Annotated in this window: 57 protein-coding genes and 1 pseudogene (2 of these 58 running past the window's edge); 28 read left to right on the forward strand and 30 right to left on the reverse strand. The window is 70.1% G+C overall.

What is annotated here, in order from left to right; translation table 11 throughout:
* Positions 1–316 carry the 3' portion of a DUF5134 domain-containing protein gene (locus tag YWY_RS0118430; protein WP_028848823.1) on the forward strand. The gene continues 266 nt to the left of window position 1, outside the view, so only the last 316 of its 582 coding nucleotides appear in the window; the start codon falls outside the window, past its left edge; its stop codon occupies positions 314–316.
* Between the two features lie 9 nt (positions 317–325).
* Here YWY_RS0118430 and YWY_RS0118435 read toward each other — a convergent pair whose 3' ends face one another.
* Together YWY_RS0118435 and YWY_RS23445 are read right to left on the reverse strand one after the other, a co-directional pair.
* Positions 326–904, reverse strand: a complete 579-nt coding sequence (locus YWY_RS0118435) for a dihydrofolate reductase family protein (RefSeq protein WP_028848824.1) — start codon at positions 902–904, stop codon at positions 326–328.
* Positions 905–980: 76 nt separating this feature from the next.
* Positions 981–1,523 (reverse strand): sigma-70 family RNA polymerase sigma factor, encoded by a 543-nt coding sequence (locus YWY_RS23445; protein WP_051310414.1) that lies wholly within the window; start codon positions 1,521–1,523, stop codon positions 981–983.
* Between the two features lie 176 nt (positions 1,524–1,699).
* Between YWY_RS23445 and YWY_RS0118445 the strand changes: the two genes are divergently transcribed.
* Entirely contained in the window at positions 1,700–2,290 is a 591-nt protein-coding gene (locus YWY_RS0118445; RefSeq protein WP_245566723.1) for a GNAT family N-acetyltransferase, read from the forward strand.
* 7 nt (positions 2,291–2,297) lie between these two features.
* Here the strand turns inward: YWY_RS0118445 and YWY_RS0118450 are convergent, their stop codons facing one another.
* Positions 2,298–2,489 carry a ferredoxin gene (locus tag YWY_RS0118450; protein WP_028848826.1) on the reverse strand — a complete coding sequence of 64 codons (192 nt, stop codon included), beginning with the start codon at positions 2,487–2,489 and terminating at the stop codon, positions 2,298–2,300.
* 209 nt (positions 2,490–2,698) lie between these two features.
* Between YWY_RS0118450 and YWY_RS23450 the strand changes: the two genes are divergently transcribed.
* The gene (locus YWY_RS23450; protein WP_028848827.1) at positions 2,699–3,625 is read left to right on the forward strand and encodes a hypothetical protein; all 927 of its coding nucleotides are present in this window, start codon (positions 2,699–2,701) and stop codon (positions 3,623–3,625) included.
* Positions 3,626–3,632: 7 nt separating this feature from the next.
* Here the strand turns inward: YWY_RS23450 and YWY_RS0118460 are convergent, their stop codons facing one another.
* A complete protein-coding gene (locus YWY_RS0118460; RefSeq protein ID WP_211227663.1) occupies positions 3,633–4,316 on the reverse strand; it encodes a CPBP family intramembrane glutamic endopeptidase in 684 nt (227 codons plus the stop codon).
* Positions 4,317–4,514: 198 nt separating this feature from the next.
* On the opposite strand from YWY_RS0118460, the gene YWY_RS22825 reads away from it, so the two are divergent.
* The 6 genes from YWY_RS22825 to YWY_RS0118490 all read left to right on the forward strand — a co-directional run bounded on the left by YWY_RS22825 (position 4,515) and on the right by YWY_RS0118490 (position 10,431).
* Positions 4,515–5,975, forward strand: coding sequence for a S28 family serine protease (locus YWY_RS22825; RefSeq protein WP_245566724.1), 1,461 nt, complete (start codon positions 4,515–4,517; stop codon positions 5,973–5,975).
* Between the two features lie 95 nt (positions 5,976–6,070).
* Positions 6,071–6,562 carry a nucleoside deaminase gene (locus YWY_RS0118470; RefSeq protein WP_028848829.1) on the forward strand — a complete coding sequence of 164 codons (492 nt, stop codon included), beginning with the start codon at positions 6,071–6,073 and terminating at the stop codon, positions 6,560–6,562.
* An 82-nt stretch (positions 6,563–6,644) separates the two neighbouring features.
* A complete protein-coding gene (locus YWY_RS0118475; RefSeq protein WP_028848830.1) occupies positions 6,645–7,085 on the forward strand; it encodes a QcrA and Rieske domain-containing protein in 441 nt (146 codons plus the stop codon).
* 65 nt (positions 7,086–7,150) lie between these two features.
* Positions 7,151–8,299 carry a trans-sulfuration enzyme family protein gene (locus YWY_RS0118480; RefSeq protein WP_028848831.1) on the forward strand — a complete coding sequence of 383 codons (1,149 nt, stop codon included), beginning with the start codon at positions 7,151–7,153 and terminating at the stop codon, positions 8,297–8,299.
* Between the two features lie 208 nt (positions 8,300–8,507).
* A complete protein-coding gene (locus tag YWY_RS0118485) occupies positions 8,508–9,416 on the forward strand; it encodes a DMT family transporter (RefSeq protein ID WP_245566725.1) in 909 nt (302 codons plus the stop codon).
* Between the two features lie 85 nt (positions 9,417–9,501).
* Positions 9,502–10,431, forward strand: coding sequence for a DMT family transporter (locus YWY_RS0118490; RefSeq protein WP_245566726.1), 930 nt, complete (start codon positions 9,502–9,504; stop codon positions 10,429–10,431).
* A 4-nt stretch (positions 10,432–10,435) separates the two neighbouring features.
* Here YWY_RS0118490 and YWY_RS24830 read toward each other — a convergent pair whose 3' ends face one another.
* Positions 10,436–10,561 (reverse strand): hypothetical protein, encoded by a 126-nt coding sequence (locus tag YWY_RS24830; protein WP_281169008.1) that lies wholly within the window; start codon positions 10,559–10,561, stop codon positions 10,436–10,438.
* 358 nt (positions 10,562–10,919) lie between these two features.
* Positions 10,920–11,570 carry a TetR/AcrR family transcriptional regulator gene (locus tag YWY_RS22830; RefSeq protein WP_051310454.1) on the reverse strand — a complete coding sequence of 217 codons (651 nt, stop codon included), beginning with the start codon at positions 11,568–11,570 and terminating at the stop codon, positions 10,920–10,922.
* A 106-nt stretch (positions 11,571–11,676) separates the two neighbouring features.
* Between YWY_RS22830 and YWY_RS0118510 the strand changes: the two genes are divergently transcribed.
* The 3 genes from YWY_RS0118510 to hisS all read left to right on the forward strand — a co-directional run bounded on the left by YWY_RS0118510 (position 11,677) and on the right by hisS (position 15,373).
* On the forward strand, positions 11,677–12,378 hold the full coding sequence (locus YWY_RS0118510) for an LppX_LprAFG lipoprotein (protein ID WP_028848835.1): 702 nt from the start codon (positions 11,677–11,679) through the stop codon (positions 12,376–12,378).
* Positions 12,378–13,922, forward strand: coding sequence for an MFS transporter (locus tag YWY_RS0118515; RefSeq protein ID WP_028848836.1), 1,545 nt, complete (start codon positions 12,378–12,380; stop codon positions 13,920–13,922). Before YWY_RS0118510 ends, YWY_RS0118515 begins: the two co-directional genes overlap by 1 nt.
* Positions 13,923–14,074: 152 nt before the next feature.
* The gene (hisS, locus tag YWY_RS0118520) at positions 14,075–15,373 is read left to right on the forward strand and encodes a histidine--tRNA ligase (protein ID WP_028848837.1); all 1,299 of its coding nucleotides are present in this window, start codon (positions 14,075–14,077) and stop codon (positions 15,371–15,373) included.
* On the opposite strand, the gene upp is transcribed toward hisS, so the two are convergent.
* Positions 15,370–15,993: a uracil phosphoribosyltransferase gene (gene upp, locus YWY_RS0118525; protein ID WP_028848838.1), complete on the reverse strand. Its 624-nt coding sequence runs from the start codon at positions 15,991–15,993 to the stop codon at positions 15,370–15,372. The genes hisS and upp overlap by 4 nt on opposite strands.
* Positions 15,994–16,098: 105 nt before the next feature.
* On the opposite strand from upp, the gene YWY_RS0118530 reads away from it, so the two are divergent.
* The 5 genes from YWY_RS0118530 (at position 16,099) to YWY_RS0118550 (ending at position 20,843) form a co-directional block, all read left to right on the forward strand.
* Entirely contained in the window at positions 16,099–16,716 is a 618-nt protein-coding gene (locus tag YWY_RS0118530; protein ID WP_038045876.1) for a DUF1707 SHOCT-like domain-containing protein, read from the forward strand.
* 45 nt (positions 16,717–16,761) lie between these two features.
* Positions 16,762–17,712, forward strand: coding sequence for a deoxyribose-phosphate aldolase (deoC, locus tag YWY_RS0118535; RefSeq protein WP_028848840.1), 951 nt, complete (start codon positions 16,762–16,764; stop codon positions 17,710–17,712).
* Between the two features lie 2 nt (positions 17,713–17,714).
* The gene (locus YWY_RS0118540) at positions 17,715–19,148 is read left to right on the forward strand and encodes an aldehyde dehydrogenase family protein (RefSeq protein ID WP_028848841.1); all 1,434 of its coding nucleotides are present in this window, start codon (positions 17,715–17,717) and stop codon (positions 19,146–19,148) included.
* Positions 19,141–20,010 (forward strand): aldehyde dehydrogenase family protein, encoded by an 870-nt coding sequence (locus YWY_RS0118545; RefSeq protein ID WP_028848842.1) that lies wholly within the window; start codon positions 19,141–19,143, stop codon positions 20,008–20,010. The genes YWY_RS0118540 and YWY_RS0118545 overlap by 8 nt, the downstream gene beginning before the upstream one ends.
* Before the next feature lie 77 nt (positions 20,011–20,087).
* Positions 20,088–20,843: an SDR family oxidoreductase gene (locus tag YWY_RS0118550; protein WP_211227680.1), complete on the forward strand. Its 756-nt coding sequence runs from the start codon at positions 20,088–20,090 to the stop codon at positions 20,841–20,843.
* Between the two features lie 71 nt (positions 20,844–20,914).
* Here the strand turns inward: YWY_RS0118550 and YWY_RS22835 are convergent, their stop codons facing one another.
* The 14 genes and pseudogenes from YWY_RS22835 to YWY_RS22840 all read right to left on the reverse strand — a co-directional run bounded on the left by YWY_RS22835 (position 20,915) and on the right by YWY_RS22840 (position 33,352).
* The gene (locus YWY_RS22835) at positions 20,915–21,640 is read right to left on the reverse strand and encodes a M50 family metallopeptidase (protein ID WP_051310417.1); all 726 of its coding nucleotides are present in this window, start codon (positions 21,638–21,640) and stop codon (positions 20,915–20,917) included.
* A gap of 41 nt (positions 21,641–21,681) precedes the next feature.
* Positions 21,682–22,134, reverse strand: a complete 453-nt coding sequence (locus tag YWY_RS0118560) for a flavodoxin family protein (RefSeq protein ID WP_028848844.1) — start codon at positions 22,132–22,134, stop codon at positions 21,682–21,684.
* Positions 22,135–22,195: 61 nt separating this feature from the next.
* Positions 22,196–23,839: a phospho-sugar mutase gene (locus YWY_RS0118565; RefSeq protein WP_028848845.1), complete on the reverse strand. Its 1,644-nt coding sequence runs from the start codon at positions 23,837–23,839 to the stop codon at positions 22,196–22,198.
* Positions 23,836–24,645, reverse strand: coding sequence for a purine-nucleoside phosphorylase (locus tag YWY_RS0118570; RefSeq protein WP_028848846.1), 810 nt, complete (start codon positions 24,643–24,645; stop codon positions 23,836–23,838). The genes YWY_RS0118565 and YWY_RS0118570 overlap by 4 nt, the downstream gene beginning before the upstream one ends.
* A gap of 297 nt (positions 24,646–24,942) precedes the next feature.
* A pseudogene (locus YWY_RS24740) lies at positions 24,943–25,014 on the reverse strand (50S ribosomal protein L15); the annotation flags it as partial.
* Positions 25,015–25,503: 489 nt separating this feature from the next.
* Entirely contained in the window at positions 25,504–26,082 is a 579-nt protein-coding gene (locus YWY_RS0118575) for a hypothetical protein (RefSeq protein WP_028848847.1), read from the reverse strand.
* 9 nt (positions 26,083–26,091) lie between these two features.
* Positions 26,092–26,349: a hypothetical protein gene (locus YWY_RS0118580; protein ID WP_028848848.1), complete on the reverse strand. Its 258-nt coding sequence runs from the start codon at positions 26,347–26,349 to the stop codon at positions 26,092–26,094.
* A 10-nt stretch (positions 26,350–26,359) separates the two neighbouring features.
* The gene (locus tag YWY_RS0118585; RefSeq protein ID WP_028848849.1) at positions 26,360–26,860 is read right to left on the reverse strand and encodes an ESX secretion-associated protein EspG; all 501 of its coding nucleotides are present in this window, start codon (positions 26,858–26,860) and stop codon (positions 26,360–26,362) included.
* A gap of 3 nt (positions 26,861–26,863) precedes the next feature.
* The gene (locus YWY_RS0118590; RefSeq protein WP_156899354.1) at positions 26,864–28,216 is read right to left on the reverse strand and encodes a WXG100 family type VII secretion target; all 1,353 of its coding nucleotides are present in this window, start codon (positions 28,214–28,216) and stop codon (positions 26,864–26,866) included.
* 13 nt (positions 28,217–28,229) lie between these two features.
* A complete protein-coding gene (locus tag YWY_RS23875) occupies positions 28,230–28,856 on the reverse strand; it encodes a DUF3558 domain-containing protein (protein WP_084609355.1) in 627 nt (208 codons plus the stop codon).
* The gene (locus YWY_RS0118595; protein ID WP_028848851.1) at positions 28,853–29,338 is read right to left on the reverse strand and encodes a hypothetical protein; all 486 of its coding nucleotides are present in this window, start codon (positions 29,336–29,338) and stop codon (positions 28,853–28,855) included. The genes YWY_RS23875 and YWY_RS0118595 overlap by 4 nt, the downstream gene beginning before the upstream one ends.
* 711 nt (positions 29,339–30,049) lie before the next feature.
* Positions 30,050–31,840, reverse strand: a complete 1,791-nt coding sequence (locus YWY_RS0118605) for a serine/threonine-protein kinase (RefSeq protein ID WP_028848852.1) — start codon at positions 31,838–31,840, stop codon at positions 30,050–30,052.
* 19 nt (positions 31,841–31,859) lie between these two features.
* Positions 31,860–32,321: an ABA4-like family protein gene (locus tag YWY_RS0118610; RefSeq protein ID WP_028848853.1), complete on the reverse strand. Its 462-nt coding sequence runs from the start codon at positions 32,319–32,321 to the stop codon at positions 31,860–31,862.
* A complete protein-coding gene (locus tag YWY_RS22840) occupies positions 32,318–33,352 on the reverse strand; it encodes a hypothetical protein (protein WP_245566727.1) in 1,035 nt (344 codons plus the stop codon). The genes YWY_RS0118610 and YWY_RS22840 overlap by 4 nt, the downstream gene beginning before the upstream one ends.
* Before the next feature lie 84 nt (positions 33,353–33,436).
* Between YWY_RS22840 and YWY_RS0118620 the strand changes: the two genes are divergently transcribed.
* The 6 genes from YWY_RS0118620 (at position 33,437) to YWY_RS0118645 (ending at position 41,459) form a co-directional block, all read left to right on the forward strand.
* Entirely contained in the window at positions 33,437–34,090 is a 654-nt protein-coding gene (locus YWY_RS0118620) for a MerR family transcriptional regulator (protein WP_028848854.1), read from the forward strand.
* Positions 34,091–34,144: 54 nt separating this feature from the next.
* Complete coding sequence (locus tag YWY_RS0118625) at positions 34,145–35,992, forward strand: methylmalonyl-CoA mutase family protein (protein WP_028848855.1); 1,848 nt, start codon at positions 34,145–34,147, stop codon at positions 35,990–35,992.
* Between the two features lie 2 nt (positions 35,993–35,994).
* Positions 35,995–38,169 (forward strand): methylmalonyl-CoA mutase, encoded by a 2,175-nt coding sequence (gene scpA / locus YWY_RS0118630; protein ID WP_028848856.1) that lies wholly within the window; start codon positions 35,995–35,997, stop codon positions 38,167–38,169.
* Between the two features lie 50 nt (positions 38,170–38,219).
* A complete protein-coding gene (gene meaB, locus YWY_RS0118635) occupies positions 38,220–39,209 on the forward strand; it encodes a methylmalonyl Co-A mutase-associated GTPase MeaB (RefSeq protein WP_038045536.1) in 990 nt (329 codons plus the stop codon).
* Positions 39,210–39,271: 62 nt separating this feature from the next.
* A complete protein-coding gene (locus YWY_RS0118640) occupies positions 39,272–39,835 on the forward strand; it encodes a hypothetical protein (RefSeq protein ID WP_156899356.1) in 564 nt (187 codons plus the stop codon).
* 322 nt (positions 39,836–40,157) lie between these two features.
* Positions 40,158–41,459 (forward strand): amidohydrolase, encoded by a 1,302-nt coding sequence (locus tag YWY_RS0118645; RefSeq protein WP_028848859.1) that lies wholly within the window; start codon positions 40,158–40,160, stop codon positions 41,457–41,459.
* A gap of 213 nt (positions 41,460–41,672) precedes the next feature.
* Here YWY_RS0118645 and YWY_RS0118650 read toward each other — a convergent pair whose 3' ends face one another.
* Entirely contained in the window at positions 41,673–42,125 is a 453-nt protein-coding gene (locus YWY_RS0118650) for a gamma-glutamylcyclotransferase family protein (protein WP_028848860.1), read from the reverse strand.
* Between the two features lie 51 nt (positions 42,126–42,176).
* Here YWY_RS0118650 and YWY_RS0118655 point away from each other — a divergent pair, with 51 nt between their 5' ends.
* Positions 42,177–43,580 (forward strand): NAD(P)H-quinone dehydrogenase, encoded by a 1,404-nt coding sequence (locus YWY_RS0118655; RefSeq protein WP_156899358.1) that lies wholly within the window; start codon positions 42,177–42,179, stop codon positions 43,578–43,580.
* Positions 43,581–43,592: 12 nt separating this feature from the next.
* On the opposite strand, the gene YWY_RS0118660 is transcribed toward YWY_RS0118655, so the two are convergent.
* Entirely contained in the window at positions 43,593–44,189 is a 597-nt protein-coding gene (locus tag YWY_RS0118660) for a hypothetical protein (RefSeq protein WP_156899360.1), read from the reverse strand.
* Between the two features lie 75 nt (positions 44,190–44,264).
* Between YWY_RS0118660 and glpD the strand changes: the two genes are divergently transcribed.
* Positions 44,265–45,998: a glycerol-3-phosphate dehydrogenase gene (gene glpD, locus YWY_RS0118670; protein WP_051310418.1), complete on the forward strand. Its 1,734-nt coding sequence runs from the start codon at positions 44,265–44,267 to the stop codon at positions 45,996–45,998.
* Between the two features lie 161 nt (positions 45,999–46,159).
* Here glpD and YWY_RS22845 read toward each other — a convergent pair whose 3' ends face one another.
* From YWY_RS22845 to YWY_RS0118685, 3 genes are all read right to left on the reverse strand, one after another.
* A complete protein-coding gene (locus YWY_RS22845) occupies positions 46,160–46,714 on the reverse strand; it encodes a GNAT family N-acetyltransferase (RefSeq protein ID WP_084609356.1) in 555 nt (184 codons plus the stop codon).
* 26 nt (positions 46,715–46,740) lie between these two features.
* Positions 46,741–47,157: a DUF1707 SHOCT-like domain-containing protein gene (locus YWY_RS0118680; protein WP_038045537.1), complete on the reverse strand. Its 417-nt coding sequence runs from the start codon at positions 47,155–47,157 to the stop codon at positions 46,741–46,743.
* Between the two features lie 81 nt (positions 47,158–47,238).
* Positions 47,239–49,047, reverse strand: a complete 1,809-nt coding sequence (locus YWY_RS0118685) for an acetyl/propionyl/methylcrotonyl-CoA carboxylase subunit alpha (RefSeq protein WP_028848866.1) — start codon at positions 49,045–49,047, stop codon at positions 47,239–47,241.
* A 343-nt stretch (positions 49,048–49,390) separates the two neighbouring features.
* Between YWY_RS0118685 and YWY_RS0118690 the strand changes: the two genes are divergently transcribed.
* Positions 49,391–50,098, forward strand: a complete 708-nt coding sequence (locus tag YWY_RS0118690; protein WP_028848867.1) for a hypothetical protein — start codon at positions 49,391–49,393, stop codon at positions 50,096–50,098.
* A gap of 159 nt (positions 50,099–50,257) precedes the next feature.
* On the opposite strand, the gene YWY_RS0118695 is transcribed toward YWY_RS0118690, so the two are convergent.
* From YWY_RS0118695 to YWY_RS0118710, 4 genes are all read right to left on the reverse strand, one after another.
* The gene (locus tag YWY_RS0118695) at positions 50,258–51,601 is read right to left on the reverse strand and encodes a dicarboxylate/amino acid:cation symporter (RefSeq protein ID WP_028848868.1); all 1,344 of its coding nucleotides are present in this window, start codon (positions 51,599–51,601) and stop codon (positions 50,258–50,260) included.
* Positions 51,602–51,805: 204 nt separating this feature from the next.
* Positions 51,806–52,447 (reverse strand): Maf family protein, encoded by a 642-nt coding sequence (locus YWY_RS0118700; protein ID WP_028848869.1) that lies wholly within the window; start codon positions 52,445–52,447, stop codon positions 51,806–51,808.
* Between the two features lie 742 nt (positions 52,448–53,189).
* The gene (locus tag YWY_RS0118705) at positions 53,190–53,435 is read right to left on the reverse strand and encodes an acyl-CoA carboxylase subunit epsilon (RefSeq protein ID WP_038045538.1); all 246 of its coding nucleotides are present in this window, start codon (positions 53,433–53,435) and stop codon (positions 53,190–53,192) included.
* Positions 53,432–55,072 (reverse strand): acyl-CoA carboxylase subunit beta, encoded by a 1,641-nt coding sequence (locus YWY_RS0118710; protein WP_028848871.1) that lies wholly within the window; start codon positions 55,070–55,072, stop codon positions 53,432–53,434. The genes YWY_RS0118705 and YWY_RS0118710 overlap by 4 nt, the downstream gene beginning before the upstream one ends.
* 72 nt (positions 55,073–55,144) lie before the next feature.
* Between YWY_RS0118710 and YWY_RS0118715 the strand changes: the two genes are divergently transcribed.
* Together YWY_RS0118715 and YWY_RS0118720 are read left to right on the forward strand one after the other, a co-directional pair.
* Complete coding sequence (locus tag YWY_RS0118715; RefSeq protein ID WP_051310420.1) at positions 55,145–55,975, forward strand: biotin--[acetyl-CoA-carboxylase] ligase; 831 nt, start codon at positions 55,145–55,147, stop codon at positions 55,973–55,975.
* A gap of 100 nt (positions 55,976–56,075) precedes the next feature.
* Positions 56,076–56,113, forward strand: the 5' portion of a protein-coding gene (locus YWY_RS0118720) for a PH domain-containing protein (protein WP_028848873.1). It continues 526 nt past the right edge of the window; 38 of the gene's 564 nt are visible here — the first part of the coding sequence; the start codon lies at positions 56,076–56,078; its stop codon lies off the right edge, out of view.

A 56,113-nucleotide genomic window follows, 5' to 3' on the forward strand; every position in this document is an offset into this window, starting at 1 on the left:
GCGGAGCCTGTCCGGCAGCACGCGATGCGGTCACCACGCGGTGATGGCCGCAGCCATGGCGTACATGCTCATCGCCGTGCCGCACGACGATCATTCCGCGGATCCGTGGCTGACCATGTCGGGACACGGCGGCTCACTGGAACACTGGCCGCTCGCCGTTGCGGCGCTGGCGTACTGCGCGGTGGACATCGCGGTCGGCGTTCCGCGCGTGCTGCGGGCGCCCGCGGGGCAAGGCATCGGGGGCGAACGGGCGAGGGCGGTCAGCAGGGTCGCCGGCAGCGCCGGGATGGGCGCGATGCTCGCCGTGATGATGTGACGGACGTCGTCACGCACGCCGGTAGGTCAGCAGCACCAGCCCGCTGCCGAACGAGCGGGTGCCGGCCAACGTGAAGCCGAGCTTGTCGAACGGCCCGTCGAACAGCGGGATGCCCGAGCCGAGTGCCACCGGGTTGAGCTTGATCACCAGCTCGTCGATCTCGTGCCGCAGCGTGTACGCCAGCTTGCCGCCCCCGCACAACCAGATGCCCATGCCGTCCCGCTGCTTGAGTTCGCGCACGGTCGCCACCGGGTCGGTGCGCACCAGATGCACGTCGGGATCCGGCGCCTCGGTCATGGTGGTGGAGAAGACGTAGTGCTCCAGGTGCCGGTAGGCGTTGGTGACCCCGAAGTCGAGGCCGATCTGATACGAGTTGCGGCCTTCCAGCACGGTGTCGAAATTCTTGTTCTCCGGGTGGAAATTCAGCTGTTCGCGCACATGGGTCGGCACGACCTCGGGAAAAGCCTCGAGCAGCGGCTGCATGTGATCGCCGTCGACGGCGAAGATCGAGCCGGTGGGATCGCCGCCGTCCGGGCCGGTGATGTAACCGTCGATGCTCGACGCGACTAGGTAGGTCAGGGTACGCACGTGGCCTCCGCAAGACAGGTTGACGGTCCCGCCGTCAACGTAGCCGCGGCCGCCGGGGGTGTCGAACGGATTTCGGTCACGGCGCCGGGTCGGTGATGCCCTCCGCGGCCAGCAGGACACGCAGCCGGTTCAGGCATCGGCGGCGGAGCGGGCCGACGCTGTCGATGGCCACGTCGAGCAGCTCGGCGATGGCGCGGTAGCCGAGGTCGGGGCGGGTGGCCATGATCCCCGCCAGGAGCCGGTCGCGCCGGTCGAGTCGGGCCACGGCGCGCCGCACGGCTCGGCGCTGCTCGGCCGCCGTGGCGTGGTGGGCGGGGCCTGCGGTGTCGATCAGCGCCTGCTCCACCGCGGCCTGGTCGGCACGCTCGGCGCCGGAGTCGAGCCGGCGGCGCAGGGCACGCCGCGATGCCGTGGTGCGCAGCCAGGCGGCCGTGCGTTCCTGGTCCGCGATCCGATGCCGGTGCAGCAGGTACAGCATCCAGACGTCCTGCAGGATGTCGTCGCAATCCTGCGGGCCCACCGCGAAGCGACGCACGTGGTCCCGCAATTGCGGGGTCAACGTGGCGACCAGCGCGGTCAGCCGGTCGGCGGCCGGTTGGGGGTGGTGGGTAGGTGACACGGCCGGTGCGACGAGCCGTGCCGCGGTGAACGTTCCTGGCGGGGCCGCCGGTTCAGTCGTCGGTGATCGATTGGCGCCGCCCGGGTGATGGCGCGGCGCCGGTTGCCGGGCCTGCGCCTACGACAAACGGGTTTCCGGTGTCACTATTTTGGCGACATGAGTGCTCGAGCGTTCCGGTGGAACAAGCCGCGCACGGCGGCGGGCTGGCCGGTCGTGCGGGGAGGCAGCTGATGCTGCGGGTGGCCACCCGGGCGGACATCCCGCGCATCGCCGCATTGGCGGAAAGGTCGGTGCTGGATCTGTTCCCCCGGTTCTACGACGCCGAACAGACGGCGAGCGCGGCGGTGCACATCGCACAGGTCGATCCGCAGCTGATCGACGACGGCACCTACTACGTCTACGACGCCGGTGGCGAGATCGTCGCGTGCGGCGGGTGGAGCAGGCGCGCCAAGCTGTTCACCGGCCGCGGCAGCCGCGCCGACGACAAACGCCTGCTCGACCCGCGTACCGAATCGGCCCGCATCCGGGCGATGTTCGTGCGATCGGACTGGACTCGCCGCGGGCTCGGCAGGGCGATCCTGGAAGCGTCCCGCAAAGCAGCGGCCGACGAGGGTTTCCGCACGCTGATCCTGATGGCCACGCTGCCGGGCGAGCCGCTGTACCGGGCGTACGGCTTCCGCGAGCTGGAACGATCCGTCATCACCATGCCGGACGGCGTACGGATCGAAGGCGTGCTCATGGACCGCTCCGTCGACCCGCCGAGCTGACCGGCGCTCAGTCCACCAGGCGCAGCGCCTGCGTCGGGCACTGGTCGACGGCGTCGATCAGGTCCTCGCGGTCGGCCTCGGTGAAGTCGGTGGTCACCAGGTGGACCAGGCCGTCGTCGCCGACCTGGAAGATGTCGTCGCGGATGCTTTCGCAGATGCCGTGACCGGTGCACACGTCGGTGTCGATGACGATTTTCACGAATCCTTCTCCATCACGACGTTTCCTGGCGGGCTTCGGCGGTCGTTGTCGTCACGCTACCGAGGCTGACCCGAACGTGCAGGAAACGACGAAAGGCTCTGCGGAGACCCCCGGATGTGCGTCACGATAGGGGTGGGTCCCGGTGACATGTCGGGGCAGCACGGTGACCCGAGCAGAGGGGCGACATGCGGGCGCGTGGATTTCGCCGGATGGCGAACGCTGTGGCGGTGGCGGGCGGCCTCGCCGTGAGCGTAGGAGTGCTCGGGGTCGCGCTGTGGAGCGGTGCAGCGGGCGCCGGCTGGGACGGTGTCCCATCGGCGCCGTGTGGCAGCCCGGGCCCGACGGTGTCGGAGTCGTCGGCGCCCAGCTCGGAGCCGACGACGACCGAAGCCCCGTCGGCGACCACGCCGACCACGCCCACGTCGGAGAGCAGCGAGCCGCCGGGCGAGTCTCCGTCGTCCTCGCCGCCGTGCGAGTCCTCCACGGCGCCGGTTCCCGGATCACCCACGACGACGGAAACCACGGAGACGAGCTCGCCACCGACGACATCGACGTCCACCGAGCCCACGGGTTCCACCGAGCCCACCGAGCCCCCAGAGTCCACGGAGTCCACGGAACCGTCGGCGAGTGCGGACGAGCCACCCTCGGCCGGCCCGGGGGTCCGGTCCTCCGGATCCACCGGGGGCGCGGCCGCCGAGCAGCGCTCCGGTGCCGGATCGGACACGTCGCCGGGGTCCGCTCGGCAAGGATCGGCGCGTCGGCACCACGTTCCGCAGCAGGCGCCGGGTGACCTGCCCGCGCCGCCGGAACCGCTGACGCACATCCCGCCGCCGGAGCTGTCCGATCCGCTCGGCACCGGCTGGCCGGATCGGGGCGAGGTCCCCGGTTTCGACGGCCTTCCCGGCGATCTGCCTCAGGTGGACGTGCCGGAGCAGGCGTCGCCCATCCCGGACTTGGGCCTGGCCGGGCCGGACGACCCGGTCGCGCACCGGGCGGATTCACCGGGCCAGGCGCACGCCCTGCCACCGAAGAAGCCGCAGCCGCGTGCGCCGGAGCTCATCGCGGTCGGGCTGCTGGCGGTCATGGTCGGCGTCCTGGCCAGGATGCTGGCCCCGCGGCCGGGCGGCAAGCGGTGACGGCCGGTCAGCCCGCGCCGTGGTAGACGAACTGCCCCAGCCCGACGGTGAAGATCATCAGGCCGTACAGGCCGTGTTCGATCGAGACGGCCAGCAGTGACCGGCTGCGCTGGTAGCGGTAGGCGAACAGCAGCCCGCCGATGGTGGTGGCGACGACCGCGAACCAGTTGCTGAAGATGATGTGCGCGAACCCGAAGGCCGCCGCGCTGGCCAGAATCATCCCCGGCCCGGTGCCGAACACGTGGCGATACCGGTGGAACAGGAACGCGCGGAAGATCAGCTCCTGCGGATAGGCGCTGAACACCGGGTAGGCGATCGCCACGAGTGCCCATCTGGCCGGGTCGCTGCGCGGGAAGCCGAAGAGGTCTTCCGGCAGCAGCAGCGCGACGCAGATCAGCGCGACGACGGTGGCGGCCGCCCACAGGCCGAGAATCGACGGCACATGCTCGCGCACCGCAGGAAGCCGGATCAGGTCCTCCCGGTCGAAGCCCGGCTGCCGGTACAGGTAGGTCGCGCAGCCCACGCCGAGCACGACCAGAAACGGAATAGGGCTGACTCCGTCGGCCACGGTGTCGAATACCGCGATGACGCCGAAGAACAGGACGGCGTATTCCAGCAGCAGATAGACGCGTTTGCCGACGGGGACCTGTTCGACGGCCGATGATGCCGGTGCCGCGGTTGTTTCTGCCACGTTGGTGAACTCCCGAGTGCTCGCTCCCGCTTTTCCAGCATGCCGCAGCCGGTGTCGTCGCCGCGTGAGATCGCGGCATGTTTGCGCCGCTGTCACATACCCGACATTCGGATCTTCCGAACCCCGTCGCGCTCGGCCAGAATGCGCGGGTTGTCCGCGTGACATGCGGTGACGCGACAGGCGCAAGGGAGATTTCAGGTGCGTATCACGATCAGACGCGCGGTGGCGGTGGTGGCCGCCGCCGCGAGTATGGCGGCGTACGGGCTCGCCGCGCCCGCGCTGGCCGAGCCGGGGTCGGCGGCCGCCACGTGGCAAGCCCACCAGGCCGGACAAGACATCGTCGACCGGCTCGAGCAGGTCGACGGGCTGACGATCGTCAAGGAGGAGCCACCCCCGGCGCCGGGCTTCCGGTTCTTCTTCCTCACCTACGAGCAGCCGATCGACCACGAGCGTCCGTGGCTCGGCACGTTCCAGCAGCGCTTCTCCCTGCTGCACCGGGACACCAGCAGGCCGATGATCCTGCACACCACCGGCTACGGCATGCCGGAGCGGGCGTTCCGGGCGGAGCCGACCGTGCTGCTGGACGGCAACCAGATCTCGGTCGAGCAGCGGTTCTTCACCCCGTCCCGGCCGGAGAACGCCGACTGGACGAAGCTGACCATCAAGCAGGCCGCGGCCGACCACCATCGGCTGGTGCAGGCCCTGAAGCCGATCTACCACAAGAAGTGGATTGCCACCGGGGCCAGCAAGGGCGGCATGACCTCGGTCTATCACCGCCGGTTCCACCCCGAGGACGTCGACGGTGTCGTCGCCTACGTGGCCCCCAACGACGTCCACAACAACGCCGACCGCGCCTACGACAAGTTCTTCGAGCAGGTCGGCTCGAGCCGGCAGTGCCAGGACGCGCTGGAGGCGCTGCAGCGTGAGGCGCTCAAGCGGCGGGACGAGCTGGTCGAGCGCTACGAGGACTACGCCCGGCAGCACGGTCTGCACTTCGACCGGGTCTTCGGGTCGGCCGACAAGGCGTTCGAGATGACCGTGCTGGACGTGGCGTGGGCGTTCTGGCAGTACTGGCTGGAGGAGGACTGCGACATCGTTCCCGAGCCCACGGCGAGCACCGACGAGATCTGGGAGTTCATCGACTTGGTCGCCGGGTTCGACTTCTACGCCGACGAGGGCATCCTCCCGTACGCGCCGTACTACTACCAGGCGGCGACCCAGCTCGGCTGGCCGACGTTGAAGTTCAAGCACCTCAAGGGCCTGCTCCGGTACCCGAAGCTGTACCAGGCCAACTCGAGCCTGCCGCCGGAGCTGCGGGCCAAGCACGACCCCCGGCCGATGATCGACGTCGACCGGTGGGTGAAGCGCAAGTCCAAGCAGATGCTGTTCGTCTACGGCGAGAACGACCCGTGGGGTGCCGAGCCGTTCACCGACAGCGGCCGCGATTCGGCCACGTTCGTCGCGCCTGGCGCCAACCACGGCGCGAACATCGCCGCGTTGCGCCCGGAGGACGCCGAAGCCGCCACCGCGATGCTGCGGCGGTGGGCCGGTGTCGACGCCCAGACGGCTCGCGCGGCCGCGGCGGGTGAGCTCGGCAGGCACATTCCGGGACTGGACGACTGGGATCCGCGCGAGCAGCGGCCTGCGCTCGTTCCGTGACGCTTGGTTCCGAGGGGCGTCGTCGGTGACCCGGGGACGCCCCTCGGACGGGGCCCGGCGCTGACGGCCGGCGGCCGGGGAGCGAAGATGGGACCGTGAACAGCGAACCAAGCCGGCCGGATGACGCCAAGCTGCTCGACGAGGCCGTTCGCCTGGCGATCGAGAGCATCGGAGAGGGCGGCGGCCCGTTCGGCGCGCTCGTGGTCCGGGACGGCGAGGTACTGGCCACCGGGGCCAACGAGGTGACCCGCAGCCTGGACCCGACGGCACACGCCGAAGTGGTGGCCATCCGGCGGGCCTGCCAGGCCGTCGGCGATTTCCGGCTGGACGGGTGCACGCTGGTCTGTTCGTGCGAGCCGTGCCCGCTGTGCCTGTCGGCCGCGCTGTGGGCGCGGGTCGAACGGGTGGTCTACGCGGCCGACCGGCACGACGCCGCGGCCGCCGGATTCGACGACAGCGCGTTGTACGAGTTGTTCACCCGGCCGCGCGAGGAATGGACGAGGCTGTCCATCCGGCAGGTCCGGACCGGCTTCGAGACCGGGCCGTTCGTGGCGTGGCAGGAACGCCCGGACAAGGTCGAGTACTGAACCCAACACGGTGTTGAACTCCGCGCGGGCATGATCCGTTGTGACGAACATGCCGAACCCACCACGCGATCGGAGATCCACCATGGACCGTTCGACCACGCCGGCCGGGCGCGCATCGGGCGTCCCGCGCCGGACCGCCATCGCCGGAACCGGTGTGCTCGCCGTGACCGGCGCGGCCCTCGCGGCCTGCGGAGACGGCGGCGGGGGCGGAGGCGGGGGTGAGGCCCCGGCCAAGGGCACCGTGATCGGCAAGGCGTCCGACGTCCAGGTCGGCGGCGGCACCGTCTTCAAGGACGCCGAAACCGTGGTGACGCAGCCGGCCGAAGGCGAGTTCAAGGCGTTCTCGGCAATCTGCACCCACCAGGGCTGCCTGGTGGACAGCGTCAGCGACGGCCTGATCAACTGCAAGTGCCACGGGTCGCAGTTCACGCTCGACGGCCGCGTCGCCAAGGGGCCTGCCAGGGATCCGTTGCCTGCCCGCGAGGTCACCGTCACCGAGGCAGGGGACATCGTCGCGGGCTGACCGCTCGCTGTGGGAAGCGTCCCAACCCTGCCGTGCCGCCGGGATGCGCCGGTAGGTTCAGCGGCATGGCATCCATCGAGACGGCAGCGGTGCACGCGGGGGAGCGCAGGCCGGGCCCGGAGGGCTCGCTGGTCTTCCCGATCTACCAGGGGACGGTCTACCAGAGCAGGTCCGGCGAATCGTACGACGAGATCCAGTACCTGCGGATGAGCACGACGCCGTCGCAGGAGTACCTGGCCGACAAGCTCGCCGAGCTGGAGCAGGGCGAGGCGGCGGTGGCCACCGCGTCCGGGATGGCGGCGATCTCCGCGACCCTGCTCAGCGTGCTGCGGGCAGGCGACCACCTGCTGGTGGCGAACGTCCTCTACGGCGGGACGGCGAGCCTGCTGGCCAAGTTCGCCGACCGGCTCGGCTGGACCTACACGTTCGTCGACCCGCAGCAGCCGGGGACGTGGCAGGACGCGCTCACCCCGCGGACCAAGGCGCTCTACGTCGAGACCATCTCCAACCCGCTGATCCGGGTCAGCCGGGTGCGGGAAGTCGCCGATTTCTGCCGGCGGCACGGCCTGGTCAGCATCGTCGACAACACGTTCGCCAGCCCGGTCAACCTGCGCCCGATCCGGCTCGGCTTCGACCTGGTGCTGCACAGCGCCACCAAGTACCTCGGCGGCCACTCCGACCTGGTCGCCGGGTGCGTCGTCGGCCGCGCCGACCTGGTGCGGCAGGTGCGGGCCACCCAGAACCTGTTCGGCGGGAGCCTGGACCCGCACACCGGATTCCTGCTGGCCAGGGGCATCAAGACGCTCGGCGTGCGGGTGCGGCAGCAGAACGCCAATGCCGGAGCGATCGCACGGTTCCTGGCCGCCCGGCCGGAAGTGGCCGAGGTGCACTATCCCGGCCTGCCTGGCCATCCGGACCACGAGTACGCGGCCGGGCTGCTGGACGGATTCGGGGGAATGCTCAGCTTCCGGCTCGTCGGGGGAGAACGGGCCGTCGACGCGTTGTTCGACGCGCTGCGGCTGCCGTACGTGGCACCAAGCTTGGGCGGCGTGGAAACGACGATCACCAAACCCGCGGTCACCTCGCACGCCAGCGTGGGCGCCGACCACCGGGCGAGAATCGGGCTGCCCGACGACCTGGTGCGGCTGTCCTGCGGAATAGAAGCGGCCGACGACCTTGTTGCCGACTTCGAGCAGGCGCTGAGCAAGATCTGATCTCCTGGCTTCCCGACGCCGCCGGTCCCCGGCGGCAGGCGCCGTCGCGGGGCGGTTGGTGCGTGTGCCGCCCGGTCAGGGCTTCGCGGTGCGTGTCGGCGGGGGTTCTGCTTGCCCGCCCTGCCTGATGCATCCGGAATGTCGGTGGCGGTCGGCAAAATCGCTGGCGCCGACAAGCTGTCCGAGGGAGGCTGCCAGAGTGCCGACGTTGACCGAACGCCACAAAGCGTTCGCCGCAGCCGCGATCACCGTCCTGTTGTGGTCGTCCGCGTTCGTCGCGATCCGGAGCGCGGCCGAGCATTATCACCCAGGGGCGCTGGCGTTGGGGAGGCTGCTGTCCGGGTCCTTGGTGCTGGTGATTTTCCTGCTGGTGCGCCGGGAGGGCATACCGCCGCGTGGCGCCTGGCCGGGCATCGTGCTGTCCGGGGTGCTGTGGTTCGGCGTCTACATGGTGGCGCTGAACTGGGGAGAACAACTGGTCGACGCCGGCACGGCGGCGATGATCGTGGGCATCGGGCCCATCCTGATCGCGCTGCTTGGCGGCTGGCTGCTCGGCGAGGGGTTCCCGCCCCGGCTGATGGCCGGGCTGGCCGTGTCGTTCGCCGGCGCGATCGTGGTGGGCGTGTCGATGTCCGGCGACGGCGGGGATTCGATCATCGGCGTGCTGCTGTGCCTGGTCGCGGCGGCGACGTACGCCGCGGGTGTGGTGGCGCAGAAGCCTGCGCTGCGGCACGGCTCGGCGCTGCAGATCACCGCGTACGGCTGCTTCATGGGCGCGGTGGCGTGCCTGCCGTTTTCCGGTGAGTTGATCAGCGACGTCGGTACGGCGCCGTGGCCGGCGACGGTGAACATGGTCTACCTGGGCGTGTTCCCGACGGCGATTGCATTCACCACGTGGGCCTATGCGTTGTCGCGGACCACCGCGGGGAAGATGGGGGCGACGACGTACGCCGCGCCGGCGCTCGTGGTGCTGATGTCATGGGTGCTGCTGGACGAGCTTCCTGCCCTGCTCGCGATCGTCGGGGGTGCCCTCTGCCTGGCCGGTGTAGCCGTCTCCCGCTCGCGTCCGCGCGCCGCGGCGAAGCGGCGTGAGCCCGCGCTGGCGGAGATGGACTAGCGGCTCCGGGAACGCGGGCAGTCGGTCGCGGTAGTCAGTCGATGAGCATTCGGTAGGCATGCGCGAGTCTGGGAAAGGCTGGTTTGTGTCGTCGTTGGCGAATGTGCTGACCGAGCGCCGCAAGGCCGTGGCGGCGGTCGTCGTGTCGGTCTTGCTGTGGTCGTCCGCGTTCGTCGCGATCCGGAGCGCGGCCGAGCACTATCACCCAGGGGCGCTGGCCTTGGGGCGGCTGCTTGCCGGGGCCGTGGTCCTGGTGCTGGTGCTGCTGGTCCGCCGGGAGGGGTGGCCGCCGCGGCGCGCCTGGCCGGGCATCGTGGTGTTCGGCGTGTTGAACTTCGCCGGCTACATGGTGGCGCTGCATTGGGGCGAGCAGCAGGTCGACGCGGGGACGGCGGCGATGATCGTCGCCGTCGGGCCGATCGTGACCGCGCTGCTGAGCGGATGGTTGCTGGGCGAGGGCTTCCCGCCCCGGTTGCTTGCCGGCTTGTTGGTGTCGTTCCTCGGTGCGGTCGTGGTCGGTTCGTCGATGTCCGGCAACGGTGCGGCGTCGATTCTCGGAGCCTTGTTGTGCCTGGTGGCTGCGATAAGTGCCGCTTGCGGAGTGGTCGCGCAGAAGCCCGCGTTGCAGTACGCGTCCGCGCTGCAAGTCACCACTCTCGCCTGCCTGGTGGGTGCCCTGGCGTGCTTGCCGTTTTCCGGTGAGCTGATCAGCGACGTCGGTTCGGCGCCGTGGCCGGCGACGGCGAACATGGTCTACCTGGGCGTGTTCCCGACGGCGATCGCGTTCACCACGTGGGCCTACGCCCTGTCGCGGACCACGGCAGGCAAGGCCGGGGTGACGTTGTACGCGGTACCCGCGGTGACGGTGTCGATGTCCTGGATCATGCTGGGCGAGCTGCCCTCGTTCACGGCGTTCCTCGGGGGTGCTCTGTGCCTGGCCGGCGTGGCTGTGTCCCGCTGGAAGCCCCGTACCACGAGCCGCCGTCGGCCGCCGGTTCTTGCTCGTGCGGACTAGCGCATCACAGCTCGAGGACGGTGCCGTCCGGCGGGAGCTCCACCCCGGCGGCGCGCACCCGCGCATGCTGCTCGGACGTGCTGTACAGCACCGGATTGGTGTTGTTCAGATGCGTGTACGCCCAGCGCACGGTCGAGTGCTTCCGTAGCAGCGGCGGTTCAACCGCGGTGCCGGTGGCCGCACCGGTGGCGGTGCTGCTGGCGGTGCTGCTGGCGGTGCTGGTGGCGATGCTGGTGGCGCTGATCAAGCAGGTCGCTCCTTCCTGCCTGTCATGACAAGGCGGACCGGCCGTGCGGCACCTGCCGCCTGGGCGGATCCGCCACTTCCTACCGGGTCAGTCGTCCATGCGCGCGACGTACGCGGTCACTTCCATCGGGGTGTCGTACTCGACGACATCCGGGGAGGAAATCCGGGGTCTGCCAGGCCTCGAGCTCGGTGCCGGGATCGTCGACCATGCCTGATCCCCGCACTGTCGGAGCACGAGTCGATCACGGCCGGATGGTAGCCCCGCCGCCGACGTCATTGCTGCCCGTACCGGATTGGGCACGCGGAGTGACGGTGATCAACGTGCGCACCAGATCGGTGAGCAACGACGCCGGGATCCCCGGATCGAGCAACCGCTGCACGCTCAGGCCGATCCCCAGGCTCAGCAACACGGCCGCCAGGTTGTCGGCGGGCATCGGCACGTCCACGTCGAACCGCTCGGTGCTCTCCCGCACCAGATCGGCGATCACGTCGCGCATGCCCTTGTCCCGGCCGGCGAGTTCCCGGCGCAGGTGCTCGTCGTGCCGTACGGCGAGCGCGAACTCCACCTCCAGCGTCGTCCGGGCCTCGTCGCCGATGTTCTCCTCCGCCCAGCGCTGCAGCCGAGCGATGCGTTCCTCGATCGAGGCCGCCGAGCTGACCGCCTCGGTGATCTGCGCGATCTGCTCGGCGTGGATGGCGTCCAGCACGGCGAGGCACAGCTCGTTCTTGTTGCGGAAGTTGGAGTAGACCGCTCCCTTGGAGAACCCGGCCGCTTCCGCCACCTTCTCCAGCGACGTCGGCCCGTAGCCGTCGCGCAGGAACAGCTCCTTGGCGGTGGCGATCAGCTGGGCGCGCGTGCGTGCCTGACGCTCGGCGCGGGTCAGTCGTGCCATGATCCGACCGTACTCGGCGACTCGGCGCATCCGGTGCTGGTGAGGCTCCTCAGGACACTTTCAGCATCGCGGCCACCGCGGCACGGGCACGCTCTACGATGCAGGCATGCTCCGTCTACGACGACTTGCTCTGGTGATGCTGGCTGCCGTTGCGCTGGTGGCCGCCGCGTGTACCGGTGACGACGAGCCCGCGCCGAGCGGGTCGCTCCCGGAGGCCAAGGGGCTGCTGGACGACGCGGCGAAGGCCGCAGCCGAGATCACCAGCACGCATTTCGTCGTCCGCACGTCGGGCAACGTGCCCGGGGTGGCCTTCGAGAACATCGACGGCGACCTGAGCCTGCAGGACAAGCGGGTGGCGGCCAAGGGCACCGCGACCATGACGCTGATGGGCAACCGGGTCGAGGCCAAGTTCGTGCTGGCCGGCGGCACGCTGTACCTCGATCCGGGAAGCGGGCAGTACCAGGAGATCCCCGAGGCGCAGGCCAAGCTGGTCTACGACTTCTCGGCGGTGCTCGACCCGCAGCGCGGGGTGGCCAAGCTGATCGGCGAGCTGGCCGACGCCAAGACGGTCAAGCAGGAGAAGGTCGGCGAGGTCAGCGCCTACAAGATCGACGGCACGGCGACCAAGGAGTCCATCGCCGGCTTGGTCCCGCAGGCGGCTGCGGACGTGCCGGTGTCGCTGTGGGTGACCGCCGAGGGGCACCAGCCGGTGCAGGCCACCGCCACTTTCCCCGGTGAGCCGGCAGGCAAGCTCACGGTCACGCTGTCGAAGATCAACGAGCCGGTCACCGTCGAACCTCCCGCCTGATGACCCGGACGATCAGTCGCCGCGCCCGCGTCGGCGCGATCGGCGCGGGCACGCTCGCCGTGCTGCTGGGCGCGCTGGACACCTACGTGGTCGTCGCGTTGTTCCGGCAGATCATCGACGAGCTGCGGATCCCGATCAACGAGCTGCAGCGGCTGACCCCGATCGTCACCGGCTACCTGCTCGGCTACATCGCGGCGATGCCGTTGTTGGGGCAGGCGTCCGACCGATTCGGGCGCAAGCCACTGCTGCAGCTGTGCCTCGGCGGATTCGCCGCGGGTTCGGTGATCACCGCGCTGTCCGGCGACGTGACGATGCTGGTGGTCGGCCGGGTGGTACAGGGAGTCGCCAGCGGTGCCCTGCTGCCGGTGACCATGGCACTGGCCGCCGACCTGTGGGCGGCGCGGCGCCGGGCGGCGGTGCTCGGCGCGGTCGGGGCCGCCCAGGAGCTGGGCAGCGTGCTGGGGCCGTTGTTCGGGCTGGCGCTGGCCGCGCTCGCCGGCTGGCGCGGGGTGTTCTGGGTGAACGTGCCGCTCGCGCTGCTGGCCATGGTGGCCGTGCACTTCGCGCTGCCGGGACGTCCGCAGGCAGGGGACCCGGAGCAGCGCCGCAAGGTCGACGTGGTCGGCGGCGTGCTGCTCGCCGTGGTGCTCGGGCTGCTGGTGACCGGGCTGTACAACTCGGACCCCGGCAAGCAGGTGCTGCCGGAAGACGGTGGCTTGCTGCTGGCCTGCGCCGGCGTGGCCCTGCTGGCGTTCGTCGGCTGGGAGCTGCGGGCCCGCACCAAGATCATCGACACCACCGGCGTCCGGATCGGACCGTTCCTGGCCACGCTGGGAGCCAGCGCCATGGCAGGCGCCGCGCTCATGGTGACGCTGGTCGACGTGGACCTGTTCGCGCAGTCGCTGCTGGGCACCGACGACGCGGGCGCGATCATGCTGCTGCTGCGCTTCCTCGTCGCGCTGCCGGTCGGCGCGGTGCTGGGCGGCTGGCTGGCCACCCGGCTCACCGATCGCTGGGTCGCCGTGGCGGGCATGGTCGTCGCGGCGGGCGGTTTCGCGCTGCTGTCGCGCTGGCCGAAGGATCCCCGGGCCGCGCGGCACGACCTGGGCCTGATCGACCTGCCGGTGCTGGACACCGATCTCGCCGTCGTCGGCTTCGGGCTCGGGCTGGTGATCGCGCCGCTGTCCTCGGCGGTGCTGCGCGTGGTGCCCTCCGTGCAGCACGGCATCGCCTCCGCCGCCGTGGTGGTGGCGCGGATGGTCGGGATGCTGGTGGGTGTCGCGGCGCTGACCGCATGGGGCCTGCACCGGTTCTGGACCGACTACAACAAGGTGCTGTCCGAGGTCGGCCTGCCCATCGGGGTGCCGCCGGAGGAGGCCAAGCGCATCGAGCAGGCGCTTCTCGAGGGGCGCAACGAGGCGTTGCTCGCCCAGTACACCGACATCTTCTCCATCACCGTGTTCATCTGCCTGGCGGGTGCGCTGCTCGCGGTGTTCGTCGCGTCGCACCGGCGCACGGCCGCCGAGGACGAACGGGCAGAATAGGGCTAGCCCATTGACGTGTCCGCCGGGCGGGCCGTCGCCAGGGGCGGGCAGCAGTGCCTCACCTCGCCCGGCACCGGCAGCTTTGCCGGTCATCACCCGACATTGCCGATCACCAGGCCGGCCGTCGCCGGTCACCAGGGAGGAAACACTTCATGGCGCAGGCCGCTGAGCCGCCGTCCGGAACCCGGGACTTCCTGGCAGACGAGGTCCGCCGTCGTGAGGCCGCGTTCGCCACCGTGCGGGAGGTGTTCGAGCGGTACGGCTTCGACCCGCTCGTCACGCCCGCCTTCGAACGGATCGAGACGCTGCTGGGCAAGTACGGCGACGAAGGCGACAAGCTCGTCTTCAAGATCCTCAAGCGGGGCGAGCACGAGGCGTCCGGGGAGGCGGACCTGGCGCTGCGCTACGACCTGACGGTCCCGCTCGCCAGGGTGGTGGCCACCTACGGCTCCCAGCTGCCGTCGCCGTACAAGCGGTACGCCATCGGCCCGGTCTGGCGTGCCGACCGCCCGGGCAAGGGCCGGTTCCGCGAGTTCACCCAGTGCGACTTCGACATCGTGGGTTCGTCGTCCGAGCTGGCCGACGCCGAGGTGCTGGCGATCGTGCACGACGGGGTGCGGGCGCTCGGGGTGGAGGAGTTCACCATCGAGCTGAACTCCCGCCAGGTGCTGTTCGGGCTGTTGCAGGCCTACCGGGTGCCCGCCGAGCTGGGCGGCCCGGTGCTGATCACCCTGGACAAGCTGAACAAGCTGGAGCCGGCGCAGGTGGTCGCCGAGCTGGTCGAGCGGGGTCTGGCCGAAGCGGACGCGCAAGCGCTGGTGGACGACCTCACCGCGGGCGATCCCGAGGTCGTCCGCGCCCGGCTGGACGACTCCGAGCAGGGCAAGCAGGGGCTGGCCCAGGTGGACCGGCTGCTCGAGCTCACCGCCGGGCTGCCGGTGCGGTTCGCTCCGCGCATGGTCCGCGGGCTCGACTACTACACCGGCATGATCTTCGAGGTCACCGCAGCCGGGTTCACCGGTTCGATCGCCTCGGGCGGCCGCTACGACGGTCTGGTCGCCGCGCTGGGCGGCCCGGACATGCCCGCGGTGGGCGGATCCATCGGGCTCGAGCGGATCCTGTCGCAGCAGGAGGCCGAGGCCACCGAGGCGCGCGGACTCGACGTCGCGGTGACCGTGCTCGGCGCCGAGGAGCGGGTGCTCAAGCTGGCCGCGGATCTGCGGGCCGCGGGTCTGCGCACCGGGGTGTACCTCGGCTCGTCCGGCAAGCTGGCCAGGCAGCTCAAGTGGGCCAACGCCCAGCGCGCCGCGTACGCGGTGCTCTACGGGCCCGCCGAGCAGGAAGCGGGCACCGTCACGGTGCGCGACATGACCTCCGGTGAGCAGACGTCGGTTCCGCTCGACGGGGTCGTGGCCCACCTCAGCGCGGCGGTCCGCACGGACCGGGCCTAGCGCTTGCCGTAGAGCCGGTCGCCGGCGTCACCCAGGCCCGGGACGATGAAACCGGCGTCGTTCAGCCGCTCGTCGATGCTCGCGGTCACCACCCGCACCGGCAGCCCGGACTTCTCCAGCCGGGCCAGGCCCTCCGGCGCGGCCAGCACGCAGATCGCCGTGACGTTGGCGGCGCCCCGCCCGGTCAGCAGCCGGATGGTGTACTCCATCGAGCCGCCGGTGGCCAGCATCGGGTCAAGCACGAACACCGGGCGGCCGGCCAGCGAGGGCGGCAACGACTCCATGTAGGGGGTGGGCATGAGGGTCTGCTCGTCCCTGGCCAGCCCGACGAAGCCCATCAGCGCCTCCGGGATCATCCGGTGCGCCTGATCGGCCATGCCGAGCCCGGCGCGCAGCACCGGCACCAGCAGCGGCGGCTCGGCCAGCTTGTAGCCGTCGGTGTCCGCCACCGGCGTGGTGATCGGCTCTTTGCGCACCGGGGCTTCCCGCATCGCCTCGTAGACCAGCATCTGGGTCAGGTCGTGCAAAGCGAGACGGAAGGCGGCGTTGTCGGTCCGGGCGTCGCGCATCTTGGACAACCGGACGCGGGCGAGCGGGTGATCGACGACGGTTACGTCCATGATGGGAGAGACTAGCCTGCCGCTACCCTCGTGTGGGTGAGCGAGCATCCCGGCAACGAGCGCGCCGAACAGCACAATGCCCGCGAGCAAGCCAAGCAGCCTGCTCTGCGCGCGTCCGACGCGGATCGTGAACGTGTCGCCGCGGTCTTGCACCAGGCGCTTGGCGAAGGCCGGCTGACGGTGAGCGAGCTGGAAGAGCGGCTGGACCGAGTGTACGCGGCCAAGACGCTGGAGGAGCTGGCGCCGATCACGGCCGACCTGCCCAACGCGCAGGGCGTCGTCCAGCTGGGCACGCCGAACACGGCGGCCCAGCAGACCACCGGCCACGAGCTCATCGGCGGCACTCCGGGCTCGGCCACCTCGGTGGCGATCTTTTCCGGGACGGCGCGCAAGGGCAACTGGGTGGTACCGCCGGAGCACAACAGCTTCGCCCTGTGCGGCGGCGTGGAGATCGACCTGCGGCGGGCGCGCTTCGCCGAGCGGGAGACCACCATCACCGCGGTCGCCATCATGGGCGGCATCGACATCGTGGTGCCCGACGACATCTACGTGGAAGTCACCGGCTTCGGTGTGCTGGGGGCGTTCGACAGCAAGGGCGACGCCCGCCCCGACCCCGATCCGAACGGGCCGCGCGTGACCATCGGCGGAGTGGCGATCATGGGCGGGGTGACGGTCCGGCGCAAGCCGCGCAAGGACCCGCCGGACAAGCACCGCATGATCTGACGACGGCGGGCGCCGCCATCGGCCGTGCGGGCCTAGACTCGGCGTATGCCACAAGCAGCACTCTCCGGGCTGGACGAGGCCACACGGGACGAATCCAGCTTGCGCCGGTTCCTGGACGGGTTGCCCGGCGTCGACCAAGTCGGTGTCGAACAACGCGCGGCGAGCCTGGCCACTCGCAGCATCAAGAAGGCCAGCAAGCTCTGGGCGTTGAACACCGCGATCAGCATGGTCGACCTGACCACGCTGGAGGGGGCCGACACCGTCGGCACGGTCCGGTCGCTGTGCGCCAAGGCCCGCCAGCCGGACCCGGAACGACCGGACACGCCGAGGGTGGCCGCGGTGTGCGTGTACCCGGACCTGGTCGCCACGGCGGTGGAAGCGCTGGAAGGCACCGGGATCGGCGTGGCCAGCGTCGCCACGGCGTTCCCGTCCGGCCGGTCCAACCTGGCGGTCAAGCTGGCCGACACCAAGCTGGCCGTCGAGTCGGGCGCCACCGAGGTGGACATGGTGATCGACCGCGGGGCGTTCCTCTCCGGCCGTTACGGCGCGGTGTTCGACGAGATCAGGGCGGTCAAGCAGGCGTGCGGGGACGCCCACCTGAAGGTGATCCTGGAGACCGGCGAGCTGGTCACCTACGACAACGTGCGCAAGGCTTCGTGGCTGGCGCTGCTGGCCGGCGCCGATTTCATCAAGACCTCCACCGGCAAGGTGCAGCCCGCGGCGACGCTGCCGGTCACGCACGTCATGCTGCAGGCGGTGCGCGACTGGTACACCGCCACCGGCGAGCTGCGCGGCGTGAAGCCGGCCGGTGGCATTCGCTCGGCCAAGGACGCGATCCGCTACCTGGTGGCGGTCAACGAGGTCGCCGGCGAGGAGTGGCTGACCCCGCGGCTGTTCCGCTTCGGGGCGTCCAGCCTGCTCAACGACCTGCTGTTGCAGCGGAGAACCCAGCTCGACGGCCACTACTCGGGCCCTGACTACGTGACGGTGAACTGACCATGGCCCTGTTCGACTACGCCCCGGCGCCGGAGAACCGTGACATCGCCAACTTGAAGCCGCACTACCGGCCGTTCATCAACGGCGAGTTCGTGGACGGCAACGGCGAGCCGTTGAAGACGATCAACCCGGCGACCGGAGAAGTGCTCGCCGAGGTCTCCACCGTGGACACCACGGACATCGACCGGGCGGTGCAGGCGGCCCGGAACGCCTACGAGAAGGTGTGGCGCCGGATGCCCGGCAGCGAGCGCGCCAAGTACCTGTTCCGGCTGGCCAGGTTGATCCAGGAGCGGGCGCGTGAGCTGGCGGTGCTGGAGACGCTGGACAACGGCAAGCCGATCAAGGAGTCGCGGGACGTCGACATCCCGACGGCCGCTGCGCACTTCTTCTACCACGCGGGCTGGGCGGACAAGCTGTCCTACGCGGGCTACGGGCCGGATCCGCAGCCGCTGGGAGTGGCCGGCCAGGTCATCCCGTGGAACTTCCCGCTGCTGATGCTGGCCTGGAAGATCGCGCCCGCGCTGGCGTGCGGGAACACGGTGGTGCTCAAGCCGGCGGAGACGACGCCGCTCACCGCGCTGGTCTTCGGCGAGCTGTGCCAGCAGGCCGGGCTGCCGCCCGGGGTGGTGAACATCGTGCCGGGAGCCGGGGACGTGGGTGCCGCGCTGGTCAGCCACCAGGGCATCGACAAAGTGGCGTTCACCGGCTCCACAGAGGTCGGCAAGATTATTCAGCGGCAGCTGGCGGGCAGCGGCAAGAAGATGACCATGGAGCTGGGCGGCAAGGCGGCGAACATCGTGTTCGACGACGCCCCGCTGGACCAGGCGGTGGAGGGCATCGTCAACGGCATCTTCTTCAACCAGGGCCACGTGTGCTGTGCCGGGTCGCGGCTGCTGGTGCAGGAGTCGATCGCCGAGGAGCTGCTGGAGAAGCTGCGCTACCGGGTGTCCACGCTGCGCATCGGCGACCCGCTGGACAAGAACACCGACGTGGGCGCGATCAACTCCGCCGAGCAGCTGGCGAAGATCCGCGAGCTGGTGGCCTCCGGCGAGGCGGAGGGCGCCGAACGGTGGACGTCTCCGTGCCCGTTGCCGGAGAAGGGCTTCTTCTTCGCCCCGACGGTGTTCTCCGGCGTGCATCCGTCGATGCGGATCGCGCGGGAGGAGATCTTCGGGCCGGTGCTGTCGGTGATGACGTTCCGTACCCCGCAGGAGGCGGTGACCAAGGCCAACAACACCCCGTACGGGCTGTCCGCGGGGATCTGGACCGAGAAGGGCTCCCGGATCCTGTGGATGACCGCCCAGCTGCGGGCCGGGGTGGTCTGGGCCAACACGTTCAACCGCTTCGACCCGACCGCACCGTTCGGCGGCTACAAGGAATCCGGATTCGGTCGCGAGGGCGGCCGCGCGGGGCTGGAGGCTTACCTCGATGTCTGACACCCGACTTGCCGTGGCGAAGACCTACAAGCTGTACATCGGGGGGAAGTTCCCCCGGTCGGAGTCGGGCCGCTCCTACCCGGTGACCGACACGCGCGGCCGGTTCCTGGCCAACGTGGCGCACGCGTCCCGGAAGGACTTGCGGGACGCCGTGGTGGCCGCGCGGAAGGCGTTCGCGGGCTGGTCGGGCGCGACGGCCTACAACCGCGGGCAGGTGCTGTTCCGGGTGGCGGAAGTGATGGAGGGTCGCCGGGATCAGTTCGTCGCTGAGGTGCGTGCCGCCGAGGGCGTGCAGCCGCGCCGGGCGGAGGCGCTGGTGGACGCGGCCATCGACCGGTGGGTGTACTACGCGGGCTGGACCGACAAGCTGTCCGCGGTGCTGGGTGCGGCGAACCCGGTGGCCGGGCCGTATTTCTCGTTCACCGTGCCCGAGCCGACCGGGGTGGTCGGGGTGTTCGCCCCGCAGAAGTCGTCGCTGCTGGGGCTGGTCAGCGTGGTGGCCCCGGTGCTGGCCACCGGTTGCACCGCGGTGGTCGTGACCAGCGCCGAACGTCCGCTGCCCGCGGTGACGCTGTCCGAGGTGCTGGCGACCTCGGACGTCCCCGGTGGTGTGGTGAACGTGCTGACCGGGCGGGCCGAGGAACTGGCGCCGTGGATGGCCTCGCACGCCGACGTCAACGCCCTCGACCTCACCGGTGTCGAACCGTCGGCCCGGGCCGAGCTGGAGCGCGCCGCGGCCGACACGGTGAAGCGCCTGGTGCGGGCTCCGCGGCAGGAGCCGGACTGGACCGCGACCCCCGGCCTGGAGCGCCTGCGCCCGTACCTGGAGGAGAAGACGGTCTGGCATCCCATGGGCGTGTGACCCGGCTTCGCGCGCACGCGGCTGGTCGACGGCGCATGTCGTGGCTGGCTCGCTACCCTCGGGCGCGAAGGAGGTCGATCATGACGTCTACGGTGTTCGTCACCGGTGCCAGCGCGGGGTTCGGAGCCGAGATGGTCCGCCGCTGGGCTGCCCGCGGCGACCGGGTGATCGCCGCGGCGCGGCGGCGTGAGCGGGTGCAAGCGCTCGCCGACGAGCTGGGTCCGTCGGTGCTCCCGTTGGAGCTCGACGTGCGGGACCGGGTGCAGGTCAACCATGCGATCGAGACGCTGCCGGAAGAGTTCGCCACCATCGACGTGCTGGTGAACAACGCCGGGTTGGCCAAGGGGATGGAGCCTGCGCACGAGGCCGACCTGGACGGCTGGCAGCAGATGATCGACACCAACTGCGCGGGGCTGGTGTACTGCACGCGGGCGGTGCTGCCCGGCATGGTCGCGCGGGGTTCCGGGCACGTGATCAACATCGGATCCATCGCGGGGACGTATCCGTACCCGGGGAGCAACGTCTACGGCGCGACGAAGGCCTTCGTGCGGCAGTTCAGCCTCAACCTGCGCAGCGATCTGCACGGCACCGGGGTGCGCGTGACCTGCATCGAGCCGGGGCTGTCCGGGAACACGGAGTTCTCGAACGTGCGGTTGCAGGACGACGAGAAGGCCGCAGCGGTGTACGAGGGCACGGAGCCGCTGACGCCGGAGGACGTCGCCGAGGCGGCCATCTGGGCGGCGAGCCAGCCACCGCACGTCAACATCAACGTCATCGAGCTGATGCCCGTGGTGCAGAGCTTCGCCGGGCTGGCGGTGCACCGGAAGAGCTGATGCCGGCCGGGAGCGGCCACGACTACGCTGCGGCCCGGGGTCTTGTTCGGCGCTGCTGAGCGCGAGCCGGTTCACATGCGCCGGAACATCGGCTCCAGCAGCCAGGCCCCGCCCACGACCAGGGTGCAGGTGACCATGACGCCCAGGATGAGGATCCACAGCCACCCCGGGACACCGGTCAACCTGGCCAGCTGGTCCACGTCGGAGTTGTAGGCGGCGCCGCGGCGGCGTTTGGCCTGCAGCTCGAACAGCGGGCGGATCGCGCCGAGCAGCAGCAGCCAGGTGATGGTGTAGACGAAGACGGAGATGAGATTCGTCGGCCCGGTGAACGCCACGACGGCGAGCACGAAGGCGGTCAGCAGCACCACGAAGGCGCCGTAGACATTGCGGATCATGACCAGGATGCCGCAGATGCCGATGGCCGCGATGATCAGCACGGCGGAGATCCGGTCGGCGGCGGCCAGTCCGGCGAACACCACGCCGAGGACGGCGGGAGCGGGGTAACCGGCGAGCATGGTGAACACCACGCCCGGACCGGTCGGCCTGCCGCGTGAGAACGTCAGGCCCGAGGTGTCGGAGTGCAGGCGGATGCCCTCCAGCCTGCGGCCGGCCAGCACCGCGGCCAGGGCATGGCCACCCTCGTGCACCAGGGTCACCACGTGCCGGGCCACTCGCCACGGACGGCCGGACAGCACCACGAACAGCGCGATGATGCCGGTGACGGCGGGCACGACGGCGTCCGGCTCGGCCTGGCCGCCGAACGGGTTCTGCCACCAGGTGTCCGCTGCGAACGTCACGACATCATCATGATCATCGGCCGTCCCGTGCTCCGATCGGGTCACGCCATGAGGCTGGCGGCGACCGTGGCGCCCAGGTTCCAGCAGGCTTCCAGGTCGTCCTTGGTCGGCTCCCCGGTCACCGAGACGGTTTCGGTGACACGCTGCCAGCCCAGCCCGGTGACGATCGATTCGATGCCGCGGATGGCGCCGGTGGTGTCGTTGTTGCCGTGCACGTACAGGCCGTACGGGCGGCCGCGCGTGTCATCCAGGCAGGGGTAGTAGATCGTGTCGAAGAAGACCTTCAGCGCGCCGCTCATCATGCCGAGGTTGGCCGGCGTGCCGAGGATGTAGCCGTCCGCCTGGAGTGCATCGGTCGGCGTGGCGGCCAGGGCGGCCTTGCGGACCACTTCGACGCCCTCGATCTCGTCGGTGGTGGCGCCGTCGACCACGGCCTCGAACATCGCCGCGACATTGGGCGAAGGCGTGTGGTGAACGATCAGCAGTCGCGCCATGTCGTCCTTTCGTCGTCACCTCGTGCCCGTCGGTCGTCGCGCGGCTCGCGCGACGACCACGCTACGCACCGAGCAACTGCCGCACATCTGCGCGCAGTGCTGACATCTTCCGCTCGGCTTCCCGGCGGCTCGCGGCAAGCTGGTCGTCGGCCGGGACGGGCTGCACGACCTGCAGGTACGCCTTGAGTTTCGGCTCGGTCCCGGAGGGCCGGACCACCACTCGCAGCCCGTCCGCCAGCAGCCGGATCCCGTCGGTCCTGGGCCGGAGATCGTCCAGCTCGGCGGGCGTGCCGGCGAGGGTTGCCGGTGGCTCGGCGCGCAGCTGCGCCACGCGCTCGGCCGCTTGCGCCGGAGATCCCAGCCGGATCGAGATCTGCTGGGTCAGATGCACCCCGTGGCGGCGCGCGAGCTCGTCAAGTCCCTCCAGCAGCGACGATCCTGCGGCCTTCCGGGCAGCGGCCAATCCGGCGACCATCAACGCCGCGGAGATCCCGTCCTTGTCCCGCACCGCGGCGGGGTCGACGCACAGCCCCAGCGCTTCCTCGTAGGCGAACACCAGGTTGTCGCCGGCACGGGCCAGCCACTTGAAGCCGGTCAGCGTCTCGGTGTACTGCGCGCCGTGCGCGGCGGCGATCGACTTCAGCAAGGAGGAGGAAACGATGGTCGTGGCCACCAGCACCCCCTCGGTGGTGGGTTCGGTCGCCAGCACGTGCTCGCCCAGAAGCCCGCCGGTTTCGTCCCCGGAGAGCATGCGCCAGCCACCGTCAGCCGAGCCGTCCGGGACGCCGACCGCGCAGCGATCGGCGTCCGGGTCGAAGGCGATCGCGATGTCGGCGTCGATGCGCCTGGCCAAGGCGAGAAGCTCGTCGCAGGCGCCGGGCTCCTCGGGGTTGGGGAAGGTCATCCCGCCGAAGTCGGGGTCGGGAGTGTCCTGGGTGAAGTGCACGTCGGTGAAGCCGGCGCGGCGGAAGGCTTCGGCCGCAGTCTGCGCACCGACTCCGTGCAGCGCGGTCACCGCGATCCGGATGTCGCGCGCCGAGAGCCGAGGCACCTGCGCGACCTGTTCCAGGTAGGCCTCCACGACGTCGTCGGCCAGTGTCTGGTACGTCGTGGCGCGAGGAACGGCGTGTGCCGAGGAGACCTCGGCGATGGCCGCTTCGATCTCGGTGTCCGCGGGTGGGATGATCTGTGCCCCGCTGGCGTCGTAGAGCTTGTAGCCGTTGTCCGGCGCGGGATTGTGGGACGCGGTGATCTGGATTCCCGCGACCGCACCAAGGTGCCGCACGGCGAAAGCCAGTACCGGTGTCGGCAGCGGGCGGCTCAGCAGCCGCACGTCGAACCCGGCAGCGGCGAGGACTCCCGCGGCGTCCGCGGCGAAGGCTTCGGAGCCACGTCGGGCGTCGCGCCCCACGACGACGAGCCCGCCGCCGTGGCCGTTGGCCTGGAGCCACGACGCCACGCCAGCCGTGGTGCGGACGACCACCGCGCGGTTCATGCCGTTCGGCCCGGCACGCACCGGGCCGCGCAGGCCCGCGGTGCCGAACTTCAGCGGCCCGGCCATGCGGTCGGCGAGGTCGTCGCGTGCGGCGGGGTCACCGCCCAGTGCGCGGGCGAGGACCTGCTGGAGCTCGGCCTTGGTCGCTTCGTCGATGTCGTCGGCGATCCACCGGTAGGCGGCGTCGCGCAGTTCTGCCGGGATGCTCATGCCCGCATCATGAGCTCGCGCAGCAGCGAACCCATCCGGTTGGCGGCCGCCCGGCCCGCTTCGACGACCTCTTCGTGGTCGAGCGGCTGACCGGACAGGCCGGCGGCCAAATTGCTGACCAGGGACAGGCCGAAGACCTCGAGCCCGAGCGCGCGGGCCTGGATGGCCTCCAGCACGGTGGACATGCCGACCAGGTCGGCGCCGAGGGTGCGGAGCATGCGGATCTCGGCCGGGGTTTCGTAATGCGGCCCGACCATGCCCGCGTAGACGCCTTCGGTGAGGGTGGGGTCGATCTCCTTGGCGAGCTGTCGCAGCCTGGGGGAGTAGAGGTCGGTGAGGTCGACGAAGTGCGGGCCGACCAGCGGCGACAGCCCGGTCAGGTTCAGGTGGTCGCTGATCAGCACCGGCTGGCCGACCTGCATGTCCTCGCGCAGGCCACCGGCGGCGTTGGTCAGCAGCACCGTGCGCACACCGGCAGCGGCAGCGGTACGCACCCCGTGCACGACGGCCGCCATGCCCTTGCCTTCGTAGTGGTGGGTGCGGCCGAGCAGCACCAGCGCGCGACGGCCGTTGCCGAGTTCGACCGACCGCGCTGTGCCGCCGTGCCCGATGGCGGTCGGCGCGGCGAAGCCGGGGAGTTCGTGCAGCGGGATCTCGGCGGTGGGGGCGCCGATCACGTCGGCGGCAGGACGCCAGCCGCTGCCGAGGATGAGCGCCAAGTCGTGTTTGGCCACTCCGGTGCGCCGGGCCAGTTCGTGGGCCGCGGCCGCTGCGTTGTCCACGTTGTCAACGTTGTCAGCTGTCACGGATTGCAGCCTAGATGTTCGGCCGACGCCGGTGGCGGCATGTGTCCCGAGTGCGTGACAAGTCGCTCGGTCGCGCAGCGACCCGTCCTCGCTTCGGCCCGCCAAGCCCGCCATGCTGACCGGTACCCAGGTCCTGGTGTCCACCGCCAACCCGGGGGCGAGGTCCACCGTTGATCCCGTGTGCGGTCCGGTTTCGGTCGTGTGGTGCGGTCCGGTGTTGGTGGTGGGGTGGGGTTGGCTGTCGGTCGTGGGTGCGGTTCGGCGTTGGTCCTGGGGTGGCCCTTGCCCGAGCCGTCACCCCCGGCCGACGCGGACCTTGTCCCGCTTCGCACCGGGTGCCGGCCGCAGATGGTGGACCTCGATAGCCATGGCTACTTGACCACCTGACAACCACAAGGTGGGCCCGGGCGATGTCTCCAGCGGGGCCGCCGCTGGCGTGGTGGTGCTGTGCCCGGCACGAGCATCTGCCACTCTCAAACCGGCAGGCACCTACTTGTGTGCATCGGTGTCCTTGGAACCGTGGTCGCCGCCACGGATGGCGCAAGATACGCCGAGCACTTCGCGCTCGCAGATTGCTGGTCTCGGGTACGTACCAGTCGCTTGCCTGGTGAGTTCGTCCGTCGGCGGCTGGTGGCGGCGGGTGCTGGCCTACGCTTCCGGTGGCGGTCTTGTCTACCGCGTCCGGTAGCGGTCTTGTCTGCTGCCTTCGATGGGGTCTTGTCCACCGCTTTCGGCGGCGGTCCTGTCCACCGCGTCCGGTAGCGGTCTTGTCTATTGCCTTCGGTGGGGTCTTGTCCACCGCTTTCGGCGGCGGTCCGCACCACTGCGTCCGGCGGCGGGTGCGTTTCGCCCGCTGCGTCAGGAGATCCCGTACCGGGGGAGGGGATCGCCTTCGTCCGGCATCAGCTGGGTGACGATCTGGTGGGTCAGCCAGTCCCGGATCGACGCTAAGTCGTCCACGGCGGACGGGCCGATCGGCTCGTGCAGGGTCTCCCCGGTGTAGAGCGCGAGCAACCAGCGATCCAGGAGCTGCACCAGGTCGAGTGCGGTGACGCCGAGGTCATGGCGCGCGGTGAAGTCGGGCAGGTACAGCCGTGTGCCTCCCCGGGGTAGCAGGTCGAGCACCCGGCGGTACCGGTTGGCCATGGGGATGAGCAGCTCGAGTTCGGTGCGCTCCCCGGCCCAGGTTTGCCTGCGCAGTTCCAGGACGGCGTCCAGCCGCGGGTCGATCGGCGCGAGCGGGCCGCCGACGGAGTGTTCGGCAAGCCGGTACTGGGTGAGCGCGCTGATGAACTCGACCTGGGCGCGCACCATCGCCAGATGCCATGGGCGCAGGTAGCCGACGAACCGATCACCTTCCCGATCCCAGATCACCGCGTCGTCCGGATCGGTCGGCAGCCGCTCCCACGGGGTCGTCCTACGCCGTCCGGACTCCATTGCGCCCACCTAGTTGTGCTGCGACTTCAGCAGGCTCAGCTCGCGGCCGACGTGCTCGACGATCACCGCACGATCGGCACCTCTGGCGTTGAGGTACAGATCGTTGTCCTCGCCGGTGACGTAGGTGATCCACCGCACGCCCGGTTCGACGTCGAGCACGACGGGCGACCGCGTGCCGCTGGTGTGGCGCCGCCCCAGGCTGTCCCGCACGGCGAGCATGATCTTGTTCACGGCCAGGCGGGATTTGGGATCGTGCAGCGCCTGCATGCGGCGAGCTTCACGGGTCAGGGTGCGCTCGACGGCGATGCCCGAGCTGCGCTGGGTGAGCTCCTGCGCCCGGCAGGTGATGGGTCTGTTCCCTCGCCGGCGGGCACGGGTCGAGGTTGTTGACGATCTCGTCGATCAGCGTGTCGGCGCGGATGTCGCGCAGCTCGATCTTTTCCTCGCCGACGACGAGCCGGGCGATCACGCTGTCGGTGCCGCTCAGGCCGCTGTGCAGCCGGATTTGCTTTTCCTTCGTCGCTGCGTAGACGTAGCACTCCTCCTCGGCAGCACAGAGCGCACGCAGCGCGATGACCAGCTCGACGCTTGGGGCTCCGCGGTCGAGCAGGCCTTGCTCCTCGAGCTCGGCGTGCGCCTGGCCGCTGAGGGCGCGCAGCTCCTCCTCGTCGCGCCAGATGGGCTCCGGCCGCAGCGTCGCGGGCAGCCGGAGCCCCTGGCGAGCAGCGAAATAGTCGAGTGTGTCGGGTGTCAGCCAGACTGGGTTGGGCAGTAGCACGGGTTACTCGCCAATGACTGGTGGAACGACCGTCATACCGGTGGATTCGTCGATGAGTTTCTCACCGTACTCGTCCACCTCGGTCTTCAGGCCAGGGTCCATCTCCTGCTTGACGTAGTACTCGTCCTTGTGTTCCTTGTCCTCTTCGCCCTTACCGCCACGGCCGGCGGCACCCATCATGCCGCCCATCATGCCGCCGCGGCCCATACCGGCACCCATGCCGCCCATGCCTTTGCCTGCGGCCATGCCGGCGCCCGGGCCCGCACCCGCGGAACCGCCGGGGCCGAACCCGCTGCGCGCACCAGGCGCGGCGTGATCGCCACCACCCGCGGCGCCGATCATGCCGCCGCCCATCATGCCGGCGGCCGCCGCCGCGCCACCGGCAGCGAAGCCACTGGCGCCGTCGCTGCTGCTGCGGAAGCCGCCACCGCGCGAGCTCGCGCGCGTCGCGCCAGGCGGAATGAGCCGACCGTCCGGGGTGCGGATGGTGCCGTCCGGGTAGCGGATGCTGCCGTCAGGCAGCCGTACCGCGCCGGGTGGCAGGCCGCCGGGAAGTGAGCCGGACTGGCCGCCGGAGGGCAGGGTGCTGCTGCCGGTGCCTCCGGTGCCGCCTGGTCCACCGGGCAGATTGACGCCACCGACGCCACCGGTGCCGGACGTTCCGGTACCTCCTCCGGTACCAGACGTGCCGGATCCACCGCCGTAGGTGCCCAGGCCGGTCGGGTCCGAGGAGATCGGGCCACCGGTGTAGCCGGAGGTCGTGGTGTGGCCGGAGTAGTTGTTGCTACCGCCCTTGAACCCGCCACCGACCTTTTTGCCGCCCCCGCCGCCGGAGTCTTCGACGGTGAACTTCAGGCCTTCGGGGCTGCCGACCAGCTCACCGTAGTTGGTCGGGATGGAACGAGCGTTCTCGTTGGTCCCCTCGACGTACTTGTTGTACACCTCCACCACACGAGCAGCTTCCTCGTTCCACTTCTCGAGCTTTTCGTCCTGGTCGGAGAAGATCGGCAGGTACTTCCCGAAGAAGTCGAGCTCCGGCTTCGGCCCAGGACCAGGACCGATCTCATTCTTCGTCCTCGTGAAGTTCTCGGCCTGCCCGTCCAGCTGCTTGGACACCGTGTGCAGGTTATCTGCGGATACTGTGAAAGCTTCTTGTAGGGCAGTTAGGCTGGTCACCGCTGCGTCGCTGGACTCGCCAGTCCATGCTGACTTCATCTTCGCTACAAGGCTATTGAAGTTCGATGTGCGTTCCTTGAACGCCTTAGTCATTTTTGTCGTGGTGGCCTCAGCGGTGCGGTAGCGTTCAGGGTTTCCCGCTTGCATGTACTGGGCTATTTGTTCCGCGGTGAGCCCCATCGTCCCCTCCGATTTATCCCCGACTCATTGTCGTTGCAGCGGTTTCAGCGGCCTTCTTGGCAAATTTACATGAATCCGATTCGCCGGTCGCCTGTCTGATCGACACGTTAACAGTGAGTACTTGGTTCTCGGTGATGCCGACAGCGAGGTTGCACCGGCCATTCGCGCGACCGTCGAAGGAGTTAGCGAAGACTCCCGGGAAACCGGCTACTTCGGTCGGTTCGAAATACTCGTAGAATTGGGGGTTCTGTTCGTGGTTGCGGTAAACACCGGCAATCCCGAGCGGTTGCTTGTTGTTGAAGTTGATGGTTACTCTGTTGCCCTGCTCATCGGCGAACTCGCACATGGGGCCGTTGTCGTGGTCCGGGTTGGGGGTGGCTGTGCTCAAGCCGAGCTGCCTTGCTTGCTCCTTCGGAATTGCATCGCAAGGTTTTTGCAGGTACTTCTCAAGGTTGGGAATAGGATTGGAGACCTTTGGTGCGTTCTGAGGGACGCCGTCGTCGGCACCGTTTCCTGGCGTGCTGGACGGTGTTGAGTCGATGTTGTCCCCACCAACCGGGATCCCATCCTCATCGTTGGAGCAGGCGGCTGAGGTCAGGCCGATGCAGACGGCAGCCACGAGCATCAACGCTCTCGTCATGTGGACACTTCTTTCGTGTGCTTCGCGAAGTCGGCGGCGGCGGCGTCGTCTTCTTGCTGTTTCCTGTCGAGTGCAGCGCTCAATGCGGCGACGAAGTCTGCGGCGAACTCGCGTTGCTGCATGATTGCCGCATAGGCCACCTTGAAATGATCCTCTGTAGCCATGAGATGAGAGCGACTAGCAGGGTCATCGGCGAGCGGTTGTAGGTTTATGGACATCGTGTCGAAGTCCGTCAGCACGGTGTCAATCTCGTCGACTTCGCTCTCGAACTCATCGCGGAGTGCTTTGACCTCCTCGGGACTGAACCGGAACTCGCCCGAACCGGAGCTGGCCTGCCCTGCCGTGGAGACAGCGTTGAACAGGGGACCGAAGATGGGGAACTTCTCCAGGAACTGTTCGGTAGGGCTCTTGTAACGCGGGGCCTGCTCTTCTTGCGACTCGGTGCCGGTTGCCCCCGATGAAGCCGGGCCCGTGTCGGTCATCTGTCGTCCTCCCCTGCAGTGGTCATGCGCGGTCAAGGGTACCGATGCTCACGTGGGGTGTCAGCGGATCCCTGAAACGCGCTGTCACCTCGGCTTGTGGTTGAGACGGCGGGCTTTGGCTGTGGGTTCCCTTGTGCGAACGTTCTTCTGGGTGAAGGTGGTTTGCTGGTGCGCTGCGCTGGGCCTGGGCCGTGCGGGGAGGATCATGGCCCCGGCTGTTCCGTGGGTGGGTGTGCTAGCCGAGGCGTGCGCGGTTGTTCGTTGTGGCTTGACGTGGTCAACAGGGCGGGAGCGTCCGGGGGCTCTGGTCACCGTGTCGTGCGGACCTCGGCAGGACCTGTGACTGCGCGGTGGCACTGGTGGAGGTGGGCGTAGGTTGTGTCGGGCATGTCCGAGTGCGCGCGGCAAGCCGGTCAGCTGCAGCGCCTTGTGTCCAGGGGGCGGCTGACGTCAGCAACGAGGCCTGGTCGGAACTGGCCTTATGTGCGAGAGCATCGCCTTGCTTGTCGGGGAGGGTAACGAGACGCCTTCGGGCGACAGGTGCGCCCCGCGCGAAACATACGGCATGCTCGACGCTTCGGGTAGCGCGGCCCGGTACGAGTAGGAGTGTCAGAGTGGCCCGCCCATGCGCACCGGTACCGCGGGCAGACACGTGGCCGTTGATGGTGCCGAGCAGGGGCCCGCTCATGCGCGCCGGTACCGCGGACGTCCTCACTGCGCGGCGAATGTTTTGGCCAGCCGTTCGAACAGCTGCACGCGTCCGGCGCGCTCCTCCTCCGCCGGAACGGTCACTGAGACCACCCACAGGTCCGAGTCGAGCCGGTTCAGGGCGACGAACGTCGTCCGGGCAATCCTGGTGTCCGGCGCGTCATCGGTGGTCGAGCCAGAATCCACCGTGCGGTAAGTCAGGCGGCCGCGGGTGCGCTCGGTCTCGTACTGGACCACCACCACGTCGCCTTCCGGCCACATGGAGACGACCGCGTCGACGTACTCGTCGAAGGTGCCATCGAGCGGTTCGGCAAAGAACTCGGGGAACCGCTCGACGCTCAGCACCTTGCTGCCGTCCGGCGAGACGTACTCGATCAACGTGCTGGTGGGCAGGTGCCCCAGGGACTGCTGGGTGACGAACTTGGTCCAGTCCACCGGCACGTCGATGGTGAACTGGGCGGGTGGTTCGCCGACCAGCATCGAGGCGTTGTCCGTTCGCGGCATCGCCTTGGCGTAGGTCGCCGTCGCGGGGGGCTGCGCCCGCTCGGGAGTCGGCCGGGGCGGTGGCGGCAGGACCGGCTCGCCGGCCAGCACCCGAGATGCCGCGAAACCACCCGCCAGGGTCGCCACGAAGAGCAGCACGGCAGCGAGGCCAAGCCCGGCCGTGGCCAATCGGGAACGTCGCCGGGGTTGCGGCAGCGCCGTCGACATTTCCTCGACGGCCTCGCGCTCGGCGGCTTCCGTGACCGCGAATGGCAACGGCCCGGGGTCGTCTGCCAGTGGGGCAGGGTCACCCGCACCATCCGACTGTTCACGGGCCTCGAGGCCATTCCCGGCGACGCTCACGGCAGAGCCGGCATCATCGTCGCCGGTGTTTTCGTCAGCATTGCCGCCAGCGTTCCCGCTTGCGTTTCCGCCTGCCTTCTCGTTTGCCTTGCCGCCGACGTCCTCCGGCAACAGGTCGTCGAACAGCGCCGCTGGGAACAGCGGACCCGGCTCCGCGCGCAGATCGTGCAGGGTGCGGCGGACGTCGGCGGGCAGCGGCCGAGCGTCCGGGTCCTTGGTCATCAGGGTGCTGATGAGCTCCGCAAGCGGCCCCGGGCTGGGCTGCGGCACTTCGTCATGGATCACCGCGTCCACCGTCTTCAGCGGGTCGCCCTCGGCGTCGTACGGCGGCCGGCCCTCGACGGCGGCGAACAGCGTCGCGCCCAGGCTCCACATGTCCGCGGACGGGGTGGCCCGTTTGCCGCTGGCGACCTCGGGCGCCATGTACGCCGGGGAGCCCAGCATGATGCCCGACGCGGTCATGGTGAGTTCCGAGACACTGCGGGCGATGCCGAAGTCGGTGAGCTTGACCAGGCCGTCCGCCGACACCAGCACGTTGCCGGGTTTGACGTCCCGGTGAGTGATGCCTGCCGCGTGCGCGGCTTCCAGCGCGGCGGCCAGCGCATCACCCACGGTGGCGGCCTGTCCCGCGGTCAACGGGCCGTGGCGGGCCAGCAGCTCCGCCAGGCTGACGCCGGGGAAGCGCTCCATGACCACGAACGGCGCCCCGTCCTGCTGGATCACGTCGTGCAACGTGATCACGTTCGGATGGGTCAGCGCTGCGATGGCCCTGGCCTCCCGCAGCGCCCGCTCCTTCAGCTGCTCGGCCTCGAGCTCGGGCAGGCCGGGCGGCAGCCGGACTTCCTTGACCGCCACCGACCGCCGCAGGAACTCGTCGAACGCCGCCCAGACCGTCCCCATCGCACCGTGGCCCAGCGGCGACCGCAGCCGGTACCGGCCTGCAACCAGCCGCTCCGCGGTTTCCGGGTCATGCTCCGACGGCACTCTCGTATTCTCGCCGATCATGTCCCGGCCGTGCGGGGCGTACGGCACGAAATCCGAACCAAATCAGCACCGCGATCGGGGACAACAGGACGGTCAGCAACAAAACCGGCGCCATCACCCACGGCGGCACCCCGCGGCGCAGGCCGTCGAAATAGATCCACCGCCCGATGAACAGGTCCCAGGCAATGACCTGCGCCCACAGCAGGGCCGCGCCGTCGGCCCCGCCTGCGAAGCCACGGAACTCCGCCAGCTCGGGCGTGCTGACCACCGCCCACAGCTCCGGCAGCACCGGCACGGCCAGCACCAAGTACACCACCAGGGTCGGCAGCATGATCAGCGGCGAGCCGATCACCCGCTGAGTCCAGCTCCACCGCGGCAGGAAGATCATTGCCGCCCAGAACGGGACCGTGACCCAGAAGGCCAGGCCGAACATCGTCTCGCTCATGCCGCCACCCGCTCACGCTGCGGCTGCTCCGACTGCTCCGGCTGCTCCGGCTGCCCGGACTGCGGCGGCTCATGCCGCGGCACCCCGGCACGCACGGCCCAGGCCGCCGCCAACGCCGTCGCCGTGACCAGCAGGCCGAAGGCCACCAGCGTGACGGCGTCCGGTGCCACGATCGGCTGGCCGCGCAGCGCCTGCCAGGTGACCAGCAGGCACAACCCGAAGTAGGCCGCGCCACCGATGCGCACCAGGCGCAGCCGGACCAGCTCGTCCCGCAGCACCGGCCACCGGACGGCCAGCGCGGTCAGCGCGATGGCCAGCAGCGGCAGGGCCTGCAGGGCGTGCAGCCCGATGAAGTGCGGGATGCGCAGGTCGCCACCGGTCGTGCTCCAGCCGAGCAGTGGCAAGCCGGGCCCGCCGTCCGGCACTCCCACCGCATGCGCGCCGATCATCGACGGCCGCTGGCCCGCCTGCATCCGGTCCACCTGCTCCGCGGTCGGCACCGCCATCAGATACGCCACGGCCATGCCGTACAGGGAGATCGCCGGGCCGAGCCGCACGGCGGCCCGCGACGCGCGGTCGGACACCTCGCTGCGCGAGATCAGCACCGTCAGCACTAGCGTCACGATCCAAGCGCCGGTGATCGCCGCGCCCATGATCCGGAAGACCCAGTTGTCGAACAGGGTCTCGTTGTTGAAGTGGCTGGCCCGGCCGCGGACGACCTGGCCCACGATGGCGACCATCTCCAGCAACAGCAACGCCATCACGATCCGCGACCCCCATCGCGTCAGCCGCGGCGCCCGCGTGATCAACGAGTTCAGCCAGGCCCAGGTCAGCGCGTACAGCGCGATGGAGATCGAGAACTTCAGCGGTTTCGCCCAGATCGGCTGGCCGCCGAGCAGCCGGTCGTCCAGCACCAGACCGCCGAGCGACACCACCGTCATCACGGCCATCAACCCGGCCAACGCCAGCATGGCCGGGTCCCAGCCGCGGGTGACGTCCCGCCATCGGCGAACCACAGGCACAGTACTCACGACGATCACCTCATCAAATAGATAGCAGCACTATCCGTATTAGATAGCTACGCTATCCATAAGTCAAGGCGGAAGGAGCAGCCCATGCGCATGGCCGAGCTGAGCCGCGAGTCCGGGGTGCCGGTGGCGACGATCAAGTTCTATCTGCGCGAGGGCCTGCTGCCGCCCGGCGAACGCACCAGCCCCAACCAGGCCCGCTACAGCCAGGCGCACGTGCGCAGGCTGCGCCTCATCCGGGCCATGCTGGACGTGGGCGGCCTGTCGTTGGCGCAGGTCACCAGGGTTCTTGCCGCGGTGGACTCGGACGAGCTCGGCCAGCACGACATCTTCGGCGTCGCGCAGGAGACGGTGACCCAGCCCGGCCTGGACCCGGACGACGACAGCGAGAGCGCCAACGCCGCCCGGGAGCGGGTGCGCAAGCTGATCGCCGACCACGGGTGGCTCGTCCCGCTGGATTCGCCGGTGGTGGGCGCGCTGGCCAAGGTGGTGGCCACCATCGCCGAGCTCGAGCCGGTGCTGCTGGAGCAGATCGACGACCGGGCCGACCTGATCGGCCGGATCGCGGATCTGGACGTCTCGCTGCTCGACGGCAAGTCGCTGGAGCAGCAGGTGGAGATCGTCGTCGCCGGCACGGTGCTCGGTGACGCGCTGATGTCCGCCATGCGGCGCGTGGCCCAGATCGATCGATCGGCCAGGCGATTCGGCTATTCCGGCGACAAGGCGTCGAAGCACAGGTGAATCGCGATTAGCGTCACAGCGCGACCGCGGCCGTGACGCCTAGCATTGCTGGGTATGACAGGGCCGTCTGATCAGTCGAACGCGGAGCCGGCGACGCTGACGTTGGCCGCGGACTTCCCCACGCCGAGCCACCAGGAGTGGCAGGAGCTGGTCACCGGGGTACTGCGCAAGCTGGGTCGCGAGTTCGGGGACGTCCCGGAACGGGCTCTGGAGTCGACGACGTACGACGGCATCACCATCAAGCCGCTTTACACGGCGCGCGACGTCGAGGGCCTGCCTCCGGCCGGTGTTCCCGGCCTGCCGCCGTATGTGCGGGGCAGCCGTGCCGAGGGGCGTCGTGGCGGCTGGGACAACCGCACCCTGCACACCGACCCCGACGTCGGCGCGACGAACGCGGCGATCCTGACCGACCTGGAGAACGGGGCCACCAGCGTCTGGCTGCGTGACCTGCCGCCCGCGCAGCTGCCGGAGATCCTGCACGGTGTCTACGTGGAAATGGCGCCGGTGGTGCTCGACATGGGCGAGCGCTACGCCGAGGCGGCCGACGCGCTGCTGCAGCTGTTCGCGGAGCGCAACGTCCCGGACTCCGAGGTCGTCGCCACCTTCGGTGCCGACCCGATCGGGCTGCGTGCCCGCACCGGCGAGCCGCACGAACTGCGCCCGGCCGCAGAGTTCGCCGCACGCATCGCCGCCAGGTACCCGAAGGCTCGCAGCACGGTGGTCGACGGGACCCCGTACCACGAGGCAGGCGGCTCGGACGCCCAGGAACTCGCCGCCGCGCTGTCCGCGGCGGTGGCGTACCTGCGCGCGTTCACCGAGGCCGGCCTGCCGGTGGAGCAGGCCGCCGCTCAGCTCGAGTTCCGCTTCGCTGCCACCGCGGATCAGTTCCTCACCATCGCCAAGCTGCGCGCGGCCCGCCGGTTGTGGGCCAGGGTGTGCGAGGTCTCCGGCGCGGTCGGCGTTCCGCAAGTGCAGCACGCTGTCACGTCTTCGGCGATGGTCAGCAAGCGCGACCCGTACGTGAACATGCTGCGTGGCACGGTGGCATGCTTCGCCGCTGCGGTCGGTGGCGCCGACGCCGTGACCGTGTTGCCGTTCGACGCCGCCATCGGCCTGCCGGACACCTTCAGCCGCCGCATCGCCCGCAACACCTCGACGATCCTGGCGGAGGAGTCGAAACTGGCCGGCGTCATCGACCCGGCGGGCGGCTCGTGGTTCGTCGAGAAGCTCACCGACGACCTCGCCACGGCCGCGTGGCGGGAGTTCCAGGAACTGGAAGGGCTCGGCGGCATCGTGGCCGCGCTGGACAGCGGCGCGCTGGCCGAGCGGCTGGAGGCGACCTGGCAGGCCCGCGCGCAGAACCTGGCGACCCGCAAGGACCCGCTCACCGGGGTCTCGGAGTTCCCGGATCTGCACGAACGGGCCATCGAACGCAAACCGCTGCCGCCTGCCCGGACGGGCGGGCTGCCGTCCATCCGCTACGGGCAGGAGTTCGAACGGCTGCGTGATCGGGCCGACGCCAACCCGGGCGGCCGCCCCAGGGTCTTTCTGGCGACGCTGGGCACCGTCGCCCAGCACACCGCGCGAGCCACGTTCGCGGCGAACCTGTTCGCGGCCGGTGGCATCGAGGCGGTCAACCCCGGGGCCACGTCCTCGGTCGCCGACGTCGTGGCCGCGTTCCTGCGCAGCCACACGACGGTGGCCTGTCTGTGCGGCACGGACCTGGCCTACCAGGAGCAGGCCGACGAGGTCGCGGCGGCGCTGCGCAAGGCGGGCGCCACCCGGATCCTGCTGGCAGGCAAGCCCTCCGACGCCCATCAGGGCATCGACGGTTTCGTCTACGCCGGATGCAACGCGCTCGAGGTGCTGACCGCCACGCTCGAGCATTTGGAGGTGGCGTGAGCATGACCATCCCCGACTTCACCCGTGTCGACCTCGGGTGCCCCGAGCCGGCCGGCACCGACCAGTGGGCGGCGGCGGTGCAGGCCGCGACCGGCAAGGGTCCGGACGCGCTGACCTGGGAAACCCCCGAGGGCATCGAGATCAAACCGCTCTACGACGCCTCGGACACTGCCGAGCTGGACTTCCTCGGCACCTACCCCGGCATCGCCCCGTACCTGCGCGGCCCGTACCCGACGATGTACGTCACGCAGCCGTGGACGATCCGCCAGTACGCCGGGTTCTCCACCGCAGAGGAGTCCAACGCGTTCTACCGTCGCAACCTGGCCGCCGGGCAGAAGGGCCTCAGCGTCGCCTTCGACCTGGCCACCCACCGCGGCTACGACTCCGACCACCCCAGGGTGGCCGGTGACGTCGGCATGGCGGGCGTGGCGATCGACTCCATCTATGACATGCGGCAGCTGTTCGACGGCATCCCGCTGGACAAGATGTCGGTGTCGATGACCATGAACGGCGCCGTGCTGCCGGTGATGGCGCTGTACGTGGTGGCGGCGGAAGAACAAGGGGTCAAGCCGGAGCAGCTGACCGGGACCATCCAGAACGACATCCTCAAGGAGTTCATGGTCCGCAACACCTACATCTACCCGCCCCAGCCGTCGATGCGGATCATCTCCGACATCTTCGCCTTCACCTCGCAGCACATGCCGCGGTTCAACTCCATCTCGATCAGCGGCTACCACATGCAGGAGGCCGGGGCGACCGCGGACCTGGAGCTGGCCTACACGCTCGCCGACGGCGTCGAGTACATCCGCGCCGGCCTGGCCGCCGGGCTGGACATCGACAAGTTCGCTCCCCGGCTGTCGTTCTTCTGGGCGATCGGCATGAACTTCTTCATGGAGGTCGCCAAGATGCGGGCGGCCCGGCTGCTGTGGGCGAAGCTGGTCAAGCAGTTCGACCCGAAGTCGCCCAAATCGCTCAGCCTGCGCACGCACTGCCAGACCTCCGGCTGGTCGCTGACCGCCCAGGACGTCTACAACAACGTGATCCGCACCTGCGTGGAGGCCATGGCCGCCACCCAAGGCCACACCCAGTCGCTGCACACCAACGCGCTGGACGAAGCGCTGGCGCTGCCCACCGACTTCTCCGCGCGCATCGCCCGCAACACCCAGTTGCTGCTGCAGCAGGAATCCGGCACCACCAGGGTGATCGACCCGTGGGGCGGATCGGCGTTCGTGGAGCGGCTGACCTACGACCTGGCCCGCAAGGCGTGGGGGCACATCACCGAGGTCGAGCAGGCGGGCGGCATGGCCAAGGCCATCGACGAGGGCATCCCCAAACTGCGCATCGAGGAAGCCGCCGCGCGCACCCAGGCCCGCATCGACTCCGGCAGGCAGCCGGTCATCGGGGTGAACAAGTACCGGGTCGACCAGGACGAGGAGATCGAGGTCCTCAAGGTGGACAACGCCGGTGTGCGGGCCCAGCAGCTGGCCAAGCTGGAGCGGCTGCGCGCCGAGCGGGACCAGGAGGAGGTCGACCGCACCCTGCACGCGCTGACCCGCGCCGCCGAATCCGGCGGCAACCTGCTGGCCGCGGCCATCGACGCGGCGCGGGCCAAGGCCACGGTGGGGGAGATCTCGGCCGCCCTGGAGAAAGTCTGGGGCAGGCATTCCGGACAGATTCGTACGATCTCCGGTGTGTACCGGCACGAGGTCGGCGACGCGCCGAACGTGGAGACGGTCAGGGAGAAGGTCGAGCAGTTCGCGGCCGCCGAAGGACGCAGGCCGCGCATCCTGGTCGCCAAGATGGGCCAGGACGGCCACGACCGCGGCCAGAAGGTGATCGCCACCGCGTTCGCCGACCTGGGCTTCGACGTCGACGTCGGCCCGTTGTTCTCCACTCCGGCCGAGGTGGCCAGGCAGGCGGTCGAGTCCGACGTGCACATCGTCGGGGTGTCCTCGCTGGCCGCCGGGCACCTCACCCTGGTGCCCGCGCTGCGGGAGGAACTGACCGCACTCGGCAGGGACGACATCATGATCGTGGTGGGCGGCGTCATCCCGCCGCAGGATCACGACGCCCTGCGCGAGGCAGGGGCCGCGGCGATCTTCCCGCCGGGCACGGTGATCGCCGACGCGGCGGTCGACCTGCTCGACAAGCTCGCCGCCCAGCTGCACGCGGAGTAGTCCGACAGAGTCCGACACGGGTCGACGCGGAAACGGAAGTGGGCTTGCCTATGGCTGCGCGCCGCGCCATCGACGTCGCCGAGTACGCCAAGGGCGTGCGCGCCGGCGATCGTGGGATGCTGTCCCGGGCGATCACCCTGGTCGAATCCACCAGGGCGGATCACCGGCAGAAGGCGCACGAGCTGCTGCAGGAGCTGCTGCCGCACTCCGGCGGCGCGCATCGGGTGGGCATCAGCGGCGTGCCCGGGGTGGGCAAGTCCACGTTCATCGAGGCGCTCGGCACCAAGCTGACCGGCGCCGGGCACAAGGTCGCGGTGCTGGCCGTGGACCCGTCGTCGACCAGGACCGGCGGCAGCATCCTGGGGGACAAGACCCGCATGGCCAAGCTGGCCAACGACCCGGCGGCGTTCATCCGGCCGTCGCCGAACGCGGGCACGCTGGGCGGGGTGGCCCGCGCCACCCGGGAGTCCATCGTGCTGATGGAAGCCGCGGGCTACGACGTGGTGCTGGTGGAGACGGTGGGCGTCGGGCAGTCCGAGGTCACCGTGGCCAACATGGTCGACACGTTCCTCTACCTGACCCTGGCCCGCACCGGAGACCAGCTACAGGGCATCAAGCGCGGCATCCTCGAACTGGCCGACGTGATCGCGGTGAACAAGGCCGACGGCGAGCACGAACCGGACGCCCGCAAGGCCGCCAGGGAGCTGTCCGGAGCGATGCGCATGCTGTTCGGCAAGGGCGCGCCGTGGATCCCGCCGGTGCTCACCTGCAGCGGCCTGACCGGTGCCGGGCTGGACAAGGTGTGGGAGAAGGTCGTCGAGCACCACACCCGGCTGCGGGACTCCGGCGAGCTGGTGGCCAAGCGCGGCAGGCAGCAGGTCGACTGGACCTGGTCGATCGTGCGGGAGCAGCTGCTGGCCCGGCTGACCGAGCGGCCCGCGGTCCGCAAGGTCGCCCAGGAGGTCGAAGAGCTGGTACGCGCGGGTGAGATGACGGCGAGTCTCGCGGCGCAACGCATTCTGGACGCCGTCGACGAGTAAGTTTGTCACCCATGACGGTTAGCGGTGGTGACTCAGAGCAGCCGCCTCGCCCCGAGGAAGGCATGACCCGGCCAGATGCAGGCAGCCGACCGCCGGAGGCCGCGCAGCAGCCCGCAGCGGGTGAGCGGGCGCCGATCCAGCCACCGAAGCCGTCCGCGCCGCAGCCGGTGCAGGCACCGGGTGGTGGCAAGGAACGGCGCAGCATCAACAAGCTGCGGGTGGCCGGCTACGCGCTGCTGGTGGTCGCCGTGCTCGCGGCGCTGGTGCCGATCCTCGGCCTGGCCTCGGATCAGCAGTCGTCGAGTTCCCAGGCGGCCAGGCAAGCGGCCGAGCAGACCACGACGACCACCACTCGATCGAAGGAAAAAACGGAGAAATCCGCGACCCGCAAACCCCGGGCGAGCACGTCCGCCACGCGCTCCAAGCCGGCCTCCAGCACGACCCGGAAATCGCGCGAACCCGCCGCCGACACCGCAGGTCTGGGCCCGATCATCACCGACGAGGCCACCGAGCGTGCAGAGGCCGAACAGGCCAGGCGTAAACTGATAGTCGGCGGTGTCGCCGTCGGCCTGCTGCTGATCGTGTTGTGGGGCCGCCGGGTACGAGCCGCGAAGAGCAAGCAGTAACTCTTCACCGCGGCGCGAGCGACGACCGACGACAGCGGGACCGAAATCCGGTCACCGCTTGCCGCAGGAACCCAACCGCCGGGCTAGGCGTCTCACCTGCAAGGACGTGGTTCGATCCCGTGTCCGGCAGGATTAGGCTCACGCGCAGTCGCATTGTGTGAGTCGTTTCCGGTCTGCGGTCCGTGCATGTGTTGGTACCTCTTGCGGCGGCGCACGTCCTGCGGTCGACCCAGCTTGGAGGTGAGTTATGACGACGACGTCCCCGCACCCGCGCTCGGCAGGCCGTCGCCTTGAGCGCGTCGAGGCGGACGTCCTCGAGTCGATGCCCGATGCTGGGGGTCGCGACGACAACCCCATCGGGGAACCCACCATCACCGACGAGCGTCTCGACGGGCTGATCACCCCGGACGGCGTCACCATGGCTGATGTGGAAGACCTCGGTGCGGGCCGCGGCCCCGACTGGCTCGACGGGTGGCTCGAGCGGCACGCGGCGGACGTCGTCGCGTGGCGTCGTCACATTCACGCCAACCCCGAGCTGGCGCGCCGCGAGTACGGCACCACCGAGCTCGTCGTGCGGCACCTGCGCTCGCTCGGCCTCAAGCCGGAGGTGCTGCCGCTGGGCACCGGCGTGGTGTGCGACATCGGCACCGGGGAGAAGTGCGTGGCGCTGCGCGCGGACATGGACGCGCTGCCGATCACCGAAGCGACCGGTCTGCCGTACTCGTCGTCCGTCGACGGTGTGGCGCACGCCTGCGGGCACGACGCGCACACCGCGATCCTCATGGCCGCCGGGGCGGCGCTGGCCGCCGCGCCCGAGCTGCCCGGCCGGGTGCGGCTGATCTTCCAGCCCGCCGAGGAGGTCATGCCGGGCGGCGCGCTGGACGCCATCGAGGCGGGCGTGCTCAACGGCGTGGACCGGATCTTCGGCCTGCACTGCGACCCGCGGCTGCCGGTCGGCCAGGTCGGTGTCCGGGTCGGCGCCATCACGTCGGCGGCGGACCTGCTGGAGCTGCGGTTGACCTCACCGGGCGGGCACACGTCCCGGCCGCACCTGACCGCGGACCTGGTGCACGCGCTCGGCACGGTCATCACGAACCTGCCCGCGGTGATCTCCCGCCGGGTGGACCCGCGTTCCGGCACGATCCTGGTGTGGGGCGCGGTGCACGCCGGGGAGGCGGCGAACGCGGTGCCGGAGGAGGGTGTGCTGCTCGGCACGCTGCGCACCGCCGACCACGACGTCTGGCTGAAGATGGAGTCGCTGGTCAACCCGGCCGTGGAGTCGCTGCTGGCGCCCACCGGCGTCGGGTTCACGCTGAACTACCGCCGCGGCGTGCCGCCGGTGGTGTGTGACGCGGAGAGCACGGCGTACCTGTCGGCTGGCGTGGACGCCGCGCTGGGCGAGGGTGGCCTGACCTCCACCGAGCAGTCCTCCGGTGGGGAGGACTTCGGCTGGTACCTCGAGCACGCCCCCGGAGCGTTCGCGCGGCTGGGGGTGTGGGACGGCAAGGGCCCGCAGCGCGACCTGCACCAGGGGACGTTCGTGCTGGACGAGCGGGCACTGTTGACCGGCACCAGGGTGATGGTGCACACGGCGCTGTCCGCGCTGGCCGGTAGCAGGGACTAGGGACCCGGTCGGCCTGCCGGAAGCTGGTGTGCGCCGGGTGCGGATCGGTCTGCCAGGTCGGCACCGGCGGGCACTCCGGTGGTGTCGGACACGCGCAGGTGATGCGAAGACGTGAAAGCGGCCGCCTCGGTCACCGGGGCGGCCGTTGTCATGCCCGAGTCACGGGCCGGTGCCCGTGCGTGAGTCACCAGCCGGTGCCTTGCTCGTACCGGTTCACGGACCGATGCCTTTGCAGGGCCGGGTGCGCAGGTCGTTGACGTAATCCGCAGGCGCGCCCGCCGCCTCTGCGGCGTCGGCCAGCACCCCGAGGTACCTGGCCGAGGGCAGGCCCCCCTCGTAGGCGTCCAGCACGTAGAGCCAGGCCAGAACCGGTCCGTCCAGCGTCTGCACCCGCAGGCGGATCTTGGTGTGCAGACCGAGCTCGCCGCCCTCCCAGCTGTCCAGCTGCCGCTCGTCGGTCTCGCACACGTCGTAGAGCACGACGAACACGCGCGAGTCGGGGTCGGGCACGATGGTGGCCAGCGCGCCTTCCCAGCCGAGATCCTCACCACCGAAGGTGAGGCGCCAGCCCTCGATCCACCCGGTCCCGGCCATGGGGGAATGAGGTGCGCGCTCCATCATCTGCGCGGGATCCATGTTGGACCCGTACGCGGCGTAGAGAGGCACGCCCGAGATAGTAACCTCCGACGCGAGGCGAAGCGGTGAGGAGGCAACCTGGTGGCGACCATCGTGATCATGGGCGGAGGGCCTGCAGGCTACGAGGCCGCATTGGTGGCCGCGCAGCTGGGGGCTGATGTCACGGTGATCGAGCGGGACGGCCTCGGCGGGGCGTGCGTGCTCTACGACTGCGTGCCGTCGAAGACGTTCCTCGCTTCGTCGGGAGCGCGCGCGGGGCTGCACCGGATGGGCGAGCTGGGCATCGACCTGGACACGCACTCGGCCGGCGTGGATCTGCGCAAGGTGCACGGCCGCGTGAAGGGGCTGGCGCTGGCCCAGTCGGCGGACATCCGGGCCCGGCTGCAGCGCGAGGGCGTGCGCGTGATCATGGGCACCGCCCGGTTCTGCGATCCGGAACCCGGCCTGGCCGAGCACCACATCGAGGTCATCGAGCATTCCGGCGCCCGGCAGGTGCTCAAGGCGGACGTCGCGCTCATCGCCACCGGCTCGACGCCGCGGGTCCTGCCGGGGGCCGAGCCGGACGGCGAACGCATCCTCACCTGGCGGCAGATCTACGACCTGCCGGAGCTGCCCGAGCACCTGATCGTGGTCGGCTCCGGGGTGACCGGCGCGGAGTTCGCCTCCGCCTACCTGGAGCTCGGCGTGCGGGTCACCGTGGTGTCCAGCCGCGACCGCATCCTGCCGCACGAGGACGCGGACGCCGCGGTGGTGCTCGAGGAGGTCTTCAACCAGCGTGGCGCCACGCTGGTCAAGCGAGCCAGGGCGGACCGAGTGGAGCGCACCGAGAAGGGCGTGCGAGTTCACCTGACCGACGGACGCACGATCGAGGGAAGCCATGCGCTGATGACCGTCGGGTCGGTGCCCAACACCTCCGACATCGGATTGGAGACGGTCGGTATCGAGCCGGACGAGCGCGGCTACATCACCGTCGACCGGGTGTCCCGCACCAGCGTGGCCGGCATCTACGCCGCGGGGGACTGCACCGGGGTGCTGCAGCTGGCGTCCGTGGCCAGCATGCAGGGGCGTATCGCCATGTGGCATGCGCTCGGCGAAGGCGTCTCGCCGATCAAGCTCAAGACGGTGGCGGCGAACGTGTTCACCCACCCGGAGATCGCCACGGTCGGCATCGGGCAAGCGGCCATCGACTCGGGCGAGGTGCCCGCACGCACGATCATGCTGCCGCTGGCCACCAACGCCAGGGCGAAGATGGAAGGCCTGCGCCGCGGTTTCGTCAAGCTGTTCTGCCGCCCGGCCACCGGTGTGGTGATCGGCGGCGTCGTGGTCGCACCGGGGGCCAGTGAGCTGATCCTGCCGATCGCGCTGGCGGTGCAGAACCAGCTCACCGTCGAGTCGATCGCCACCACGTTCTCGGTGTATCCGTCGCTGACCGGATCGATCACCGAGGCCGGTCGGCGCCTGATGCGGCACGACGATCTGGACTAGCGCGCCCGGGCGTCAGGACACCCGCAGTGAGCGGGTCACCGCGGACAGTTCGTCCCTGCTCAGCTCTTCGGCCTCGAGCCAGAAGGGTCCTTGGCCGCGTTCGACGAAGATCACGGTGTAGCTGGTGGAGCGGCACTCGTTGGTGCATTCCAGGTAGCCCACGGTGAACTGGTGCCCGCGGCCGGCCGGGGTCGCCACCCGCTGTGTCCGTTCGGGCAACTGCTCGCTGCTGGTCCACGAGGGATAGCGCCGGTTGACCGCCTCCCGGTCCGGGCAGGCCTGCCCTCCGGCGGGCACCATGGCCACGGTCAGTCGCTTCCACGGGCTGTCCTTGTCCAGCTTGCCCCACGTGTAGCGGTGCGCCGGGCACTCCGGGTCGTCTTCCTCCAGCGACCCGTCCCCGAAGTACCCCGGGATCCGGAGGGTGAAGGTCACGTCCTCGAAGGTGACGTCGACCGGGTTCGTGGCGTCCCGCGGTGGGGCCGGCGTCGAGGTGGACGTCGTCGGTTGCGGCGGGGTCGGAGCCGGTGTCCCTGGCGTCTGGCACCCGCTGACGACCAGGGCGGCCAGCAGCGCCGTGGCAACCGTGCTCCATCGCGCTCGTGTCATGTCGATATTCGACGATGCCGGGACGCGCCCGGTTTCGCACGGGATGTTCCCGCTCGACGACGGTACCGTGAAGGCATGAACGCGACGGGATCCACCGCACCCTCGGGGCGACTGGGAGTCGACGAGCGAGCAGAGAACTGGCGGCGGCTGGGCGAGGAAGAGTTCGACGTCCTGGTCATCGGTGGCGGCGTGGTCGGCGCGGGCACCGCGTTGGACGCCGCCACCAGGGGCCTGCGTGTGGCCCTGGTGGAGGCCAGGGACCTGGCGTCGGGCACGTCCAGCCGGTCGAGCAAGCTTTTCCACGGTGGCCTGCGTTACCTGGAGCAGCTGGAGTTCGGGCTGGTGCGGGAGGCGCTGCGGGAGCGCGAGCTCATGCTCACCCGCATCGCGCCGCACCTGGTCAAGCCGGTGTCGTTCCTCTACCCGCTGACGCACCGGGTCTGGGAGAGGCCCTACACCGCGACCGGCTTGTTCCTCTACGACCGGATGGGCGGCGCCAAGTCGGTGCCCGGTCAGCAGCACTTGACCAGGGCGGGAGCGCTGCGCATGGTGCCCGCGCTGCGGCGAGACAAGCTGGTCGGCGGCATCCGGTACTTCGATGCGCAAGCCGACGACGCCCGGCACACGCTGACCGTGGCGCGGACGGCGGCGCAGTACGGCGCGGTCATCCGCACGTCGACCCAGGTGGTCGACTTCCTGCACGAGTCGGACCGGGTGTCCGGTGTGCGGGTGCGTGACGTGGAGACCGGTGAGGAGACCGACGTCCAGGCGGGCGTGGTCGTCAACTGCGCGGGTGTGTGGACCGACCAGGTGCTGCAGATGTCCGGCAGCCGGGGCCGCTTCCGGGTACGGGCGTCCAAGGGCGTGCACATCGTGGTGCCCCGGGAGAAGATCGTCTCGGATTCCGGGGTCATCCTGCGCACGCCGACGTCGGTGCTGTTCATCATCCCGTGGAAGGGTCACTGGATCATCGGCACCACGGACACCGACTGGCATCTCGACCTGGCGCACCCGGCGGCCACCGCCAAGGACATCGCCTACATCCTGGACCAGGTCAACTCGGTGCTGAACACCCCGCTGACCACCGACGACATCGAAGGCGTCTACGCCGGGCTGCGGCCGCTGCTGGCCGGGGAGTCGGAGCAGACGTCGAAGCTGTCCCGGGAGCACGCGGTGGCGCGGACGGCGCCGGGGTTGGTGGCCATCGCGGGCGGCAAGTACACCACGTACCGGGTGATGGCGGCCGACGCCGTCGACGCGGCCGCGAACGAGCTGCCGATCCGGGTTCAGTCGTCGATCACCGACAAGGTGCCGCTGCTCGGCGCGGACGGCTACCACGCGCTGGTCAACCAGGCCGATCAGCTGGCCGTGCGGCACGGCCTGCACCCGTACCGGGTCCGGCACCTGCTGGACCGCTACGGGTCGCTGATCTACGAGGTGCTGGATCTGGCCAACGGCCGGCCCGACCTGTTGCGGCCGATCGCCGAAGCACCCGACTACCTGCGGGTGGAAGCGGTGTACGCGGTGACCCACGAAGGCGCGCTGCACCTGGAGGACGTGCTGGCCCGCCGGACGCGGATCTCGATCGAGTACCCGCACCGGGGTACGGCCTGCGCGGACGAGGTGGCCGAGCTGATCGCGGAGCCCCTCGGTTGGTCGCAGCAGACGATCAAGCGCGAGGTCGAGCTGTACAACGCGCGGGTCACCGCCGAGCGGGAGGCGCAGCAGCAGCCGGACGACGAAGCAGCCGACAAGCGGCGGCGTGCCGCGCCGGATGTGCGGGCCGGGGTGGTGGTTCCGGCCGGTTGATGGCTGGCTGGCGGCCGCGGGGTAGTGGTTGCTGCGTGGTGTGCTGGTGGTCGTGCGGTGTTGGGCTGGTGGGTTGTCGACGAGGTGGCCTGCCAGCGGGCGGTGCCGGGTGTGCGGGCTGGGGTGGCAGCCCCGGCCGGTTGATGGCCGGCCGCGGGGGATCAGCGCCCGGGTGCTGCTTCCTGCGCGCCGCTGGTGATCGTCCAGCGCTGCGCCGGCAGGCCGTCGACGCCGGTCGTCGTGCCGGTGTAGGTGAACCCGCACCGGGCGGCGAGCGCAGCCGAGGCGGTGTTGTCCTCGTCGCAGACGTAGTCGATGCGGGCCAGCTCCAGCGCGCCGAAACCGAACCGCACGGCGGCCGAAAGCGCCGCTGCGCCGACGCCACGCTTGCGCGTGACCGGATGGACCCAGATCGCCGCCTCCGGCGGCGAAAGGGCGGACGGGTGCAGGTTCTTCAACCCGACCTCGCCGAGCAGGAACCCGGTCGTCGGCTCCGCGATCGCCCAGGACGCGCGCTGGTTCAGCTTCCATTCCCTGGCCCGGGTCGCGATGTAGTCGCCCGCCTCGTCGATGGTCTCGATCCGGTACGCGCGCACGAACCGGCGCATCGCCGGGTCGGAAAACGCCTTCACCAGCGCGGGCCGGTCGTCCAGCCGGTCGTCGGCGCGGAAGGCGCGCAGGTAGCAGGTACCCGCGTTGATCTCCACCGGTTCCATGTGCCGCCTTTCAGCCCTGCCGTCTGTCAGCGATACCCCTGTTTGCCGATCGCCCTGATCACGATGATGGTGACGGCGGGCAGCAGGAAGACCGGCCAGAAACCCCGCGCCACGAAGAAGAACAGCACCACGGCGACGATGGCCGCGATCGGCACCGCGGACGTCACGAAGCGGTCGGCGAGCCCGCGCGGCCGCGAGGCGGCGGGCGGTGCGGTGCGCTCCGGCTCCGGCAGCTTGCTGACCAGCACTTCCGGATGCGGATCCGGCAGATCGCGGAAGATCGGCACCAGGTCGCCGCGCGTCTTGGCGGCCACGATCTGCGCGGATCGTTCGCCGTACTCGTCGATGTCCAGCCGCCCGTTGGCCATGTGGACGTTCAACGCCTCCAAGGCCTGCTCACGTTCGGCGTCGCTGATCCGCAACTCCGGCCTGTCCGGGTTCACACCATCGATCGTACGGGCCCCGGCGCCGCCTTGGCTGCACCGATTCCGCCGCCGCACCGCACAGGCCGGCCGTTCGCGCACTCAGTCCTTGATCTCGAACAGCACCTGACCCTGGCTGACCGTGTCGCCGACCGCGCAGCTCAGGCCGGTCACCGTGCCCGCCTTGTGCGCGGTCACCGGGTTCTCCATCTTCATCGCCTCGAGCACCACCACCAGCTCGCCCGCCTCGACCTGCTGGCCGTCCTGCACCGGCAGCTTGACGATCGTGCCCTGCATCGGCGCGGTGACCGCGTCACCGGAGACCGCGGCCTTCTTGCCGCCGCCACGCTTGCGCGGCTTCGTGCGCTGACCAGCCGCGGTGGGGCCGCCGCCGACGGCCAGCCCGGCCGGGAGCGAGACCTCCAGCCGGCGCCCGCCGACCTCCACGACGATGGTCTGCCGCTCGCCCTCGTCCGCGGCGTCCTCGGTCCCTTCGCCGTCCGCGGTGAACGGCTCGACCGTGTTGTTCCACTCGGTCTCGATCCACCGGGTGTGCACGGCGAAACCGTCCTCGGCGGTGAAGGCCGGGTCACGGACGATCAGCCGATGGAACGGCAGCACCGTGGCCATGCCCTCCACCTGCATCTCGTCCAGCGCCCGGCGGCTGCGCTCCAGCGCGTTCTGCCGGTCGGAACCGGTGACGATCACCTTGGCCAGCAGCGAGTCGAACTGCCCGCCGATGACCGTGCCTTCCTCGATCCCGGTGTCCACCCGCACGCCGGGACCGCTGGGCAGCCGCAGCTTGGTCACCGTGCCGGGGGCGGGCAGGAAGTTCCGCCCGGCGTCCTCGCCGTTGATGCGGAACTCGATGCTGTGGCCGCGCGGCTGCGGGTCCTCGGTGAAGCGCAGCTTCTCGCCGGCGGCGATGCGGAACTGTTCCCGCACCAGGTCGATGCCGGTGGTTTCCTCCGACACCGGGTGTTCGACCTGCAACCGGGTGTTGACCTCGAGGAACGAGATCACACCGTCCCGGCCCACCAGGTACTCCACCGTGCCCGCGCCCCAGTAGCCCGCCTCGCGGCAGATGGCCTTGGCGCTGCTGTGGATCTTCTCCCGCTGCTCGTCGGTCAGAAACGGCGCGGGCGCCTCCTCGACCAGCTTCTGATGCCTTCGCTGCAGCGAGCAGTCCCGGGTGCCGACCACGATGACGTTGCCGTGCTGGTCGGCCAGCACCTGCGCTTCCACGTGCCGCGGCTTGTCCAGGTAGCGCTCGACGAAGCACTCGCCGCGGCCGAACGCCGCGACCGCCTCCCTGGTCGCCGACTCGAACAGCTCGGGGATCTCGTCCAGGGTGCGGGCCACCTTGAGCCCACGGCCGCCGCCGCCGAACGCCGCCTTGATGGCCACCGGGAGCCCGTGCTCCTCGGCGAACGCCACCACCTCGTCCGGGCCGCTCACCGGGTCCTTGGTGCCCGGCACCAGCGGCGCGCCGGCCCTCATGGCGATCTGCCGGGCGGTGACCTTGTCCCCCAGCGCACGGATCGCCTGCGGTGACGGGCCGATCCAGGTCAGGCCCGCGTCGATGACGGCCTGCGCGAAGTCCGCGTTCTCCGACAGGAAGCCGTAGCCGGGGTGGACCGCGTCGGCGCCGGACCGCTTGGCGACGTCGAGCAGCTTCTCGACTACCAGATAGGTCTCCGCGGCGGTGCTTCCGCCAAGTGCGAACGCTTCGTCTGCCAGCCGGACGAACGGCGCGTCGCGGTCCGGGTCGGCGTAGACCGCGACCGATGCCAATCCCGCGTCCCGTGCGGCGCGGATGACCCGCACGGCGATTTCGCCCCGGTTCGCGACGAGCACCTTGGTGACCGGGCCGGCGAGACCCGGTCGCGTGCTGGCTGTGCTCTGCGGCACGCCTACCTCCTGCAACGTTGCGCCGGCCGCTCACCGGAGCAGCCGGTTGGTGGCCTGCGTGCAGTGTACGGATCCCTGCGCCCGTCGTGGCTGTAAGACGGCTCACGCTCAGGCGAGCGTGCATTCCGGACCGCAGGCTTGCCTCAGGTGTTTCCTGACGTCTCGGACAGGCGTAGTGATCTGCGGCGACGGTGAGGACGGCAGTCGCGGAACGACCTGATCCGGAAGGGCAAGGCGGCCGAGAACGATCTTCGTCACACCGGTGGGCACAAGTGTCGAATGCGCGGGGTGTCCGGCGTCGTCGTGCCGGGCGGAGCAGCCGTCGCTCGTCTATCGTCACGCTGTGCAATCGACATCGCGTTCGGTGAAAGTCACCTTCGTGGTGGCGGTCGTGGTGACTATCGCGGCGCTGGGGACTGCCGTCGCTTTGCGGATGGTCCGCGCGGAACGTGCGGACGACGGTTCCTCCACGCGATCGTCGACCGCTGTCGAGAACGCTGCCGAGCGGTGCGGGGAACTCCCGTGCGAGGTGCTGACCAGCGTCCCGGTGGGCTCGACGACCGTCGAGCTTTTGGCCGATCCCGACGGCAAGCACGGGCGACTGCGGTTCCGCGACGACAACGGGCCGTCGTTGCGCAAGACGGCGTTGGGGGACCTGGGCGTACACGTGACGCAGAAGTCGCTGTCGTGCGCCGACGGCCCGACCAAAGCGTGTGTGGTGCGCGGAACGCTGGAGGGCGGCCTGGTCGGCGAGGTCTTCGTGTCGCGCGGCAGCGGATGGGCGGCGGTCACCAGGCCGTACTTCTCGACCGCCAAGATGATCGAGCTGGTCCAGGTCACCGACGACGCCACTCCCGAGGTCGTGCTGGCCCAGTTCCCCGATTGTGCGGCTCCCTCCAGCGGGGCGTGCGACGAGTCCTGGGTGGAGGTGGAAGTCTTCCGCCTGGACGGCTCGTCGCTCGGTTGTGGAGGGCCCTACTCGTCGATCACCCGGATCCCTGGCTGGCCGGACATCGACCTCGCCGAGGAGCCCTTGAGGTCCTGTGCCTGACGTCCGAGCCAGCTGCCGCGGGCCGGGGACGGCTTTCGGCGACGGTCGCATGCTCCGAAGCGTGCGGTGCAGCTGACGAGCAGAGGCGCCCCGGCTGATCTGCTTGCCAGGGCGCCTCGTGCGTGGCCGTGGTGTCAGGCCGCGGCCGTGTCCGGCACTTCAGGCTCGTGCCGGTTCGGTGGCCGTCCTGTGCGGGGTTTCCGGTCGAGGTGACGGCTGCTCGCCGGTGTCCTCCAGCAGCGGCGGACGGCTCGGCGCCTGCAGCACCTCGTCGTCGAGCAACCCTTCCGAGCGCGACACGACGACCGGCACCACGATCTGGCCGGCCACGTTGGTCGCGGTGCGGATCATGTCGATGATCGGGTTGATCGAGTAGAACAGCGCGATCCCCAGCGCGATCTGTTCCGGTGGCAGGCCGACGACGGTGGCCGACAGGGTCAGGGCGGTGAGCCAGCCGGTGGTGCCCGCGGTGGCCAGCGCGCCGAACACGGCGGCCGCCACGATGCCCGCGTACTGCCCGATGCTCAGCGTGATCCCGGAAATGTTGGCGATGAAGATGACGCCGACGGCCGGGAAGACGGCCGCGCAGCCGTCCATCTTCGTGGTGCTGGCCAGCGGAACGGCGAACCCGGCGTAAGCGGGCGGGACCCCGAGGTTGACCGCGGTCTGCCTGGTCAGCGGCAGTGTGGCGCCGGAGGACTGGGAGGCGAACGCGAACTGCAGCGTCGTCCACGCCTTGCTGAAGAACCTGGCTGGGGACACCTTGGCCACCAGCCGCAGCAGGATCGGGTAGACGACGAACAACACCAGCAGCGTCCCGGCGTAGACGGCCAGCGTGGCGGACGCCAGTGGGCGGAACAGCTCGTCCCCGTAGGTGGCCACCGCGGCCCCGATCAGGCCGAACACGCCGAGCGGCGCGAGCAGCACGATCCACCGCAGATACCGCTGGACGATCTCGAAGACGCTCGCGTTGAGGTCGACGAAGGGCTTGGCCCGTTCGCCGAGCGAGTAGGCGGCAGCCCCCGCGATCACCGCCAGGAACACCACCTGCAGCGTGCCGCCCTCGGCGAACGCGGCGACCACGTTGCCCGGGATCAGGCTCTCCAGGAAGCTCCACCACGAGCCCCAGTTCGACACGCTCTCCGCGGCCCGTGCGGTGTTCTCCTCGGTCGGCGCCGCGTTCAGCCCGCCCGCGCCCGGGTCGATCAGCAGACCGACCGCGATGCCGATCAGCACGGCGATGAACGAGGTGATGGCGAACCACAGCACCGTCTTGCCGCCCAGCCGCGCGGCTTCCTTGCCCCCGCCCAGCTGGCGCAGCGAGTTGATGCCCACCACGATCGCGGTGAACACCAGCGGCAGCACGGCCAGCTGCAACAGGGTGGTGAACGTGGACCCGACGGCGTCCAGCGCGTCGCTCAGCCATGCCGTTTCGGTGCTGCGCGCGATGGCGCCGGCCAGCACACCGAGCAGCAATGCGGCGATGACCGCGCTGCCGAACACGCGCGGGCGCGTGTAGGTACGCAGGAACGACCTTTCCCGGTCGGATGTCTGTGACACGATGCCCTCCAGGTGAATCGGCGCCGGTAGGCGCCCCCGGACGAGGGTCCTCCGATCGGGTGGTCGTGGACAGTTCGCCCACTATGCGGGAACGGGAATAATTCCTGACGCCGGCGACGATCGCGCGTGCCTGGCGTGGATGCTGGGTCAGAGGTCGTCGGCGTCCGGTCGCCACAGGTCGGTGACGCGCACCCCGACCTCGCTGAGCAGCCGGCGGGTCAGCGGCAGGCTGATGCCGATGACACTGGACGGATCACCGTCGACACCTTCCACGAACCAGCCGCCCAGGCCGTCCAGGGTGAAGGCCCCCGCGACGCGCAGCGGCTCGCCGGAGGCCACGTACGCCTCGAGCTCGGCTTCGCTGGGACGGCCCCAGCGCACCACGGTCGACTCGCTGGCCGAGGCCTCCTTGACCCGCGCATCGCCGTCCAGCCGGACGACCGCGTGCCCGGTGATCAGCGTGCCGGAGCGGCCGGCCATGCGCCGCCACCGTTGCCTGGCGACGTCGGCGGTGCCGGGTTTGCCCACCACCTCGCCGTCGAACGACAACATCGAGTCACAGCCGACGACGACCGACTCGCCGGTGTGTCCCTCGGCGGTCAGCTCGTCGGCCACCGCGGCGGCCTTGGCCTGGGCGAGGCGCACCACGAGCTGCTCCGGAGTGGGGTCGGACAGCTCCGCGGCCACGGCGTCCTCGTCGATGCCGGACACCCGCACGACCGGGTCGATCCCGGCGGCGCGCAGCACCGCGCGGCGGGCAGGGGAGGCGGAAGCCAGCACGAACCGCATGACTGCGGAGTCTAGGCCGAACTTGCCTGGGCACCGGTGCAGGCCGCCCGCTGCTGTGCCGTGGTGAATGGGTGCGGGACGGTGATGCTCAGACGGTGATGCTCACAGCTGCGGGACGGTGATGCTCACTGTCGGGCTCCTGCCCGCGAGTCGTGCCGCTGCGCCGGTGATTTGTCGACAAATCACCGGGTAATCCCCGGCGCGGCCGTCGATCATCTTCCGGATTGGTCGATCGGCATGGCCGCGGACGATGGCCGGGACACCGGTGCTTCGTGATCGCTTCACCGTTCCCGCGACGAGGTTCCCGCGACTGCGTAGTGGCCGTTGACCGCATGGCAAACCTCGATGCGGCAGCACGCTCGTCTCCGCGTGTGCGCAGCGGCCGTGCAGCGAGCGCCTTCTCGCGTGCCTGCTGCACCCCCGTCTCCGCATGTGCGCGGCGGCGTGCGGATCATCCCCAAGCTCTAGCACTACCGCCCAACCCGTCTCCGCGTGTGCGTGGTGGCGTGGTGCCGGGTCCGGGTGGGCGGGCCGTCGTGTCCTCGGGTTGTGCGAGGGTCAGGTGCTGTTCGTCTCCGCGTGTGCGTGGTGGCGTGGTGCCGGGTCCGGGTGGGCGGGCCGTCGCGTTCCCGAGCTGTGCGAGGGCCAGGGGCTGCTCGTCTCAGCGTGTGCGCGGCGGCCACCGTGCCCAGGACAGAGCCCGTTCCGGCCGCCCGGCACGCCGCCCCGGCAGGCAGGTTCGCTACCGCAGCCGGGCGGAGGCCCGCCAGGCTCCGGGCCCCGGCCGCAGCGGCTGCCGCAGCCGTGGCTCGACGTCCGCCCACGCCGACCGCGCCGCTGGCTTGTCCTTCTGCTGCGCGGTGGCTGCGCTGACCGCAACCAGCGCCGCGGTCAGCGCAGCCAGCTCCTCGTCGTCCGGCGTGCCTCGGACGACCCGCAGGAACGGCCGCTTCTCGTCGTCCTTCGCACTGCTCTTCTCACCGGTCATAGTGGGATGTTCCCGTGCTTCTTGGGTGGCAGCGACTCACGCTTCTCCCGCAGCATCCGCAGCGCACGCGCCACGTAGCCGCGCGTGTAGGACGGCGGGATGACCGAGTCGACGTATCCACGCTCGGCGGCAACGTACGGATTGCAGAGCGTGTCCTCGTACTCCTGGATGAGCTGCTGCCGCAGCTGTTCGACGTCCTTGCCCTCTTCGGCGGCCTTCTGCAGCGTCTTGCGGTGCACGATGTTCGCCGCACCCTGCGCGCCCATCACCGCGATCTCCGCGGTCGGCCACGCCAGGTTGATGTCCGCGCCGAGATGCTTGGACCCCATGACGTCGTACGCGCCGCCGTACGCTTTGCGCGTGATGACGGTGACCAGCGGGACGGTCGCCTCGGCGTAGGCGTAGATCAGCTTCGCGCCGCGGCGGATGATGCCGTTCCACTCCTGGTCGGTGCCCGGCAGGAACCCGGGGACGTCCACGAACGTCAGCACCGGGATGTTGAACGCGTCGCAGGTGCGCACGAACCGCGCGGCCTTCTCCGACGCCTTGATGTCCAGGCAGCCCGCCAGCTGCGTCGGCTGGTTGGCCACGATGCCCACCGAGTGGCCTTCCACCCTGCCGAACCCGACCACGATGTTGGGCGCGAACAGCTCGTGCACCTCGAGGAACTCGCCGTCGTCGATCACCCGCTCGATGACCTCGCGCATGTCGTACGGCTGGTTGGGCGAGTCCGGGATGAGGGTGTCCAGCTCCCGGTCGGAGTCGGTGATGTCGTCGGCGACCGACTGGCCGACGGCCGGGGTGTGCTCGAACACCGGCGGGTAGTCCAGGTTGTTCGACGGCAGGAAGCTCAGCAGCTCCTTGACGTAGGAGATGGCGTCTTCCTCGTCGGAGGCCAGGTAGTGCGCGTTGCCGGACTTGGTGTTGTGCGTGCGCGCGCCGCCCAGGTCCTCGAACGTGACTTCCTCACCGGTGACAGTCTTGATCACGTCCGGGCCGGTGATGAACATGTGCGAGGTCTGGTCGACCATCACCACGAAATCGGTGAGCGCGGGCGAGTACACGTGGCCGCCCGCGTTGGCACCCATGATCAGCGAGATCTGCGGGACGACGCCGGATGCGTGCGTGTTGCGACGGAAGATCTCGCCGTAGAGGCCGAGGGACACGACGCCTTCCTGGATGCGCGCGCCGCCGCCCTCGTTGATCCCGATGATCGGCCTGCCGGTCTTGATCGCCAGGTCCATGACCTTGACGATCTTCTCCCCGTACACCTCGCCGAGTGAGCCGCCGAAGACCGTCACGTCCTGGGAGAACACGCAGACCGGTCGGCCGTCGACGGTGCCGTAGCCGGTCACCACGCCGTCGCCGTAGGGCCGGTTGCGGTCCTGGCCGAAGTTCGTCGACCGGTGCCGGGCGAGCTCGTCCAGCTCGACGAACGAGCCGGGGTCGAGCAGCATGTCGATCCGCTCGCGGGCGGTCTTCTTGCCCTTGGCGTGCTGCTTGGCCACCGCCCGCGCCGACCCGGCGTGCACCGCCTCGTCGTTGCGCCGGTACAGATCCGCGATCTTGCCCGCGGTGGTGTGGATGTCCGGGGCCTCGTCCGGCGCGCTCCCGATCGGTTCCGTCGCAGAACTCATAGCCAGCGAGCCTAACGGCTGATCGGGCGTTGTCAGCACGTGAAGTCGGCCACCTCACCGTAGGCTGGCGGCATGCCGGATTCCCGTGACGACACAGCAGCCCGGCCGATCGACGCGGCGGCGTTGCGCGCCGCGTTGCTCGCTCCGGCAGGTGGCTACGCCGCCGTCGACGTGGTGGCGTCCACCGGGTCCACCAACGCCGATCTGCGTGCCGCGGCGGACGCCGGCGCGGCCGACCGCACGGTGCTGCTCGCCGAAGAGCAGACCGCGGGCCAGGGGCGACGGGGCCGCACCTGGGTGTCGCCGCCCGGGGCGGGCATCTACCTGTCCGTGCTGCTGCGCCCCTCGGGGGTGCCGACGCAGCGTGTCGGCTCGCTGAGCATCGTGGCCGGGCTGGCTCTGCTCGAAGTGGCCAGGAGCGCCGGCGTCGACGCGGTGCTGAAGTGGCCGAACGACATGCTGGCAAGCGGCGGCAAACTCGCCGGCGTGCTCTCCGAGCTCGTCCCGGACGCCGGGGGGCCCGCCGTGGTCGTGGGGATCGGGTTGAACGTGTTCGCGCTCGGCGACGTGCCGGCCGGTCCGGGGGGATTGGCCGCGGTGTCGTTGGCGGAATCGGGGGCGCGGAACCCGGACCGCACGGCCCTGGCCGTCTCCCTGCTGCAAGCCCTGCACGTGCGGGAAGCGGCGTGGCGGGCCGCCGGCGGCGACCTGTCCGCCGCCGGGTTGCTCGACGCCTACCGGCAGGCGTGCGCGACGCTGGGCACCACGGTCCGTGTCCTGCTGCCGGACGGCGAACTGGAGGGCGAGGCGGTGGACATCGACGCCGTCGGGCAGCTGATCGTGCGCAAGCCGGACGGGTCCGCGACGACCGTCTTCGCGGGCGACGTGGTGCACGTGCGGTGATCATGCCCACGGCGGGATAATTCGCCGATCACCTGCTGCATCGGGCCGGAAACGGCTACGGTGAGCAGGCCGGCAGGAAACGACACAGGAGCGTGCTGAGGTGGGCTACCCCAAGGGCTTGCTGAGTGAGGGCGAGCA

It is taken from the genome of Thermocrispum agreste DSM 44070 (assembly GCF_000427905.1).
Taxonomy (GTDB): domain Bacteria; phylum Actinomycetota; class Actinomycetes; order Mycobacteriales; family Pseudonocardiaceae; genus Thermocrispum; species Thermocrispum agreste.

Bases quoted from the DNA above. Each gene is read 5' to 3' on its own strand.
- YWY_RS0118625 (WP_028848855.1), top strand. From the start codon at position 34,145: ATGACAGGGCCGTCTGATCAGTCGAACGCGGAGCCGGCGACGCTGACG.
- YWY_RS0118595 (WP_028848851.1), bottom strand. From the start codon at position 29,338: ATGACCGACACGGGCCCGGCTTCATCGGGGGCAACCGGCACCGAGTCG.
- YWY_RS0118575 (WP_028848847.1), bottom strand. From the start codon at position 26,082: ATGGAGTCCGGACGGCGTAGGACGACCCCGTGGGAGCGGCTGCCGACC.
- upp (WP_028848838.1), bottom strand. From the start codon at position 15,993: ATGGACGTAACCGTCGTCGATCACCCGCTCGCCCGCGTCCGGTTGTCC.
- YWY_RS0118565 (WP_028848845.1), bottom strand. From the start codon at position 23,839: ATGAGCATCCCGGCAGAACTGCGCGACGCCGCCTACCGGTGGATCGCC.
- hisS (WP_028848837.1), top strand. From the start codon at position 14,075: ATGGCGCAGGCCGCTGAGCCGCCGTCCGGAACCCGGGACTTCCTGGCA.
- YWY_RS0118645 (WP_028848859.1), top strand. From the start codon at position 40,158: ATGCCCGATGCTGGGGGTCGCGACGACAACCCCATCGGGGAACCCACC.
- YWY_RS0118515 (WP_028848836.1), top strand. From the start codon at position 12,378: ATGACCCGGACGATCAGTCGCCGCGCCCGCGTCGGCGCGATCGGCGCG.
- YWY_RS0118475 (WP_028848830.1), top strand. From the start codon at position 6,645: ATGGACCGTTCGACCACGCCGGCCGGGCGCGCATCGGGCGTCCCGCGC.
- YWY_RS0118715 (WP_051310420.1), top strand. From the start codon at position 55,145: ATGCCGGATTCCCGTGACGACACAGCAGCCCGGCCGATCGACGCGGCG.
- glpD (WP_051310418.1), top strand. From the start codon at position 44,265: ATGAACGCGACGGGATCCACCGCACCCTCGGGGCGACTGGGAGTCGAC.
- YWY_RS0118610 (WP_028848853.1), bottom strand. From the start codon at position 32,321: ATGAGCGAGACGATGTTCGGCCTGGCCTTCTGGGTCACGGTCCCGTTC.
- scpA (WP_028848856.1), top strand. From the start codon at position 35,995: ATGACCATCCCCGACTTCACCCGTGTCGACCTCGGGTGCCCCGAGCCG.
- YWY_RS0118590 (WP_156899354.1), bottom strand. From the start codon at position 28,216: ATGGGGCTCACCGCGGAACAAATAGCCCAGTACATGCAAGCGGGAAAC.
- YWY_RS0118700 (WP_028848869.1), bottom strand. From the start codon at position 52,447: ATGCGGTTCGTGCTGGCTTCCGCCTCCCCTGCCCGCCGCGCGGTGCTG.
- YWY_RS0118480 (WP_028848831.1), top strand. From the start codon at position 7,151: ATGGCATCCATCGAGACGGCAGCGGTGCACGCGGGGGAGCGCAGGCCG.
- YWY_RS0118560 (WP_028848844.1), bottom strand. From the start codon at position 22,134: ATGGCGCGACTGCTGATCGTTCACCACACGCCTTCGCCCAATGTCGCG.
- YWY_RS22845 (WP_084609356.1), bottom strand. From the start codon at position 46,714: ATGGAACCGGTGGAGATCAACGCGGGTACCTGCTACCTGCGCGCCTTC.
- YWY_RS0118620 (WP_028848854.1), top strand. From the start codon at position 33,437: ATGCGCATGGCCGAGCTGAGCCGCGAGTCCGGGGTGCCGGTGGCGACG.
- YWY_RS0118710 (WP_028848871.1), bottom strand. From the start codon at position 55,072: ATGAGTTCTGCGACGGAACCGATCGGGAGCGCGCCGGACGAGGCCCCG.
- meaB (WP_038045536.1), top strand. From the start codon at position 38,220: ATGGCTGCGCGCCGCGCCATCGACGTCGCCGAGTACGCCAAGGGCGTG.
- YWY_RS0118540 (WP_028848841.1), top strand. From the start codon at position 17,715: ATGGCCCTGTTCGACTACGCCCCGGCGCCGGAGAACCGTGACATCGCC.
- deoC (WP_028848840.1), top strand. From the start codon at position 16,762: ATGCCACAAGCAGCACTCTCCGGGCTGGACGAGGCCACACGGGACGAA.
- YWY_RS0118545 (WP_028848842.1), top strand. From the start codon at position 19,141: ATGTCTGACACCCGACTTGCCGTGGCGAAGACCTACAAGCTGTACATC.
- YWY_RS23875 (WP_084609355.1), bottom strand. From the start codon at position 28,856: ATGACGAGAGCGTTGATGCTCGTGGCTGCCGTCTGCATCGGCCTGACC.
- YWY_RS22830 (WP_051310454.1), bottom strand. From the start codon at position 11,570: ATGGCACGACTGACCCGCGCCGAGCGTCAGGCACGCACGCGCGCCCAG.
- YWY_RS0118580 (WP_028848848.1), bottom strand. From the start codon at position 26,349: ATGCAGGCGCTGCACGATCCCAAATCCCGCCTGGCCGTGAACAAGATC.
- YWY_RS23450 (WP_028848827.1), top strand. From the start codon at position 2,699: ATGGCGAACGCTGTGGCGGTGGCGGGCGGCCTCGCCGTGAGCGTAGGA.
- YWY_RS0118640 (WP_156899356.1), top strand. From the start codon at position 39,272: ATGACCCGGCCAGATGCAGGCAGCCGACCGCCGGAGGCCGCGCAGCAG.
- YWY_RS0118660 (WP_156899360.1), bottom strand. From the start codon at position 44,189: ATGACACGAGCGCGATGGAGCACGGTTGCCACGGCGCTGCTGGCCGCC.
- YWY_RS0118510 (WP_028848835.1), top strand. From the start codon at position 11,677: ATGCTCCGTCTACGACGACTTGCTCTGGTGATGCTGGCTGCCGTTGCG.
- YWY_RS0118705 (WP_038045538.1), bottom strand. From the start codon at position 53,435: ATGACCGGTGAGAAGAGCAGTGCGAAGGACGACGAGAAGCGGCCGTTC.